Source organism: uncultured Zoogloea sp., assembly GCF_937894855.1.
GTDB classification, from domain to species: domain Bacteria; phylum Pseudomonadota; class Gammaproteobacteria; order Burkholderiales; family Rhodocyclaceae; genus Zoogloea; species Zoogloea oryzae.
This window is the reverse complement of the sequence record NZ_CALAYQ010000070.1, coordinates 1-44,563: the sequence shown is the minus strand read 5'-3', so window position 1 is coordinate 44,563 and position 44,563 is coordinate 1. Positions and strand designations below refer to the sequence as shown.

44 protein-coding genes and 1 pseudogene are annotated in these 44,563 nt (G+C 67.2%); 21 read left to right on the top strand and 24 right to left on the bottom strand.

Annotated elements, in window-relative coordinates; translation table 11 throughout:
• The 10 genes from Q0672_RS09075 to Q0672_RS09030 all read left to right on the top strand — a co-directional run.
• Window positions 1-392, top strand: a 392-nt coding sequence (locus Q0672_RS09075) for a phosphomethylpyrimidine synthase ThiC (RefSeq protein ID WP_298621681.1), incomplete at its 5' end; no start/stop codon positions are given.
• Between the two features lie 426 nt (window positions 393-818).
• Window positions 819-1,406, top strand: coding sequence for a GspH/FimT family pseudopilin (locus Q0672_RS09070; protein WP_153159956.1), 588 nt, complete (start codon window positions 819-821; stop codon window positions 1,404-1,406).
• 24 nt (window positions 1,407-1,430) lie between these two features.
• Window positions 1,431-1,868, top strand: coding sequence for a type IV pilus modification protein PilV (gene pilV / locus Q0672_RS09065; RefSeq protein ID WP_284188303.1), 438 nt, complete (start codon window positions 1,431-1,433; stop codon window positions 1,866-1,868).
• Between the two features lie 8 nt (window positions 1,869-1,876).
• The gene (locus Q0672_RS09060; RefSeq protein ID WP_298621680.1) at window positions 1,877-2,899 is read left to right on the top strand and encodes a PilW family protein; all 1,023 of its coding nucleotides are present in this window, start codon (window positions 1,877-1,879) and stop codon (window positions 2,897-2,899) included.
• A complete protein-coding gene (locus Q0672_RS09055) occupies window positions 2,896-3,402 on the top strand; it encodes a PilX N-terminal domain-containing pilus assembly protein (protein ID WP_298621679.1) in 507 nt (168 codons plus the stop codon). Before Q0672_RS09060 ends, Q0672_RS09055 begins: the two co-directional genes overlap by 4 nt.
• Window positions 3,403-3,417: 15 nt before the next feature.
• Complete coding sequence (locus Q0672_RS09050; protein WP_298621678.1) at window positions 3,418-6,807, top strand: PilC/PilY family type IV pilus protein; 3,390 nt, start codon at window positions 3,418-3,420, stop codon at window positions 6,805-6,807.
• Window positions 6,808-6,864: 57 nt separating this feature from the next.
• Window positions 6,865-7,299 (top strand): type IV pilin protein, encoded by a 435-nt coding sequence (locus Q0672_RS09045; protein ID WP_153159951.1) that lies wholly within the window; start codon window positions 6,865-6,867, stop codon window positions 7,297-7,299.
• Window positions 7,300-7,472: 173 nt separating this feature from the next.
• On the top strand, window positions 7,473-7,856 hold the full coding sequence (locus Q0672_RS09040; protein WP_153159950.1) for a DUF6394 family protein: 384 nt from the start codon (window positions 7,473-7,475) through the stop codon (window positions 7,854-7,856).
• Window positions 7,857-7,860: 4 nt separating this feature from the next.
• Window positions 7,861-9,588, top strand: a complete 1,728-nt coding sequence (locus tag Q0672_RS09035) for a TrkA family potassium uptake protein (RefSeq protein WP_298621677.1) — start codon at window positions 7,861-7,863, stop codon at window positions 9,586-9,588.
• 79 nt (window positions 9,589-9,667) lie between these two features.
• A complete protein-coding gene (locus tag Q0672_RS09030) occupies window positions 9,668-10,021 on the top strand; it encodes a hypothetical protein (protein WP_298621676.1) in 354 nt (117 codons plus the stop codon).
• Between the two features lie 22 nt (window positions 10,022-10,043).
• On the opposite strand, the gene Q0672_RS09025 is transcribed toward Q0672_RS09030, so the two are convergent.
• The 4 genes from Q0672_RS09025 to purB form a co-directional block, all read right to left on the bottom strand.
• Window positions 10,044-10,655, bottom strand: a complete 612-nt coding sequence (locus Q0672_RS09025) for a nitroreductase family protein (protein WP_298621675.1) — start codon at window positions 10,653-10,655, stop codon at window positions 10,044-10,046.
• Between the two features lie 61 nt (window positions 10,656-10,716).
• The gene (locus Q0672_RS09020) at window positions 10,717-11,319 is read right to left on the bottom strand and encodes a TetR/AcrR family transcriptional regulator (protein ID WP_298621674.1); all 603 of its coding nucleotides are present in this window, start codon (window positions 11,317-11,319) and stop codon (window positions 10,717-10,719) included.
• A 103-nt stretch (window positions 11,320-11,422) separates the two neighbouring features.
• On the bottom strand, window positions 11,423-11,740 hold the full coding sequence (locus tag Q0672_RS09015) for a DUF2322 family protein (protein ID WP_298621673.1): 318 nt from the start codon (window positions 11,738-11,740) through the stop codon (window positions 11,423-11,425).
• An 85-nt stretch (window positions 11,741-11,825) separates the two neighbouring features.
• A complete protein-coding gene (purB, locus tag Q0672_RS09010) occupies window positions 11,826-13,193 on the bottom strand; it encodes an adenylosuccinate lyase (protein WP_298621672.1) in 1,368 nt (455 codons plus the stop codon).
• A 104-nt stretch (window positions 13,194-13,297) separates the two neighbouring features.
• Here purB and Q0672_RS09005 point away from each other — a divergent pair, with 104 nt between their 5' ends.
• From Q0672_RS09005 to Q0672_RS08995, 3 genes are all read left to right on the top strand, one after another.
• Window positions 13,298-13,828 carry a TIGR00645 family protein gene (locus Q0672_RS09005; protein ID WP_153159945.1) on the top strand — a complete coding sequence of 177 codons (531 nt, stop codon included), beginning with the start codon at window positions 13,298-13,300 and terminating at the stop codon, window positions 13,826-13,828.
• A gap of 18 nt (window positions 13,829-13,846) precedes the next feature.
• Window positions 13,847-15,394: a fumarate hydratase gene (locus Q0672_RS09000; RefSeq protein ID WP_298621671.1), complete on the top strand. Its 1,548-nt coding sequence runs from the start codon at window positions 13,847-13,849 to the stop codon at window positions 15,392-15,394.
• A gap of 173 nt (window positions 15,395-15,567) precedes the next feature.
• Window positions 15,568-18,114, top strand: coding sequence for an MASE3 domain-containing protein (locus Q0672_RS08995; RefSeq protein WP_298621670.1), 2,547 nt, complete (start codon window positions 15,568-15,570; stop codon window positions 18,112-18,114).
• A 12-nt stretch (window positions 18,115-18,126) separates the two neighbouring features.
• Here Q0672_RS08995 and Q0672_RS08990 read toward each other — a convergent pair whose 3' ends face one another.
• Together Q0672_RS08990 and Q0672_RS08985 are read right to left on the bottom strand one after the other, a co-directional pair.
• Window positions 18,127-18,450, bottom strand: a complete 324-nt coding sequence (locus Q0672_RS08990) for a transcriptional regulator (RefSeq protein ID WP_284188317.1) — start codon at window positions 18,448-18,450, stop codon at window positions 18,127-18,129.
• Window positions 18,450-19,391 (bottom strand): sodium-dependent bicarbonate transport family permease, encoded by a 942-nt coding sequence (locus Q0672_RS08985; protein WP_298621669.1) that lies wholly within the window; start codon window positions 19,389-19,391, stop codon window positions 18,450-18,452. Before Q0672_RS08985 ends, Q0672_RS08990 begins: the two co-directional genes overlap by 1 nt.
• Window positions 19,392-19,502: 111 nt before the next feature.
• Here Q0672_RS08985 and Q0672_RS08980 point away from each other — a divergent pair, with 111 nt between their 5' ends.
• From Q0672_RS08980 to Q0672_RS08960, 5 genes are all read left to right on the top strand, one after another.
• A complete protein-coding gene (locus Q0672_RS08980) occupies window positions 19,503-20,405 on the top strand; it encodes a LysR family transcriptional regulator (RefSeq protein ID WP_298621668.1) in 903 nt (300 codons plus the stop codon).
• A gap of 79 nt (window positions 20,406-20,484) precedes the next feature.
• Window positions 20,485-21,261, top strand: coding sequence for a hypothetical protein (locus Q0672_RS08975; protein ID WP_298621667.1), 777 nt, complete (start codon window positions 20,485-20,487; stop codon window positions 21,259-21,261).
• Between the two features lie 55 nt (window positions 21,262-21,316).
• Window positions 21,317-22,747, top strand: coding sequence for a sigma 54-interacting transcriptional regulator (locus Q0672_RS08970; RefSeq protein WP_298621666.1), 1,431 nt, complete (start codon window positions 21,317-21,319; stop codon window positions 22,745-22,747).
• 166 nt (window positions 22,748-22,913) lie between these two features.
• Entirely contained in the window at window positions 22,914-24,314 is a 1,401-nt protein-coding gene (locus tag Q0672_RS08965; RefSeq protein ID WP_298621665.1) for a GntP family permease, read from the top strand.
• Between the two features lie 32 nt (window positions 24,315-24,346).
• On the top strand, window positions 24,347-26,350 hold the full coding sequence (locus Q0672_RS08960) for an acyl CoA:acetate/3-ketoacid CoA transferase (protein WP_298621664.1): 2,004 nt from the start codon (window positions 24,347-24,349) through the stop codon (window positions 26,348-26,350).
• 12 nt (window positions 26,351-26,362) lie between these two features.
• Here Q0672_RS08960 and Q0672_RS08955 read toward each other — a convergent pair whose 3' ends face one another.
• From Q0672_RS08955 to flgB, 13 genes are all read right to left on the bottom strand, one after another.
• The gene (locus tag Q0672_RS08955) at window positions 26,363-26,668 is read right to left on the bottom strand and encodes a PilZ domain-containing protein (RefSeq protein WP_298621663.1); all 306 of its coding nucleotides are present in this window, start codon (window positions 26,666-26,668) and stop codon (window positions 26,363-26,365) included.
• Window positions 26,669-26,818: 150 nt separating this feature from the next.
• Window positions 26,819-27,283, bottom strand: coding sequence for a hypothetical protein (locus Q0672_RS08950; protein WP_153159934.1), 465 nt, complete (start codon window positions 27,281-27,283; stop codon window positions 26,819-26,821).
• Between the two features lie 8 nt (window positions 27,284-27,291).
• Entirely contained in the window at window positions 27,292-28,470 is a 1,179-nt protein-coding gene (gene flgL, locus Q0672_RS08945; RefSeq protein WP_298621662.1) for a flagellar hook-associated protein FlgL, read from the bottom strand.
• A 17-nt stretch (window positions 28,471-28,487) separates the two neighbouring features.
• Entirely contained in the window at window positions 28,488-30,818 is a 2,331-nt protein-coding gene (gene flgK / locus Q0672_RS08940) for a flagellar hook-associated protein FlgK (RefSeq protein WP_298621661.1), read from the bottom strand.
• Window positions 30,819-30,900: 82 nt separating this feature from the next.
• A complete protein-coding gene (flgJ, locus tag Q0672_RS08935) occupies window positions 30,901-31,872 on the bottom strand; it encodes a flagellar assembly peptidoglycan hydrolase FlgJ (protein ID WP_298621660.1) in 972 nt (323 codons plus the stop codon).
• Between the two features lies 1 nt (window position 31,873).
• Window positions 31,874-33,022, bottom strand: a complete 1,149-nt coding sequence (locus tag Q0672_RS08930; protein WP_298621659.1) for a flagellar basal body P-ring protein FlgI — start codon at window positions 33,020-33,022, stop codon at window positions 31,874-31,876.
• A gap of 11 nt (window positions 33,023-33,033) precedes the next feature.
• Window positions 33,034-33,711, bottom strand: coding sequence for a flagellar basal body L-ring protein FlgH (locus tag Q0672_RS08925; protein WP_153160228.1), 678 nt, complete (start codon window positions 33,709-33,711; stop codon window positions 33,034-33,036).
• Between the two features lie 25 nt (window positions 33,712-33,736).
• Window positions 33,737-34,519, bottom strand: a complete 783-nt coding sequence (flgG, locus tag Q0672_RS08920) for a flagellar basal-body rod protein FlgG (RefSeq protein ID WP_153159929.1) — start codon at window positions 34,517-34,519, stop codon at window positions 33,737-33,739.
• Window positions 34,520-34,804: 285 nt separating this feature from the next.
• Window positions 34,805-35,545, bottom strand: a complete 741-nt coding sequence (gene flgF, locus Q0672_RS08915) for a flagellar basal-body rod protein FlgF (protein ID WP_298621658.1) — start codon at window positions 35,543-35,545, stop codon at window positions 34,805-34,807.
• Between the two features lie 19 nt (window positions 35,546-35,564).
• Window positions 35,565-37,517, bottom strand: coding sequence for a flagellar hook protein FlgE (locus Q0672_RS08910; protein WP_298621657.1), 1,953 nt, complete (start codon window positions 37,515-37,517; stop codon window positions 35,565-35,567).
• 13 nt (window positions 37,518-37,530) lie between these two features.
• The gene (locus tag Q0672_RS08905; protein ID WP_298621656.1) at window positions 37,531-38,211 is read right to left on the bottom strand and encodes a flagellar hook assembly protein FlgD; all 681 of its coding nucleotides are present in this window, start codon (window positions 38,209-38,211) and stop codon (window positions 37,531-37,533) included.
• Window positions 38,212-38,235: 24 nt separating this feature from the next.
• Window positions 38,236-38,646: a flagellar basal body rod protein FlgC gene (gene flgC, locus Q0672_RS08900; protein ID WP_153159925.1), complete on the bottom strand. Its 411-nt coding sequence runs from the start codon at window positions 38,644-38,646 to the stop codon at window positions 38,236-38,238.
• Window positions 38,647-38,656: 10 nt separating this feature from the next.
• On the bottom strand, window positions 38,657-39,061 hold the full coding sequence (gene flgB / locus Q0672_RS08895; protein WP_284188331.1) for a flagellar basal body rod protein FlgB: 405 nt from the start codon (window positions 39,059-39,061) through the stop codon (window positions 38,657-38,659).
• A gap of 337 nt (window positions 39,062-39,398) precedes the next feature.
• Between flgB and flgA the strand changes: the two genes are divergently transcribed.
• The 3 genes from flgA (at window position 39,399) to Q0672_RS08880 (ending at window position 40,971) form a co-directional block, all read left to right on the top strand.
• Window positions 39,399-40,085 carry a flagellar basal body P-ring formation chaperone FlgA gene (gene flgA, locus Q0672_RS08890; protein ID WP_298621655.1) on the top strand — a complete coding sequence of 229 codons (687 nt, stop codon included), beginning with the start codon at window positions 39,399-39,401 and terminating at the stop codon, window positions 40,083-40,085.
• 91 nt (window positions 40,086-40,176) lie between these two features.
• The gene (gene flgM / locus Q0672_RS08885; RefSeq protein WP_153159923.1) at window positions 40,177-40,488 is read left to right on the top strand and encodes a flagellar biosynthesis anti-sigma factor FlgM; all 312 of its coding nucleotides are present in this window, start codon (window positions 40,177-40,179) and stop codon (window positions 40,486-40,488) included.
• 6 nt (window positions 40,489-40,494) lie between these two features.
• Window positions 40,495-40,971, top strand: coding sequence for a flagella synthesis protein FlgN (locus Q0672_RS08880; RefSeq protein WP_298621654.1), 477 nt, complete (start codon window positions 40,495-40,497; stop codon window positions 40,969-40,971).
• A gap of 99 nt (window positions 40,972-41,070) precedes the next feature.
• Here Q0672_RS08880 and motD read toward each other — a convergent pair whose 3' ends face one another.
• The 5 genes and pseudogenes from motD to flhF form a co-directional block, all read right to left on the bottom strand.
• Complete coding sequence (gene motD / locus Q0672_RS08875) at window positions 41,071-41,931, bottom strand: flagellar motor protein MotD (RefSeq protein WP_298621653.1); 861 nt, start codon at window positions 41,929-41,931, stop codon at window positions 41,071-41,073.
• Between the two features lie 3 nt (window positions 41,932-41,934).
• Entirely contained in the window at window positions 41,935-42,675 is a 741-nt protein-coding gene (locus Q0672_RS08870; RefSeq protein WP_298621652.1) for a flagellar motor protein, read from the bottom strand.
• A gap of 20 nt (window positions 42,676-42,695) precedes the next feature.
• Window positions 42,696-43,469 (bottom strand): RNA polymerase sigma factor FliA, encoded by a 774-nt coding sequence (locus Q0672_RS08865; RefSeq protein WP_284188334.1) that lies wholly within the window; start codon window positions 43,467-43,469, stop codon window positions 42,696-42,698.
• Between the two features lie 119 nt (window positions 43,470-43,588).
• Window positions 43,589-44,374, bottom strand: coding sequence for a flagellar FleN (locus tag Q0672_RS08860; RefSeq protein ID WP_153159918.1), 786 nt, complete (start codon window positions 44,372-44,374; stop codon window positions 43,589-43,591).
• Window position 44,375: 1 nt separating this feature from the next.
• Window positions 44,376-44,563: pseudogene (flhF, locus tag Q0672_RS08855) on the bottom strand (flagellar biosynthesis protein FlhF); the annotation flags it as partial.

Below are 44,563 nucleotides of genomic sequence, written 5' to 3'. Positions count from 1 at the left end.
CGGACAAGAACGACGTGAAGGAAGGCATCATCACCTACAAGCTGGCCGCCCACGCCGCCGACCTCGCCAAGGGCCACCCGGGCGCGCAGATCCGCGACAACGCGCTCAGTAAAGCCCGTTACGAGTTCCGCTGGGACGACCAGTTCAACCTGGGCCTCGACCCGGACAAGGCGAAATCCTTCCACGACGAGACCCTGCCCAAGGAATCGGCCAAGGTCGCCCACTTCTGCTCCATGTGCGGCCCGCACTTCTGCTCCATGAAGATCACCCAGGACGTGCGCGACTTCGCCGCCGCCCAGGGCATCGCCGAAGCCGAGGCCCTTGAGAAGGGCATGGAGACCAAGGCGGTGGAGTTTGTGAAGAAGGGCGCGGAAATCTACCAAAAAGTCTAAAGTCACCTTCCGCCGTATCCGACGAACGGGCCGCAGGGCCCGTTCTTTTTTTGTGCATTGAACCGCTTTCGCATGGCTTCCCCGGCCATGCCGGCGCGCCGCATCCCCTGCGGCACGCGCCTTTCCGCCCCCCTCCAAAGCACCTGCTGCATTGCGGAATATCCAGTCCCCGCGCGGGATAGACCGCTCGATCTACCGTTCGTCGCAGCCATCTCAAGTTCGCATCGGCGCCGCCGTTTCCTACTGGACCGGAACGAACGGGACGTCGTGACGCAGATCACCGAACCCGTTTCAGTTTTTTTCATTTTTGTCGTTACCGTAATTAGTACGAGACCAGATTCCGCGCTGGCCTGAACTGTCTGCAAAGACCGGTAAACCCCAAAAACTGACCGCCGCTCCGGCAACGGAAGCGGCCCGAGAACCGAGATGCGCAAGCTGCCCGAAAACGGATTCACGCTGGTCGAGCTGCTGGTGTCGGTCGCCATTGCCGCGATCCTCATCAGCATCGCCGCGCCGTCGTATGTCGCGCTGACCAACACCAACCGGTTGGCCACCCAGGCCAACGACATCCTGGGCGGCCTGATGATTGCCCGCAGCGAGGCGATCCGCCTCAACCAGCGCGTGGTGTTCTGCCGCAGCGACGACGGCAGCACCTGCTCGGCGGCCACCGACGGCTGGAGGGGCTGGCTGGTGTTTGCCGACACCGACGGCACCGACACCCCCAGCGCATCGGAGATCCTGCGCAGCGGCACGATCTCCAACGCCTCCGGCATGAGCGTGCTGGCGAGCGCCGCGATCAGCGGCCAAACCAACCGCATCCGCATCGGCTCGGACGGCTTTGCCCGCACCGCGCCGGGTTCGTCGTCGGCACTGCTGCAGGCCAAGCTGTCGGTGTGCATCGTCACCGCGTCGCCGGCCCACAACGCCCGCGAGCTGCGCATCGCCTCTGGCGGCCGCCCGCTGATCGTCCAGGTGGACAACGACGGCGCCTGCCCCACCCCCTCCAACTCCTGACCCCTATCCACAGGCATCCCGGAAATGAGAAACAAGTCCCTCCTCAAGCGGCAAAAAGGCGTGGGCCTCATCGAAGTGCTCGTCTCGATGGTCGTGCTGTCGCTCTGCATGCTTGGCATGGCCGCCCTGCAGACCGTCTCGCTGCGCAACAACCAGAGCGCCCAGTCGCGCTCGATGGCAACCATCATGAGCGCCTCGATCACCGAATCCATGCGCGCCAACGTGATCGCCGCCAAAGGGGGCGAATACAACGTGGACACCTGCTCGAGCGCCAGCGGCACCAGCCTCGCCAGCACCGACGTGGCCTCCTGGCTCAACGCCCTCAAGGGCGCCATCGGCCGCACCGCGTGTGGCGGCATCGTGTGCCGCAACGCCACCTGCGACATCACCGTGCAGTGGGACGACTCCCGCGCCACCAGCGGCAAATCCGCCTTCAGCGTGACCACCCGCGTCATCCTGTGAAGACCGCCATGTTTGCCCAGACCTCACGCCCCGCCCGCATGAAGGGGCTGACGCTCATCGAGCTGATGATCTCGCTCGTTCTGGGCATGGTGCTGGTGGGCGGCGTGCTGGTGGTCTTCCTGGGCAGCCAGACCTCCTACAAGACCTCCGACAACCTCTCCAAGATGCAGGACTCGGCGCGGATCTCCTTTGCGCTCATCAGCCATGAGATCCGCGAGGCGGCCGGCACAGGCTGCGGCAACGGCAGCCGCCTGGACAACGCGATCTCGAGGCGCAACGAGAGCATCCTCAACGCCGCCCAGGCCTCCACCCCGGCCTGGTGGAGCGTGATGGGCAACGGCGTGATGGGCTACGACGCCGGCACGGCCAGCCCCGCGATCGCCATCGGCACCGGCACCACCCAACGCGTCAGCACCACCGACGCGATCCAGCTCACCGGCGCTTATGGCGCCGGCTTCAGCATCGACGCCCACAGCAACACCGGCTACAACTTCACCCTCAACACCGCCTCGTCGGGCCTCAACGCCGACGACATCCTGATCGCCTGCGACTACAAGCAATCCACGGTGTTCAACGCCTCGTCCGTCGTCGGCAAGACGGTGACCTACGCGGCCGGCGCCGGCAGCTCCCGCAACTGCGGCATCGCCCTGGGTTACGACGCCGACAACAACTGCTCCACCACGGCCTACAAGTACGACTCGCTGGTCGCCCGCCTGTACCGCTTCGGGGCCAGCACCTGGTACATCGGCAACGGGACCAACGGCCGCCCCTCCCTCTACCGCGTGTTCCTGAACGGCAACCCCGAGGAGATCGCCACGGGCGTGACCGACATGCAGATCCAGTACCTCCAGGATGGCAACACGGCCTATGTGAGTGCCCCCTCCGTCACCGACTGGGGCGCCGTCATCGCGGTGCGCCTCACGCTGAACTTCGAAGGCGTGGACAAGAACATCGCCACCGGTGGAACCGGGGATCGCCGCATCAGCACCGTGGCCACCAGCACCATCATGCTGAGGAACAGAACGCCATGAGCCGGAACCCGCACCACGCCCAGGGCGGCATGGTCCTTGTCGCCTCGATGATGATCCTCATCATCATCACCCTCCTCGGCCTCTCGGCCATGCGCAGCGCCGGCCTCGAGGAGCGGATGAGCGGCAACCAGTACGACCAGAACTACGTGTTCGAAGCAGCCGAAGCGGCCCTGCGGGAAGCCGAAATCGTCGCCGCCGCACCGCTGACCTTCACCAACGCCTGCACCAACGGCCTGTGCCCGACCCCCGTTGCGGGCGCCACCGACCGCTGGATGGACAGCAGCTTCACCGGGTGGAAATCAGCCGCCAACGCCAACGCCGGCATCGTCACCGCCCAGTACATCCTCGAAGACATGGGCGCCCAGCCGGTGGATGGCACCTGTCATCTGCAGGTGCCGGTCGAGCCCACCTGCCTCATTCCGATGGTCCGCATCACCGCCCGCGCGGTTGCCGCCAACGGCCGCGGCACCTCGGTCACGCTTCAATCCAATCTACGCCAGTAATCCAGGGAGTCGGTCATGAGCAGCCCGTCCAATCTCAAGCGCAACTGCAAGTCCGGGGCCGTTTTCACGCCATCGCTGATCGCCCTTGCCGTCGCACTCATCTGCCAGCCGGCCAGCGCCGTCCTCGACATCCCTACCGCGCCCCTGCAATCGGCCGCTGCGATTCCGTCGAACATCCTGTTCGTGCTCGACGACTCGGGCAGCATGCAGTTCGAGATGATGCCGGACGACCTCACGATCTGGCCCGGCGAGAACCCCATCGGCGACCTCGGCTACGGCGTCTACCTCTTCCCGCCGCCCAACCGGACGATCTACGGTTCGGACATCTACGGCCAGAACAACACCAACTGGCGGCTGATCCCCACCTTCAGCGACACCAACTTCCACAACTACTACAAGCGCTCGGCCGCCAACAACACGATCTTCTACGACCCGTCGATCACCTACACCCCGTGGGTGAAATACGACGGCACGTCGTACGGCAATGCATCCCCCAGCGCCGCGCCGTACCACCCGGCCAACTCGGGCGCCGGCACGCTCAACCTGACGAGCCAGCAGTCCCTCACCGCCAACTGGATATCCGGAACCTCCCTGACCAACGGCGCATCCCAGTGCGGCTGGTCGGGCACCTGCTCCCACAGCTTCTGGCCTATCACCTACTACGTGTACAAGGGCGGCAGCCTCAGCAAGACGGCGGCGGCGAGCTACACCAAGTACCAGATCCAGGGCAACAAGGGCTACGCCACCGACCTCGCCACCGGCACCACCACGACCATCTCGGGCACCTTCCCCTCCGGCCGCTCTGTCGCCGACGAAGCTCAGAACTTCGCCAACTGGTTCTCCTACTACCGGTCGCGCACCCTGGCGGCCCGGGCCGGTTCGAGCATCGCCTTCTCCAAGCTCGGCATCAACTACCGGGTGGGCTTCACGACCATCAACACGTCCGACTTCGGCGACGCGATCCCCACCTCCGGCGTGTTCGACGGCACCAACCGGCAGACGTGGTTCAACAACCTGTTCTCCAACGCCGTGCCCACCTCCGGCACGCCCCTCAAGCAGGCCCTCGACCGGGCCGGTCAGTACTACTCGCGCACCGACAACACCGGCCCCTACGGCCCCGCGCCCCAGCTGTCGTGCCGACGCAACTTCACGATCCTGACCACCGACGGCTACTACGGTGAAACCACTATCTCCGGGATCGGCAACGACGACGGCACAGCGGGCTCCACCATCACCGGCACCAACTCCCAGTCGTACAAGTATTCCGCGGTCAAGCCCTACCAGGACAGCTACACCAACACCCTGGCCGACATCGCGATGTACTACTGGAAGAACGACCTGCGGACCGATCTGACCAACAACATGCGGGCGACCAGCACCAACCCGTCGTTCTGGCAGAACATGAACACCTTCACCCTGTCCCTCGGGCCCCAGGGCACCCTCAACCCGGCCACCGATCTGGCCCGCCTGACCGCCGGCACCGCCACCTGGCCCGACCCGCTCGCAGGCGACGCCCAGAAGATCGACGACCTGTGGCACGCCGCGGTTAACGGCCGCGGCAGCTTCGTTGCCGCCAAGAACCCCACCGAGTTCGCCAACGGCCTGGTCTCGGCCCTCACCACCATCGGCGAAGCGGGCGGTGTGTGGAACGTGGCCGTCACCGCCTTCACCCTCGAAGCCGACGGCAAGACCTTCGTCGCGCGCTACGACGGCAACTGGGGTGGCGACCTGTGGGCCGTGGGCTACAACGCCAACGGCCAGATGAACACCACCTCTGACGGCACCCCGATCCCGGTCTGGAAGGCCTCCGCCAACGTACCGGCGCCCGCCTCGCGCAAGATCTACACCTGGAAGGACAGTGGTGGCGGCGGCGGCACCACCTTCGAGTACACCAACCTCAGCTCCAGCAAGAAGAGCGCCCTCGGCAGCTCGGCGGTGGTCGATTACCTGCGCGGCGTGCGCACTGGCGAAGTCTCCAACGGCGGCGCCTACCGCAACCGCACGTCGGTGATCGGCGACTTCGCCAACCCGGCGCCGGTTTACGTGAAGGCGTCCAACACCATCTTCGCCGCGGCCAACGACGGCATGCTGCACGCCTTCAACGCCTCGACGGGTGTCGAGCAGTTCGCCTACATCCCGGGCAGCGTGAACTTCACCACCATGGCCACGCTCGCCAATCCCAACTACTCCCACGCCTACCTGAACGATGGCGAGGTGGTGGTCTCCGACCTGGCCACCGTTGGCAAGAACATCCTGGTGGGCAGCCTGGGCCGCGCCGGCAAGGGCATCTACGCGCTCGACGTCACCACGCCCTCCTCCTTCGGCACCAGCAACGTGCTGTGGGAATACACCGACTCCGACCTGGGCCAGACCCTCGGCAAGCCGCTCATCGCCAGGCTCAACACCGGCGACTGGGCGGTGATCATCGGTAACGGCTACAACAGCACCAACGAGAAGGCCTTCCTGTACATCATCAACCTCAACACCGGCGCGCTCATCAAGAAGATCGCCACCGGCGCGGGCTCGTCGTCGGCCACCAACGGCCTGTCTTCGCTGGTCGGCTTCGACAAGGACGGTGACAGCAAGATCGACCTGATCTACGCGGGCGACCTGCTCGGCAACTTCTGGCGCTTCAACCTCGCCGGCACCGATACATCCGCGTGGAGCGGCACCTCGATGTTCACCGCCCGCGACGCCAGCAACAACACCCAGCCGATCACCGGCGGTCTCGCCGTGGCCATCGACCCGAAGACCAACAAGCGCTGGGTCTTCGGCGGCACCGGACGCTACCTCACCAACGGGGACGTCTCCGACACCGCCATCCAGAGCTGGTACGGCCTCATCGACGACGGCACCACCATCGCCGGCCGCAGCGCCCTCACCCAGCGCACCCTCACCGCCGAAACCGCCCAGGGCAGCTACCTCACCCGCACCTTCTCCGAGGCCACCACCAACGACATGGTCGGCAAGAGTGGCTGGTACGTGGACATGGCCGTCGGCGGCGTGAGGACCGGCGAACGCATCGTGTCCCGCAGCCAGTACTCCGCCGGCGTGCTGTACGCCAGCAGCGTCGTCCCCAGCACCGACAAGTGCGCATCCGGCGGCACCGGCTACATCAACGCCCTCAGCGCCTTCTCGGGCGCAACGATCACCAAGCCCTTCTTCGACATCAACAACGACAACGCCTTCGACGACGCCGACAAGAAGCTGGTCGGCGGCAAGCTCACCCCGGCGGGCTCGGTGCGCACCGGCGGGATGATCGGCGAGATCACCATCAAGAAGGTGACCGACTCGAAATTCACGATCCAGAGCTGCGATTCGACCGGCGTCTGCAAGGCCCAGCCGAACGTGAACCTCAGCGAGCTCAAGGGTCGCGTCTCGTGGCGTGAAATCCGCAAGGAATGACTTAACGTGCCGTTATAGCGGTGGTCAGTCGCAACCACCGCCACCGGAACACCCACCATGCGTAACCGTCTTCCTAAAAACCAGGCCGGCATGACGCTCATCGAGCTGATGGTCGCCGTGTGCATCGTCGGCATCCTGACGATGATCGCCTACCCCAACTACTCGACCTACGTGGTGCGCAGCAAGCGCAACCTGGCCACCGCCTGCCTGCAGGAAGCGGCCCAGTACATGGAGCGCTTCTACACCACCAACCTGCGCTACGACCAGGCCACCGACGGCACCGCCGTCGCCCTGCCCACCACGTCCTGCGTCAGCGACATGAAGGGCAACTACGTGCTCGCCGTCGCCTCGGTGAGCGCCAACGCGTTCGTCCTGAAGGTCACCCCCCAGGGCGGCCAGGCCAGCTCCGACACCCAGTGCGGCACTCTGACCCTCAGCCAGAGCGGCGCCCGCACGGTATCCGGCACCGGTACGACCAGCACCTGCTGGTAAGCCCCCCCGACAAAGGCGGGAAGTCCCGGCCCATCCGGCCGGCGCTTCCCGCCTTTGTCATTCAGGCAACACTTCGCCCCCATCCGCCAGCGGCGCCGGCACGTGGGCAACACCCTGCCGTCGGGCAGGTGCTAGCATTCCTGGATACCGACTACCAGAAGCCAGGCCCGCCCATGAACCTCGAGAAAGTCATCTTCGGTTTCTTCATCGTCTTCGCCGCCACCCTCAACTTCGGCTTCTTCATCGGCGAGATCGACAACCCGGCCCACCACGACATCTACGAGCTGTTCGCCGCGGTGGTGGTCAACCTGATCGCCACCGTGCTCAAGTTCGGCGACCGTACCCAGATCGGCGCCATCCACCTCGCCACCAGCCTCGTCGCCGACCTGCAACTGCTCGCCGCGGCGATGGTGTGGGGCTACGTCGTCCACGTGGCCGGCACCGGGCTCACCCCGACCACCATGTCGAGCATCGTCTCGCTTTCGGGCGGCGCGCTGTTCGCCAACGTCGTGTCGGTGGTGATCCTCATCGCCGAAACCATCATGCAGCGGCGCTGACGCCGTGAACAGCACCCCCACCAGCACGATCTTCCTGGTCCTGCGGCGGCTGCGCACGCCGCTGATCGTGCTCATCGTGATCTTCGCGGTGTCGGTGCTGGGCCTCACCCTGGTGCCCGGCCCCCCCGATCCCAACGGCGGCGGCCCGGGGCCGCGGATGAGCTTCTTCCACGCCGTCTACTTCATCAGCTACACCGCCACCACCATCGGCTTCGGCGAAATCCCCTACGCCTTCTCCGAGCAGCAGCGGCTATGGACGCTCCTGTGCATCTACCTGTCGGTGATCGGCTGGGCCTACACCCTGGGCACGGTGTTCGCGATGCTCCAGGACAAGACCTTCCTCAACGCCATCGCGGTACAGCGCTTCTCGCGGCAGGTGCGCCACCTGCGCGAACCCTTCTTCCTGGTGTGCGGCTACGGCGAGACGGGCCGGCTGATCTGCCACGCGCTGGACGAACTGGGCTTTCGGGCGGTCGTCATCGAGTTGGACGAAGCCCGCGTGGGCGACCTGGAGCTGCAGAGCTACTCCGCCGACATGCCGGCCCTGTGCGCCGACGCCGGCAAGCCCGACACCCTCGTGTTTGCCGGGCTCACCAGCAAGTACTGCCGCGGGGTGATCGCCCTCACCAACGACGACGGCACCAACCTCGCGGTGGCCATCGCCGCCCGCCTGCTGGCCCCCGCCCTGCCGGCCCTGTGCCGCGCCGAACACGCCGAGACGGTGGCCAACATGGCCTCGTTCGGCACCCGGCACATCATCAACCCCTTCGAAAAATTTGGCGAGTACATGGCCCTCGCCCTGCATTCGCCGGCTGCCTACCACCTGCTGCTGTGGCTCACCGGTCTGCCCGGCACCACCATCACCCGCCACCGCGAGCCGCCCGCCGGCAAGTGGGTGCTGTGCGGTTACGGATCCTTCGGCCGGGTGATGACCCAGGCCCTCGAAGGCGCCGGCCTGCCGGTGACGATCATCGACCGGGCCCCGCCGATCGACCCCAGCCACACCTGGATCAAGGGCGACGGCACCGGCGTGGAAGCCCTGCGGGCCGCCGGCATCGCCGACGCGGTGGGCATCGTGGCAGCCACCGCCAACGACGTGAACAACCTGTCCACCGTCGTCACCGCCCGGGAGCTCAACCCCCGGCTGTTCACCGTACTGCGGCAGAACCACGTCGCCAACCACACCCTGTTCGAGGCCTTCGAGTCCGACTTTGCGATGGTGCCCAGCGAAATCGTCGCCCACGAATGCCTCGCCATCCTCACCACCCCACTGCTGGCCCCCTTCCTCAACGCCGTGCGCCGGGCCGACGACAACTGGTCGCAGCAGCTGCTCGACGAGCTCACCGAGCGCTTCGGGTGGGATGTGCCCATGGTCTGGAGCGTCACCCTCAACATCGCCCAGGCCCCGTCGGCCTATCGTCTGCTGATGCGCCACGACAGCCTGCGCCTCGGCCAGCTGCTGCGCGCACCCGTCACCGGCCGACCGCCCCTGGAATGCCGCGCCCTGCTGCTGCTGCGCGAAGGCGATCCGCCCCACCTGCTGCCCGGCGACGACCAGGGCATCCGGCTGGGCGACCAGCTGCTGCTGGTGGGCCTCGAGGCCGCCCGCAAGGATCTCGACCTGACCCTCTTCAACGCCCACACCCTGTCCTACGTGCTGACCGGCCAGGATTCGCCGGGCGGGCTGGTGTGGGAGTGGCTCGCCGCCCGCCGCCGGGCCGGCACCACCTGACACCCGGCGCGGGCGGCGGGCGCCCGGACTGCCGCCACCGCTAGGCTAGAATGCGCGGTCCCGATCGCCACCGCCCGCCATGCCGTTCAGACTGCCGCCGCCCGTCATCCGCACGCTGTTCATCCTCGCCCTCGTCGTCATCTTCATTCTGGCGATGATCCCGATGGCCGTCGTGCCTCAGGTGGTGGACTTCCAGGACAAGCTCCACCACAGCGCGGCCTTCGCGGTGCTGACGCTGCTGGGCTGGGCCGGCTGGCCGGCGCGCATCAACGCCGTTGCCGGCGGACTGCTGGGCTACGGCATCCTGATCGAGATCTGCCAGCACACCCTCACCACCAACCGCTTTGGCGAACCGATGGACGTGGTGGCCGACGTGCTCGGCATCGTCATCGCCCGGTGGATCATCCAGGCCCGGACGGCACGCCCGGCGTAAGCGCGGCCCGACGTCTCCGGGATCAGGCCACGGCAAAGCGGTCGCGCACGACGACCTCGTCGAGCGGCAGCGGGCCACTGCGCGGGTGCGCCGGCTGGGCCGCCTTGCCGATGGCGACGAACATCGCAATGACGTGATCGGCCGGCAGCTGGATCAGACGGGCCACCGCGTCGAAGTCGAAGCCATCCATCGGGCAGCTGTCGTAACCCAGCTCCTGCGCCGCGAGCATCAAGGTCTGCGCGGCGATCCCGCAGGAGCGCATCGCCTCGTCGCGCTGGACCGCTTCACGGCCGCGGTAGTAGCCGTCGAGCATCGGCAGGATGGCCTCCTGCACCGGGGCTGCGGCATCGCGCCAGTAGCGGGTCGGCGCCTTATCCCAGGCCTTCAGGTCGGCAGTCACGACAACCAGCAGGGACGCATCGGTCACCTGCGCCTGGCCCCAAGCGGCCGCGCGCAGCTGCTGACGCAGTGCCGGGTCCTGCGCGAGGACGAAGCGCCAGTTCTGGATGTTGAAGGCCGTCGGCGACAGCTTGACCAGCTGCATCAGCGTGTCGATTTCATCCTCGCGGATGCGGTGGGTCGGGTCAAAGGCCTTGACGGCGCGGCGCTGGCGAATGGCTTCGGATACTTTCATCGTAAATCTCCCGGAGGGTTAAAAACATGCATACCAGTTGGTATGTATCAGGGTAAAAAAATCAGCATGCTGGTCGCAGGCTGACGACGTAAGCGCGCAGTTGCGCCATCGTCGCGTGGAAGGCCGCCGCCGACTGCAGGTTCTTCGACACGCTGACGGCACCTTCCCAGGCCGCCACGATGAACAGCGCACAGGCCTCGCACTCCACGTCGGCGCGGATGTCCCCGGCGGCCTGCGCCCGCTGCAGCAGCGCGGCCAGCCTGCGCTGCCAGCGCTCGAGGATGGCCGCGAGATGGGCGCGAAAGTCCTCGTCTAGGGCGCTCATCTCCTGCATCAGGTTGTTCAGCGGGCAGCCCAGATTGATCGCCGATGCATCGGTCGACTGGCTGCACCCCAGCAGGTCGAGCAAGGCCGCCACCGGCGGCTGCGGCCCGTCGTCGAGCGGACGCACCATCCACTCTTCGAGCAGCGGCGCGATGCGCTCGTCGATGACGGCCAGCCCCAGCGCCTTCTTGCTGGGAAAGTGGTGGTAGAACGCCCCCTTGGTGAGCCCGGTCTCCGCCAGAATGCTCGCCACGCTGGCCGCCCGAAAGCCTTCGCGGTGGATTTCGGCGAAGGCGGCATCGAGGATGCGGGCGCGGGTGAGGTCGGGCTGGCGGCTCATGGTGCAAGATTACATACCGATCGGTCGGTATGTGTCAATACGCCGAACTGGCAAAAAAGAAGGCTGCCCGCAGGCAGCCTTCTTCATCCAGCGCGAAAACCGCTCAGGCGGCAAACACGTGCTTGACGCGCAGAGTCTCACCCCGTTCGACGAGGCCGATCAGGCGGTCGATGTTGGGGTGCTTGCCCGGATTGAGGCGCGCGTCCTCGCTGTGCTCCGAGTAGATCTCGATGCCCTGGGCGGCGGCCGTCGGGGTGATGGCACCGTGGGTTTGCGCCAGATGGTTGTACACCGCCAGCGAGCCGGCCTGGCCGGGCTTGTTCTCGATGGTGGCCACCACCTCGTCGGCGGCATTGAGCAGCTGGATCGCCGCCAGGTGCGAAACGCCCGGCAGGGCCTTGAGCTTGTCGGCAAAAGCCATGGGTGAATCTCCGGTGTCGGGGGAAGCGAAAGTCGGCAGCGTTCTGCAAGGGCGACTGAAGTCGCCCCTACGGAACAACGCGGGATCAGATGCGCTTGGCCAGCTCGGCGGCCTTGCCGATGTAGCTGCCCGGGGTCATCTCGAGCAGGCGGGCCTTCTCGGCTTCGGGGATCGCCAGGGTGCCGATGAACTGCTGCAGCGCTTCCTTGGTGATGCCCTTGCCACGGGTGAGCTCCTTGAGCTGCTCGTAGGGGTTGGGCACGGCGTAGCGGCGCATGACGGTCTGGATCGGCTCGGCGAGCACTTCCCAGCAGGCGTCGAGGTCGGCCGCCAGGCGGGCCGGATCGGCTTCGAGCTTGCCCAGGCCGCGCAGGCAGGAGTCGTAGGCCAGCACGGCGTAGCCGAAGGCGACGCCCATGTTGCGCAGCACGGTGGAGTCGGTCAGGTCGCGCTGCATGCGGGACACCGGCAGCTTGTCGGCCAGGTGACGCAGCACGCTGTTGGCGAGGCCCAGGTTGCCTTCGGCGTTCTCGAAGTCGATCGGGTTGACCTTGTGCGGCATGGTGGACGAGCCGATCTCGCCGGCCTTCAGCTTCTGCTTGAAGTAGCCCAGGGAGATGTACATCCAGATGTCGCGGCACACATCCAGCACGATGGTGTTGGCGCGGGCGGTGGCGTCGTAGAGCTCGGCCATCGCGTCGTGGGGTTCGATCTGGATGGTGTAGGGGTTGAAGGCGAGGCCCAGGGATTCGATGAAGCGGCCGTTGAAGGCTTCCCAGTCGAACTCGGGGTAGGCCGACAGGTGGGCGTTGTAGTTGCCCACGGCGCCGTTGAACTTGGCGGTCAGCTCGACGCTGGCGATGGCCTTGCGGGTGCGGCGCAGGCGATACACCACGTTGGCCATTTCCTTGCCCAGGGTGGTCGGGCTGGCGGGCTGGCCGTGGGTGCGGGAGAGCATCGGCAGGTCGGCGTGCTGGTGGGCCAGCTCGACGAGGCGGGCGATGATCTTGTCGAGGGAGGGCAGCAGCACGTCGTCGCGGCCGTCGCGCAGCATCAGCGCGTGGGAGACGTTGTTGATGTCCTCGGACGTGCAGCCGAAGTGGATGAACTCGGTGACGCGGGTGACTTCGGGGTTGTGGCCCAGGCGCTGCTTGAGCCAGTACTCCATGGCCTTCACGTCGTGGTTGGTGGTCGCCTCGATGGCCTTCACGGCTTCGCCGTCGGCCACCGAGAAGTCGGCGATCACGCCGTCGAGCTCGGCGATGGTGGCGGCGGAGAACGGCGCGATCTCGGCCAGTTCGGGCGCGGCGGCCAGCGCCTTGAGCCATTCGATCTCGACCTTCACGCGGTTGCGGATCAGGCCGAATTCGGAGAAGTGCTCGCGCAGCGCGGAGACCTTGGATTCGTAACGGCCGTCCAGCGGCGACAGCGCGGTGATGGGTTGCAGGTTCATGCGTAAAGCCCTTGAGGCAGAAAAGCAAAGTTCTCTATTTTACCGCCTTGGAGCGCGCTTCGCCGATGATAAAATCCGGGCTCCCCAACTGCTGTGCCAAACCCATGAGAAAAGGTCCGCAACTTCTCGAGAACTTCATTTTCTGGAGCCGCTGGCTCCAGGCGCCGCTGTACCTCGGTCTGATCGTCGCCCAGGGCATCTACGTGTGGCTGTTCATGGCCGAGCTGGGCCACCTGGTGAGCAACGTCATCAACTCCGGCGGCCACATCAGCGAAACCGAAACCATGCTGGTGGTGCTCGGCCTGATCGACGTGGTGATGATCGCCAACCTGCTGATCATGGTCATCATCGGCGGCTACGAGACCTTCGTCTCGCGGCTCGATCTCGAAGGCCACCCGGACCAGCCCGAGTGGCTGTCCCACGTGAACGCCGGCGTACTGAAGATCAAGCTGTCCACCGCGATCATCGGCATCTCGTCGATCCACCTGCTCAAGACCTTCATCAACGCGGCCAACCTGCCCGAGAAGGCCATCATGTGGCAGGTCATCATCCATGTCGTGTTCCTGTTCTCTGCCCTCGCCATGGCGTGGGTCGACAAGATCATGAACCAGACCGTTCTGCTGTCAAAACACTAAAGAGAGGGAGCCTCACCCATGACCGCAATCAAGCAGGAAGACCTGATCCAGTCCGTCGCGGACGCCTTCCAGTACATCAGCTACTACCACCCGCTGGACTACATCAAGGCGCTGGGTGAAGCCTACGAGCGCGAAGAATCCCCCGCCGCCAAGGACGCCATCGCCCAGATCCTCACCAACTCGCGCATGGCCGCCGAAGGCCACCGCCCGATCTGCCAGGATACCGGCATCGGCATGGTGTTCATCAAGGTCGGCATGCAGGTCACCTGGCCGGACGCCACCATGAGCGTCCAGCAGATGATCGACGAAGGCGTGCGCCGCGCCTACGCCAACCCGGACAACCCCCTGCGCGCCTCGGTGCTGGCCGATCCGGCCGGTGCCCGCAGGAACACCAAGGACAACACCCCGGCGGTGGTCCACTTCGAGCTCGTCCCGGGCCACCACGTCGAGGTGATCTGCGCGGCCAAGGGCGGCGGCTCCGAAGCCAAGTCCAAGTTTGCGATGCTCAACCCGTCCGACGATCTGGTGGATTGGGTCCTCAAGAAGATCCCCGAGATGGGTGCCGGCTGGTGTCCGCCGGGCATCATCGGCATCGGCATCGGCGGCACGCCCGAGAAGGCCATGCTGCTGGCCAAGGAATCCATCATGGCCCCGGTCGATATCCACGACCTCAAGGCCAAGGCCGCGGAAGCCGCCGCCAAGGGCGAAAAGCTGACCCGCGCCGAAGAGCTGCGCCTCGAGCTCTACGAGAAGGTCAACGCGCTGGGCGTCGGTGCCCAGGGCCTGGGCGGCCTCACCACCGTGCTCGACGTGAAGGTGCTCGACTACCCCTGCCACGCCGCCAACCTGCCGGTGGCCCTGGTGCCCAACTGCGCCGCGACCCGTCACTGCCACTTCCACCTGGATGGCTCCGGCCCCGCCAAGATCGAGCCGCCCAAGCTCGAAGACTGGCCCGCCGTCACCTGGACGCCGGATCTCAAGTCCGCCACCCGCGTGAACCTCGACACCCTGACCAAGGAAGAGGTCGCCGCCTGGAAGCCGGGCCAGAAGCTGCTGCTCAACGGCAAGATGCTCACCGGCCGCGACGCCGCCCACAAGCGCATCTCCGACATGCTGGCCAAGGGCGAGCCCCTGCCGGTGGACTTCACCAACCGCGTGATTTACTACGTCGGCCCGGTGGACCCGGTGCGTGACGAAGTCGTCGGCCCCGCCGGCCCGACCACCGCCACCCGGATGGACAAGTTCACCCGCATGATGCTCGAGAAGACCGGCCTGATCTCCATGGTCGGCAAGTCCGAGCGTGGCCCCACCGCCATCGAAGCCATCAAGGACAACAAGTCCGCCTACCTGATGGCCGTCGGCGGCGCCGCCTATCTGGTGGCCAAGGCCATCAAGTCGGCCAAGGTCGTCGGCTTTGCCGACCTGGGCATGGAAGCCATCTACGAGTTCGACGTGCAGGACATGCCCGTCACCGTGGCGGTCGATTCCTCCGGCACCTCGGTGCACAACACCGGCCCGAAGGAATGGCAGGCCAAGATCGGCAAGATCCCGGTCACCGTCGCCTGATTCTCCGCTTCGCAAAAAACCCGACACGCGTGTCGGGTTTTTTTTCGTCCGGGGCACGGCCAAGGGTCAATACCACCCGCGACAGGGCCGATAATCGGATCAACTGCGTCCGGCTGCGCCTGCGGCCCGGCCGCGCCAATGAGCAAATCGTCACGTCCGAGGACGAGCGCCTGATGCCTGCACCCGCCGAGCAACCCGTGGGGCCTACCCCCACGCCCCTCAACGACCTGAAACGTGCCGCGCTGTGGCCTGGGGCGCTGCTGCTGCTTTTCCTGATGATCGGCCTGCTGCCCTCATCCGATTTCGGCATTGGTCGCTACCTGCCGCTGCACACCGCGATGGAGACCGGCGCCATCGTCGTGGCGATGCTGGTGTTCGGCATCGTCTGGAACGCCTACTCCGACGAACGGCCTGGCAACGTGGTGGTGCTGGGCGTGGTGCTGCTGGGCACGGCCCTGCTCGATTTCGGCCACATGCTCGGCTACCGGGGCATGCCCGATTTCGTCACCCCGGCGAGCCCCCAGAAGGCCATCGTGTTCTGGCTGGCAGCGCGCCTGCTGGTGGCCGCCGGCCTGCTGGTGGCCGCCCTCCGGCCGTGGCAGCCGATGCTGGAGACACGGCACCGCTACCGGCTGCTGGTGGGCGTGCTGGCCTACGTGGCCCTGCTCTACGCCCTCGAACTGCTGACACCCGACCACCTGCCGGCCTTCTTCGTGCCCGGCAGCGGGCTCACGCCGCTCAAGGTGGCGCTCGAATACGGGCTCGTCCTCATCTACGGCGCCGCGGCACTGGTGTTCGCCTGGCGGGCGGCGCACGGGGCGGCCTTCAATGCGGCAGATCTCTTCGCTGCGTCGGCGGTGGCGATGCTCTCCGAGCTGTGCTTCACCCGCTACGTGTCGGTGAGCGACAGCTACAACTTCATCGGCCACCTGTACAAGATCATCTCCTACGGCTTCATCTACCGGGCGGTGTTCGTCGAGAGCGTGCGCCAGCCCTTCCAGGCCCTCAGCCGCGCCCTCGACAACGAGAAGCACTGGGCCGCCGAACAGCACTCGCTGGTGCGCACCCTCGACATGCTCGAAGAGGCCGTCATCGAGCTGCGCCCCGACGGCACCATCATCAACGCCAACAGCGGCTGGTGGCAGCTGGCCGGCCGCGCGCCCGGCACTTACCCGCTTCTCGACTCCGTCCACCCGGAAGATCAGGCCGCCTTCGCGGGCTGCCTCAACAGCCTCGCCGACGGCACCAAGGACGAGTTCCACGGGCGCTTCCGCTTCGTGGGCGACGCCGCCTACGAACGCTGGATGGAGTGCCGCTTTGTCACCGAGCTGACCGACGCCGGCAAGATCGTCGGCATCCGCGGCGTGCTGCGGGACATCACCAAGACCTACCTGCAGGAACGTCACATCGCCCACATGGCGCTGCACGACGCCCTCACCGGCCTGCCCAACCGGGTGCTGCTGGAAGACCGCGTCTGCAAGACCATCCAGCTGGCCCGCCGCAACCAGGATCGGGTCGCGGTGTGCTTCATCGATCTCGACCACTTCAAGAACATCAACGACGCCTATGGTCACAAGGCCGGCGATGCGCTGCTTCTGTCCATGGCCCAGGCCCTCGAGAAGAACCTGCGCGACGGCGACACCGTGGCCCGCTGGGGCGGTGACGAATTCGTCGCCCTCCTGCCCGGCATCGTCAACATCGAGGACGCCCGGCAGGTGGCGCGCAAGCTGCAGAAGGTGATGCCGCGCAGCTTCGCGGTGGCCGGCCAGCCGATCAACGCCACCTTCAGCATGGGCATCGCGATGTTCCCCGACGACGGCGACAGCGTCGAATCCCTGCTGGCTCACGCCGACCGGGCGATGTTCTACGCCAAGTCCCAGGGGCGGAACAACTTCCAGCTGTTCTCCGAGATGTCGGCCAAGGGCCTCGGCAAGAAGGAGCTGTACATCCAGGCCAAGCTCGCCGACGCCATCCAGGGCGGACAGATCGAGGTGTGGTTCCAGCCCCAGGTGCGCACCGAACGTGACGCCGAAGGACGCCACCGCCTGGTGGGCATCGAGGCCCTGGCCCGCTGGCACGACAACGATCTGGGCTGGATCTCCCCGGCCACCTTCATCCCGATGGCCGAGAGCCTCGGCCTGATCGCCGACCTCGGCCAGCGGGTGACGACCCTCGCGCTGGCCCAGTTCCAGCGCTGGCACGCCCGCCGGCCCGAGCTGCACCTGTCGCTCAACATCTCCAAACGCCAGCTGTTTGCGCCGGAATTCGTCAGCGGGCTGATCCACGAAGTGAGCCGGCACGACCTGCCCACCTCGGCCATCGTGCTGGAGATCACCGAATCCGTCGCCCTGCTCGAAGTGGAGTTCGCCGAGGAGCGCCTGCGCCAGCTGGTGGACGCGGGCTTCATCCTGTCGATCGACGACTTCGGCACCGGCTACGCCTCGCTGTCGCAGCTCCACGAGCTGCCGGTGCAGGAGCTCAAGATCGACATCTCCTTCGTCCAGCGGGTGCACACCCCCGACGGCCTGCGCATCCTGCAGGCCATCGTCCAGCTGGGCCGTGCCCTCGGGCTGCGCACGGTGGCCGAAGGCGTCGAGGACGCCCAGACCGCCACCACCCTGCGCGAGCTCGAAGTGGACACCCTGCAGGGCTATCACTTCGGCCGGCCGGTGCCGGCCCGCGTCCTCGAGGAGCTGCCGGCCTTCGCCGACCAGGACTGAGCCCCGGCAGGCTCAGCCCGGCGCGCCGCGAAACTTGTCCGGCCGCAGCACGGCCACGTCGGTCACGAACATCACCATGCCGTAGTTGGCCGAGTAGCCGGCGTGGAGCGTGTCCACGATGGCCTCGGCGGTCAGCTCGTCGCACAGCACCTCCACGCGGATGTTGGCCGACGCCCCCCACGACCCGTCGCGCAGGCCGTGGGCGCCCTGCCCGCGGGCCTCGGTGATGGTGTAGCCGCGGGCCCCGAGGCGGGCCAGTTCGCGCACCAGCTCGGGCTCCAGGCTGGCTTCGCAGATGATGGTGAGGAGCCTGCGCAGGCTCAGGGGCAGATTCATCAGATCACTCCGGCAAGGTGGCTGGCGAGCCAGTGGTAGGTCGGCACGCCGACCAGCAGGTTGAACGGGAAGGTGATGCCCAGCGACGCGCCGATCGAAAGGGCCGGGTTGGCCTCGGGCACCGCGATGCGCATCGCCGCCGGCGCCGCAATGTACGACGCGCTGGCGTACAGAGTGGCGAGCAGCATCGCGCCGCCCACCGAGAAATCCAGCAGATTGGCGGTGAGCACGCCCAGCAGGCCGCCCGCCAGGGGCATCAGCACCGCAAACGCGGCCAGAAACACCCCCGCCCGGCGCAGGTCGCCCAACCGCCCCGCCGCCACCAGGCCCATCTCCAGCAGGAAGAAGGCCAGCATGCCCTTGAACAGGTCGAAGAACACCCGGTCGAGGGGCTGGATGCCTTCCGGCCCGGCCAGCCAGCCGATCAAGAGGCCGCCGCCCAGCAGCACGATGCTCTTGCCCGCCAGCACCTCGTGGAACAGCTTGCCCCAGCGGGTGTCCGCCGCGCCCCTGCGGGCCAGGGCGACGCCCATCACCAGGGCCGGCAGCTCCAGCAGCGCCAGGAAGACCACCATGTAGCCCTCGGCCGGCTCGCCGCGGCTGGCCAGATAGCTGCTCGCCACCGCAAAGGTGACCACGCTCACCGACCCATAATGGGCGGCGATCGACGCCGCATCGGCCCGAGGCAGGCGACCCAGCCGCTGCAGCACCGGAAACGCCGCGAGGGGAATCAGCAGCGCCACCGCCACGATCACCAGCGCCGGCAGCGCCAGATCGGCCAGATGGTGGCGCGACAGTTCGACGCCGCCCTTCAGGCCGATGGCGAGCAGCAGGAAGATGCTCAGGGCCTCATACACCACGCCGGGCAGCTTGAGGTCGGAACGCACGACGCCGGCCACCAGGCCGAGCACGAAAAACAGGATGACAGGTTCGAAAGGCATGCTTGGATCGGGCAGCCGCCCGCAGACAACAGAACACTTGCAAGCTTGGGGGCGGTGCAGCATAAAATCCAATTAAAGCTTTTCGACAAACCAATAAGCTACAACTTATACATGCGCCGCCGCATCACCTTCCGCCAGCTCGAAACCTTCGCCGCCGTGGCCCGGCTGGGCAGCTTCAGCCGCGCCGCCGAGGCCATGCACCTCACCCAGCCCGCGGTGTCGATCCAGCTGCGCCAGCTGGCCGACACCGTCGGCATGCCGCTTTTCGACCAGACCGGGCGCGAGCTGCGCCTCACCGCCGCCGGCGACGAGCTCCTGGCCACCGTGCGCAGCCTGGACGACGTGTGGAACCGCTTCGACTCGGCCATCGACGAGCTGCGCGGCCTGCGCCGCGGCAAGCTGCGGGTGGCGCTCGTCACCACCGCCAAGTATTTCGTGCCGCGCATGGTCGGCGCCTTCTGCCGGCGCTACCCGGACGTCTCCATCGAGCTGGAGATCGCCAACCGGGCCAAGATCGTCGAGCGCCTGCGCCGCAACGAGGACGACCTGTACGTGATGTCCTACCCGCCCGACGACCTGGACATCGTCGTCCATCCCTTCCTCGACAACGAGCTGGTGGTGCTCGCCCCCCGCGATCACTGGGCCGCCGGGCGCCCGGTGACGCTGGCCGAACTGGCCGGCGAGCCTTTTCTCCTCAAGGAGCCCGGCTCCGGCTCGCGCCACGCGGTGGATGCCTTCGCCGCGGCGGCCGGCGTGCAGTTGCGGGTGCGCCTGTCGCTGGCCAGCAACGAGGCGCTGCTTGAGCTGGCCGGCACCGGCATGGGCCTCACCGTGCTGTCGCGCCACGCCCTGGGCGAACGCCTGGAGGCCGAGGGCCTGTGCGTGCTCGACGTGGCGGGTTTTCCCCTGCATCGCCCGTGGAACGTGGTGCATCTGCGCAGCAAGGTGCTGTCGCTGCCGGCCCGGGCCTTTCTCGACGAGCTGCGCCAGGCCCCGGCCCTGCCTGCCGGCTGACACCCGTGGACAGCCCCGGGGCCGGCATCGCTAGAATGTCATGGCTTCGTCATCGGCCTCCGCTCGGCCACCCACGCCCATGTTCCGCAAACTGCGCATCGCCATCCTGCTGATCATCCTCGTCACCGTGGCCGTGGGCGCCTGGCGCGCCGGCGCCCAGGCCACCGACTGGAAGCACTCGGTGCACACCACGATCTACCCCATCATGGCCGACGACTCGCCGGTTACCCGCCAGATCGTCGAGCGCCTGCACCCCGACGACTTCGCGCCCATCGGCGAATGGCTGCAGGAAGAAGTGCGCCGCTACGGCCGGCCGCTGCTGCGCCCGGTGGCGATCAACCTGGCGCCGCCGGTCAATGCCCTGCCACCGCTGCTCCCGGAAGGTGGCAGCCGGCTGTCGGTGGCCCTGTGGAGCCTGCAGCTGCGCTACTGGGCCTGGCGCCACGACGCCGCGCCGGGGCCGCGCCCGGAGATCCGCCTGTTCGTGCTCTACCACGACCCGGCCCGGACGCCCCAGCTCGACCACTCCCTCGGCCTCGAGAAAGGGCTGATCGGCGTGGTGAAAGTCTTCGCCAGCCGCGACGAGCGCCAGCGCAACGCGGTGGTGATCGCCCACGAGCTGCTCCACACCCTCGGCGCCACCGACAAATACGATTCTCAAACCCTGCAGCCGGTCTTCCCCGACGGCTACGCCGAGCCCGACCGCCAGCCGCGCCACCCCCAGGCCCTGGCCGAGATCATGGCCGGGCGCATCCCGGTTGCCGAAGGCCGTGCCGAAGAGCCGGACAGCCTCGCCGACACGCTGATCGGCCCGCAGACCGCCATCGAGATCGGTCTGCAGCCGCGCAGGCATTAGCCACGTCAGGTGCGCTATGCTTGACGAACGAGAACAAGAACGAGGCAGGAGACCGATGGCACCAGCACCCTTCGCCGCGGAGGCCGAACGCATCCGCCGGCACGTGAACGACACGCTGCTGGCCGCCTTCTCCGAGCTCTCCGAGGGCATCCTGATCGTCGACCGCGAAGCCCGCATCGTGTGGATGAACGAGCAGTACCCGCGCCACCTGGGCATCGCCGATCCGGCCTCGGTGATCGGCCTACCGGTCGAGGACGTGATCCCCAACAGCCTGATGCGCAACGTGGTGGCCAGCGGCAAGCCCATCATGCTCGACGTGATGGAGTTCGGCAGCGAATCCTTCGTGGTGATGCGCCTGCCGGTGCGCGACAGCGCCGGTGAGATCATCGGCGGCGTGGGGGTGATGATCTTCGACGACCCGCGCCAGCTCGCCCCCTTGCTGTCGCGCTTCCAGAACCTCCGCCTCGAACTCGCCGACACCCGCCGCAAGCTCGACGAAGCCCGCCGCACCCGCTACACCTTCGCCAGCTTCGTGGGCACCAGCCCGGCCTGCGTGGCGGTCAAGGACAAGGCCCGGCGCGCCGCCCGGGCCGTCTCGCCGGTGCTGATCCTCGGCGAGACGGGTACCGGCAAGGAGCTCCTCGCCCAGGCCATCCACGCCGCCAGCCCCCGGGCCGACGGCCCCTTCGTGGCGGTGAACATCGCCGCGATCCCCGAAACCCTGCTCGAAGCCGAGTTCTTCGGCGTCGCCCCCGGCGCCTACACCGGCGCCGACCGCAAGGGCCGCAGCGGCAAGTTCGAGCTCGCCCAGGGCGGCACCCTGTTCCTCGACGAGATCGGCGACATGTCGCCGGCGCTGCAGGCCAAGCTCCTGCGGGCCCTGCAGGAGAAGGAGATCGAGCCGGTGGGTTCCAACCGGCTCATCCCCATCGATGTGCGCATCATCGCCGCCACCAGCCGCAAGCTGCAGCATGAGGTGGACGAAGGCCGCTTCCGCGCCGACCTGTTCTACCGGCTCAACGTGATGACCCTCGACGTGCCGCCCCTGCGCGAGCGCATCGACGACCTGCCGCTGATTGCCGAATGCCTCACCGACAGCATCGCCCGCCAGCTGGGCGAACCGCCCCGCAGCCTGTCTGCCGAAGCCGTCGCCTGCCTCGCCGGCTACACCTGGCTGGGCAATGTGCGCGAGCTCTCCAACATGCTCGAACGGGCGCTCCTGCTATCCGACGCCGACCGGCTCGAAGCCCGGGATTTCGAGCACCTGCTGCCCGCCGCAGCACGGGCCACGCCCGCCCCGGCCAAAGCCAGCCCCACGCGCACCCTCGACCAGATCCAGCAGGACGCCGAGCGCCGGGCCATCGTCGACGCCATCGCCAATGCAGGCGGCAACAAGGCCCAGGCTGCGCGCATACTGGGCATCTCCCGCGCCTCGCTGTACGAGAAGATCGCCGCCCTTGGCCTCGGCAGCGCCGCCAACACCTGACGACAACACCGCGACACCTGTCCGAGGCACCAGACACCCTGCCCGGCGCCACGGACACAATGCACCGCAGCAAAAATATGTTTTCCTTATGAATCAATAAGTAAAAACACTGGCATGGTTTCTGCGCATACATCGCCGCAAACCCATAACGGAGGAGATTCCAACCATGTCATTCCTGATCGTATTAGCCTCGCTGTGCTTCCTGATGTACATCGCGTACCGGGGCTACAGCGTCATCCTCTTCGCGCCGGTGGCGGCCCTCGGCGCGGTTCTCTTCACCGACCCGACCCTCGTCGCCCCGATGTTCACCGGCCTCTTCATGGACAAGATGGTCGGCTTCGTCAAAAACTACTTCCCGGTCTTCCTGCTCGGCGCCATCTTCGGCAAGGTCATCGAGCTCTCCGGCTTCTCCAAATCCATCGTCTCGTCGGTCATCAAGCTGGTGGGCGCCGAGCGGGCGATGCTCTCCATCGTGCTGGTGTGCGCGCTGCTCACCTACGGCGGCGTGTCGCTGTTCGTGGTGGTGTTCGCGGTGTATCCCTTCGCGGCCGAGATGTTCCGCCAGGGCGGCATTCCCAAGCGCCTGATCCCCGGCACCATCGCCCTGGGCGCCTTCTCGTTCACGATGGATTCCCTGCCCGGCACGCCGCAGATCCAGAACGTCATCCCGACCACCTTCTTCAAGACCAACATCTACGCCGCCCCGGTGCTGGGCGTGATCGGCTCGATCTTCATCTTCGTGCTCGGCATGGCCTACCTGGAATGGCGTCGCCGCGCCGCTGCCGCAGCCGGTGAAGGTTACGGCACCAACCTGGTGAACGAACCCGAACCCTTCGACGACAAGGAAAAGCTGGCCAACCCGATCCTCGCCATCCTGCCGCTGGTGCTGGTGGGCGTGACCAACAAGCTGTTCACCGACCTCATCCCGACCATCTACGGCAAGAGCCACAGCTTCATCCCCGCGGTGATCGGCAAGGCCGCGCCGGTGGTGCAGGACGTCTCCAAGATCGCCGCCATCTGGGCAGTGGAAGGCGCGCTGCTGGTGGGCATCCTCACCGTCATGGCGTTCGCCTGGAAGACCGTCGCGGCGCGCTTTGCCGAAGGCACCAAGGCCGCCGTCAGCGGTGCGCTGCTGGCCTCGATGAACACCGCGTCCGAATACGGCTTCGGCGCCGTGATCGCCGCCCTGCCGGGCTTCCTGGTGGTGGCCGACGCCCTCAAGGTGATCCCCAACCCGCTGATCAACGAAGCCATCACCGTCACCACCCTGGCCGGCATCACCGGCTCGGCCTCGGGCGGCATGGGCATCGCGCTGGCCGCCATGTCCGAAACCTTCATCAGCGCCGCCAACGCCGCCGGCATTCCGCTGGAAGTGCTGCACCGGGTCGCCTCGATGGCCTCCGGCGGCATGGACACCCTGCCCCACAACGGCGCGGTCATCACCCTGCTGGCCGTCACCGGGCTCACCCACAAGGTGGCCTACAAGGATATCTTTGCGATCACGATGATCAAGACCAGCGCGGTCTTTGCGATCATCGCCACCTACTACCTCACCGGCCTCGTCTGAGACGCGGCGGATCTTCAGGCACAGGAGTCACCATGAACACCAGCCAGAACCCCGTCACCACCGCGCTACCCACCGCCGGCAACGGCAAGATCGTCTCGGCCCGCGAAGCCGTGCGCCTGATCCGCGACGGAGACACCGTCGCCACCGGCGGCTTCGTCGGCATCGGCTTTCCCGAGAACATCGCCGTCGCCCTCGAGGAATACTTCCTCGAGACCGAAGGCGAGGACATGCACGGCCTCGGCGCCCCCCGCAACCTCACGCTGGTGTACGCCGCCGGCCAGGGCGACGGCAAGGACCGCGGCCTCAACCACCTGGGCCACGACGGCCTCGTCGCCCGCGTCATCGGCGGCCACTGGGGCCTCGTGCCGCGCCTGCAGCAGCTGGCCGTGGCGAGCCGCATCGAAGCCTACAACCTGCCCCAGGGCGTGATCACCCACCTGTTCCGCGACATCGCCGCCGGCAAGCCCGGCACCCTCACCCGGGTGGGCCTGGGCACCTTCGTCGATCCGCGCTTCGGCGGCGGCAAGCTCAACGAGCGCACCACCACCGACATCGTCCGGCTGATGGAGATCGACGGCGAGGAATACCTGTTCTACAAGGCCTTCCCGATCCACGTGGGGATCATCCGCGGCACCACCGCCGACGCCGACGGCAACATCACGATGGAGAAGGAGGCCCTCACCCTCGAGGCCCAGGCCATCGCGATGGCCGCGCATAACTCGGGCGGCATCGTCATCGCCCAGGTGGAGCGCATCGCCGAGCGCGGCAGCCTCAACCCGCGGCAGGTAAAGATTCCCGGCATCTTCGTGAACTGCGTGGTGGTGGCCGAGAAGCCCGAATACCACATGCAGACCTTCATCGAATCCTACAGCCCGGCCTTCGCCGGCGAGCTGCGGGTGCCCATGTCGGCGGTGGCGCCGATGGAGATGAGCGAGCGCAAGATCATCGCCCGCCGCGCAGCGCTGGAGCTGCGTGCCAACGCGGTGGTGAACCTGGGCATCGGGATGCCCGAGGGGCTCGCCGCGGTGGCCGCCGAAGAGAAGGTGACCGACCTCATCACCATGACCGCAGAACCGGGCGTGATCGGCGGCGTGCCGGCTGGCGGGCTCAACTTCGGCGCCGCCATCAATCCCCAGGCGATCATCGACCAGCCCAGCCAGTTCGACTTCTACGACGGCGGCGGGCTGGACATGGCCTTCCTGGGGCTCGCCCAGGCCGACCGCGAGGGCAACCTCAACGTGTCGCGCTTCGGGCCGCGGCTGGCCGGCGCCGGCGGCTTCATCAACATCAGCCAGAACGCCAAGAAGGTGGTCTTCGTGGGCACCTTCACCGCGGGCAACCTGAAGGTGGCCATCGAGGCCGGCAAGCTCATCATCGAGAACGACGGCTCGGCCTCGAAGTTCGTCGAGCAGGTGGAACACCGCACCTTCAGCGGCCCCGAGGCCAACCGGCGCGGCACGCCGGTGCTCTACATCACCGAGCGCTGCGTGTTCCGGCTGGGGCCGGACGGGCTGGTGCTCGCCGAGGTGGCGCCGGGCATCGACATCGAGCGCGACATCCTCGCCCGGATGGATTTCCGCCCGCAGATCCCGGCCGAGCCGGCGCTGATGGACCCCCGCATCTTTGCCGACGGGCCGATGCACCTGCGCCCGGATCTGCTGGAGATGCCGCTGGACGAGCGGCTCTCCTACGACCCGGCCGGGCAGCTGTTCTTCGTGAATTTCGAGGGGCTCAACCTGCGCACCAGCGCCGACATCGAACGCATCCGCGTGGCGGTGGAAGGGCGACTGGCGGCGATTGGCCACAAGGTGGCGGCGGTGGTCAATTACGACCGCTTCAGCATTGCGCCGGAAGTGGTGGATGAGTACGCGGCGATGGTCAAGGCGCTGGTCGAACGCCACTACACGCAGGTCACCCGCTACACCTCGAGCACCTTCCTGCGCCTGCAACTGGCCGGGGCTTTCGACCGCACCGCGACGCCGGGCCAGCTTTACGCCGATGCCGGCGCGGCCCACGCGGGGCTGCGCCAGCGCTGACCCGACCGGGCGCTACTTGATGATGTCGACGATCTCGACACCCATCTCGTAGAGCCCGGCCTGTTCCAGACCGTGGCAGCGACGCACGCGCACCCGCGCGTGCAGCGGCTGGAACGGGCCACCCATGTCGGGCGGCAGCACCGCGATCTCGAAGACTTCGTCCATCTGGGGCACGTGGGTGGACCGGATGGTCAGGCCGCCGACGCTGAGGTCGACGCAGGTGCCGACAACGGCCTGCGAGGAATGGGGGAGCTTGATGCCCACCTTGCAGCCCAGGGGGATGCGGCGATCCCGGCGGCGTTCGGTCATGCGGTCCATGTGCGCTTTCGATTGGTTGTGCCTGCGATGGGCGCACCTTACGGAAGTCCTACCGGCGTCGCAAGGTTCAGAGACGCTTGCAGGCGGCAGCGCGAAACCGGCACAGATGAATCAAACTGAAAAAACGATAGGTACAGATGCGCGCCCGGCTCAGGGCGCCGAATTGGCCACGTCCCGGGGTGGCACCAGCCGCACCAACCGCACCTCGCCATAGGCCACGCGCTGGGCGAAGGGCCGGCCACTCTCGATGCCCATCTGCCACCGCACCACCTCGTAGGCGCCAAAGCCCGGCTGGCCCGCCAGCTGCGCCGCCCGGCGGGCGAACACCTGACGCGCCTCGCCGCCGCCGCCGCTGTGCATCGCCTTGTGGCGCAGGGCCATGATGTAGTGGTCGTCGGACTGGCGGGATTCCTCGATCGTCCAGTTGGGCGCGAAGGGGTCGCTGACGATGTACACGGCCGCCGCCGCGGCGCCGAAGGGTGCCTTCAGGAAGCCGGCATCCTGCACCAGCAGCGCTGCCGCGGGGACGAGGCCCCACTCCTTGGCCGGCATGTTCTCGCACCCGGCCAGGAGCGCGGCGAGGGCCAGGGCGATAACGGGCGTGCGGCGCGTCATCACATCAACTACAGATAGTTGAACAGCGACAGGTTGCTGACCTTCAGGAAGCTCTGCTGAGCGGCTTCGAGGAAGGTCTTCTGCTGGGTGAGGTTGCTCACCGCCTCGGCGTAATCCACGTCCTCGAGCCGGGACAGGGCCTGGTTGTACTGGAGATCGAGGTCGCTGCCGATGTTCTGCTGGGTTTCCACTTCGACCATCCGCGAGCCGACGCCGGACTGGACCCGCGAGATGTTGTCCTGGGTCGCATCCATGCTGGCGATGGCCTGCCTGTTGCCGAAGGCGATGGCCGACGCGTTGCCCGACTTGAGCGAGGTGACGAAGTTGCCCAGCACGTCGAAGGCGCTGGCCACGGTGGAGACGTTGAAGCTGTCGCCCGCCGCCGGCGCGCCGTCGAGGCTGAGGGTGACGCCGCCGAAGCTGAGGGTGGTGCTGGTGCCGCTCGTCGAGGAGGTGACGGGCACGGTGGCGCCGGTGGTGGCATCGACCACCGAATAGGCCGGGCCGGAAGCGACGTTCACAGCGTAGGCGTGGCCGTTGTAGCTGCCCGCCAGCGACAGGCCCGACACCAGCGCCGAGCCGGTGTTGGCGGCGCTCGACAGCGCAAAGCCCGAGCCCGGCGAGGCGTGGATGGCGTTGAAGATGTCGTCGCCGGAGGTGGTGATCGGGAGCTCCCGCGAGGCGGAGATCTGCAGCGTGCGCGCGCCCTGGTCGCCCTGGTACTGGACGCCGGCAGCGAGCGAGCCGGAGAACGGCAGGCTGTTGCTGCGATAGCCGCCGAACACGTAGTCGCCGGCCGAATCCTGGCTGTTGGCAACCCCGAGCAAGGCATCGAACTGCTGGGCCACGTCTTCGCCGATGGCGGCGTGCTCCCTGGCGGAGTAGGTGCCGTTGCCCGCCTCGACCGCGCGGGTGCGCACGTAGGTGACGATGTCGGTGGCGGCCATCAGCTTGCTGTCCACCAGCTTGAGGGCGTCGCCCGCATAACCCTGGTTGCTGGTGTAGAGCGCATTGACGCTCTTCGACTGGGAGACTTCCAGCGCCCGCGCCGAGGCGACCGGGTCGTCCGACGGGCGCAGGATGCGCCGGCCGGTGGAGACCTGCTGCTGGGTGTCGAGGAGCTGGGCGCTCTGCCGTTGCATCTGCGCGACGCCCGTGTCGTAGATCATGCCCGTGGTGACTCGCATGATGATGTTCCTTCAGGTTATTGGCCGAGGGCCAGCACTTGGTCGAAGAGCTTGGAGGCAACGCTCATCACCTTGCTCGCGGCCTGGTATGCCTGCTGATAACGGATCAGATTGGCCGCTTCTTCATCGAGATTTACCCCAACAAGGGATTGCTGCGCACTCGAGGCCTGCTGGACCAGACTTTCCTGGGCGTCGCGATTGACACCGAGCTCCCGCGCCTTGTTGCCCACGGCGCTCACCAGCTGGGAATACACCGACTGGAAGGTGGCCGAGGGCTGGCCGGAGGCGGACAGCAGGGTCTTGGCGGTCTGCAGGTTGCCCAGCAGCACGGCGTTGCGGCTGTCGGAGACGCCGGCGGTGTTGGCGCCGATGTTGAAGCGGTCATTCACGGACGGGGCACCGGACACGGTGAAGGACACTTCGGACACGAAATCGGTGCCGCTCATGTGGCCGAGGGCGATGCTCATCCCGCTGCTGTAGGGCACCGGCGAGCCGACGGTCTGGGTGCCGTTGAGCGGGGTGTAGGCGACGGCCATTCCGGGGGGCAGGTTGCTCACCGTGAGCATGCCGCTGCTGTTGTAGCTGAGGGTGGTGTAGCCGGCCTTGAGGGCGGTGAGGTTGGTGGTGTCGGACACCACCGGGGCGCTGATGGAAGCCGTCCCCTTGTTGGGCGTGCCGCCCCGCAGCAGGAAGCTGTCGCCCGCCGCCGGGGTGCCGGTGAAGGAGAACGAGACGTCCTGCTGGTTGGTGGTGGCGCCGGTGGCGTGCCACAGGCCGACGGTCATCCCGGGGGTGTAGGGGATGCTGGACAGGGTGCTGGGGCCGACGACGGTGCCGCTGGCGTCGGTGTAGCTGACCTTCATCCCGCTCGGCAGGCCGGAGATCGACAGGGTGTCGGGGCTGGCGCTGAAGCTGAACACGGTGTTGGCGGCCGCGAGGCTGGCGAACTTGTCCGAGCTGAGCACGGCGGGCGCGCTGATCGAGGCGGTCGCGCTGCTGCCGATGGTGCTGAGCAGGCCTTCGGAGCCGGCGCTGCTGCTGATCGGCGCGGCGGCGGCGATCATGCGGGTGTCGGTGATCGCGACGCCGAAGGTGCCGGCCACGTAGCGGGTCGGCTGGATCAGGAAGCTGTCGCCCACGTTGGACGAGGTCGGCTTGTCGATCCTGAGGCCGACGCCGGTGTCGGTGGGGATCGTGGCGCCGTCGGAGACGCGGGTCAGCTTGTAGTTGCCGACGGTGTCGGTGAAGGTGATGCGGTAGTCGTCGCCAGTGAGCTTGGAGATGTCGTCGTAGTGCACGTCGTCCTTGCTGAAGGCGGTGGAGGCCAGCGCGTTGCGGGTGACGTAGATGTCCGGCTGGGTGAAGAAGTCGGTGCCGAGGTTGCCGTTGAGATCCTGCCCGAGGGCGTGCTGGGCGTTGAAGGCGGTGGCCATGCCCACGGCGATCAGGCCGAGCTGGTTCTGGGCCGCGTCGAGGGACGAGGTGCGCATCGACAGCAGGCCGCCGAGCTTGCCGCCGCCGAGCAGGCTCTCGGGGATCGGGATGGCGCTGCCATTGGACGCGATGATGTTCACGTCGAGCCGGGTCGGATCGGACAGCGAGGGCCGGGCGTCGAGGTTGGTGGCGTTGGTGCCGATCACCAGCGGCTGGCCGGTGCCGATGAACACCGACATGGAGCCATCGTCGGCGACGTTGGTGGACACGCGGACCAGCTTGTTGAGCTCGCTGATGAGCAGGTCGCGGGTGTCGAGCAGATCGTTGGCGGGCTGGTTGGAGCCGGCCTGCTGGGCGATGATGATCTTGTTGTTGATCTCGGCGATGTCCTTGGCGTAGCTGCTGATGGCGCCGACGGTCTCGTCGATCTGGCTTTCCACACCGGAGCGCACGTCGTCGAGGCGCTCGGACAGGTTGTGGAAGCGCGCCACGAGGCTCTGGGACGTGGAGATCATCGACTGGCGGGCCGGCACGCTGGCCGGGTTGGCGGCCACTTCCTGCACGCCACTGAAGAACGACTGGATCGCCGGGGTGAGGCCCACGGTGGCGTCGGCCAGCATGTTGTCGATCTGGCTGATCTCGGTGTTGTACGTGTCGTACTCGCTGAACTTGGTGTCGGCGGACAGCACCTGGTTGGTCAGGAAGGCGCTGTAGGCGCGCTTGACCGTATCGACCTTGGTCCCTTCGCCGAAGAAGCCGGCGCCGGTGAACATCGCCGGGTTGGTGCTCTGGACGGTGTTCTGGCGGCTGTAGCCGGAGGTGCCGGCGTTGGAGATGTTGTGACTGGTCGTGACCAGGCCCGCCTGGGCGGCGTTGAGTCCGGTGAGGCCAATGCTGAAGATGCTGCTGCCCATGATCCGCGTCCTTGCGTCGGTGGTGTCTGCTCCAACCTATGCAAAAACTCTGCCAGTTTTGAAACCGGCAGCGCGGGCGCGGTCAGGCCGACGGGCTTGCGCTGCTCGAGAGGGCCACGCGCAGGGTGTTGCCGTTGATGATCCGGGCCAGCTTGTCGGCGTAGTGCGGATCGGTGGCGTAGCCGGCGGCCTGCAGGCCGCGGGCGAAGGCGGTGGCGTCGCTCTGCCCGACCACCGCGGCGTAGCGCGGGTTGTTGCGGATCAGGTTGGCGTAGTCGCGGAAGGAATCCGCGTAGCTGCCGTAGGCCCTGAAGCGGGCGTTCTCGCGGGTCGCGGCGCCATTGACGTATTCGGTGGTGGCGGTGCTCACCGTGTCGCCGGACCAGCTACGGCTAGTCTTGATGTTGAAGAGGTTGTGGCTGGGCGTGCCGTCGGCGTTCTTCAGCTCGAACTTGCCCCAGCCGGTTTCCAGCGCGGCCTGGGCCACCAGGAATCGGGCCGGGATGCCGGTAGCGCGGCTGGCCTCGACGGCCTGGGGCCACACCTTCTCGACGAAGGCCCGCGGGCCGGCGCCGGCCGGCATGTTGGGGAGCATCGGGACGGCAGTTGCCGCAGCCGAAGCTGCCGCTCCGGCAGTTTTTGCCGCCTGGTTTGCCGTGCCGGTAGCGGACGGCGACACGGCGCCATCGAAGCCACGACGGATCGCCGCATCCAGCGGCACCGGGCCGTCGGGCAGCTTCACCTCGGCCTTGCCGGCATTGAGCTGGCGCTCGATCACCTTGGCGAGGCCGATGCCGCCGGCGCGGGTGGACAGCTGCATCGACATCTGCTGGTCGAGCAGCGACTGGTACATGCGCGTCTCGTCGCTGTCGAACATGCTGCCCTTGGGGGTCGCGTCGCGCATCGACTTGAGCATCTGCTGGACGAACAGCGCCTCGAACTGGCGGGCGGCTTCCTTGGTCGCCTCGGGCGAACTCTCCTTCGACAGCCGGCGCAGGCCGCCCAGGGTGTTCGGGTCGAGGGCGTTGATCTGGCTGAAATCGGAGGCGGCCACGTCAGATCACCTCAAGCTCGGCGCGCAGCGCGCCGCTGGCCTTCATGGCCTGGAGGATGGCGATGAGCTCCAGGGGGTTGGCGCCCACGGCGTTGAGGGCCTTCACCACGTCGGCGAGGTTGGTGCCGCCCTTGATGTTGAAGATGTTGCCACCTTCCTGCTTGATGTCCACGCCGCCCTTGTTGGTGACCGCCGTCTGCCCGCCGGAGAAGGCGCCGGGCTGGCTGACCTGCTGCTCGTTGGTGATGGTGACGGTGAGGCTGCCGTGAGAAACCGCGCAGTTCTGCAGGGCGACCTTCTGGTTCATCACCACCGAGCCGGTGCGGGAGTTGATGATGACCTTGGCGGCCTGGATGGCGGGGGTCACGTCGAGGTTCTCAAGCTTGCCCAGGAAGGCCACCCGCTGGTTGATGTCGTCCGGCGCGCGCACCTGGATCTGCCGGCCATCTACCGCCTGGGCGCTGCCGGGGGCGACGGCGTTGATCGCGTCGACCACCTTCTGGGCGGTGCCGAAATCGGTGTTGTTGAGCTCGACGAAGACCGAGTCGCCCTGCCCGACCGGGCTGGCGACGGCCCGCTCGACGGTGGCGCCACTGGGGATGCGCCCGGCGGAGAGGTGATTGACGGTGACCTTGCCGCCAGACGGCGCGGCGCCGCCGGCACCGCTCACCGCCAGGCTGCCCTGGGCCATGGCGTACACCTGACCGTCGGCGCCCTTGAGGGGTGTCATCAGCAGGGTGCCGCCCTTGAGCGAGCGGGCGTTGCCCATGGACGACACCGTCACATCGATCTGCTGGCCGGGCCGGGCATAGGGCGGCAGGCTGGCGGTGACCATCACCGCGGCCACGTTCTTGAGCTGCAGCGACTGGCCCGGCGGCAGGGTGACGCCCAGGTTGCCGAGCATGTTGATGATGCTCTGCACGGTGAAAGGGGTCTGGGTGGTCTGGTCGCCGGAGCCATCCAGACCCACCACCAGGCCGTAGCCGATCAGCTGGTTCTGGCGCACCCCGCCGATGGAGGCGAGATCCTTCAGGCGCTCGGCCTCGGCCGACGGGCTGCCCAGCAGGCAGAAGGCGGCGAGCAGCCCGAGCACGCAGCGGGACAGCGGGCGGGTGACGGTGAGGATTCGGCGGGCGGTACGGCGTGACATGACGGCGGTCCTCAGAACGGCATGGCGGTGAGGAAGAAGCGCTGCATCCAGCCCATGGTCTGGACTTCGTCCAGATAGCCGTTGGCGCGGTATTCGACGCGGGCGTCGGCCACCTGGGTGGATTGCACGGTGTTGGCGCCGGTCACATAGACCGGATTGACGACCCCGGAGAAGCGGATGAACTCGTTGCCCTGATTGACGGCGATCTGCTTCTCGCCGGAGACGAGCAGGTTGCCGTTGGGCAGCACCTCGATCACCGTGGTAGTGATGGTGCCGGTGAAGGTGTTGTTGGCCGCGGCGTCGCCCTTGCCGCCGAACTTGGTGGCGTCGGAGGCGGTGGCGTCGAGGCCGGCGAGGCCCTTGAGCGGCAACTTGTCCATCGCCGAGATCGACGCGGAGAGGCTGGCGCTGCGCTCGGCGGCGGTGGAGGATTTCTTGCTGGCGGCGGTGGATTCGACCAGATTGACGGTGATCACGTCGCCGATGAAGCGGGCGCGGCGATCCTCGAACAGCGGCCGCGAGAAGTTGGGCTGGAAGATCGCGCCTGGCTGGGACGCCAGCGCCGTGCGGGGCTCGGGGCGCACGCTCATGGGCTGATGCACGGCGGTGGGCGGCGTGGCCTGGAGGGCGGCGCAGCCGGCCAGGGCGGCCGCGGCCAGCACCGGAACAAGTTGCCGGACGGTCTTCATCATCATCGTTCTCCGCGCGCCGCGATTACAGCGAGGTGAGCTTGCCGAGCATGGCGTCGGACGTGGACACGGCCTTCGAGTTGATCTCGTAGGCGCGCTGGGTCTGGATCATCAGCACCAGCTCTTCGGCCACATTGACGTTGGAGGTTTCCACGTAGGTCTGGTTGAGCACGCCGACGCCGTTGGTGCCCGGGGTGTTGGGGTTGGGCGTGCCGCTGGCGGCGGTTTCGAGATAGAGGTTCTCGCCCATGCTCTGCAGGCCGCCGGGGTTAACAAAGCCCGCCAGCTGGATGTTGCCGATCTGGGAGGGCGCGGCCTGGTTGGGCAGCGTCACCGACACCACGCCGTCCTTGCCGATGGTGACCGACAGGGCGTTGGCGGGGATGGTGATCGCGGGCTGCAGCGGGTAGCCGCTGGAGGTGACGATCTGGCCGTTGGCGTCCTTCTGGAAGGCGCCGTCGCGGGTGTAGGCGGTGGTGCCATCGGGCAGCAGGATCTGGAAGAAGCCGTCGCCCTGCACCGCCACGTCGAGGGCGTTGCCGGTCTGGGTGAGGTTGCCCTGGGTGTGGATGCGCTCGGTGGCGATGGGGCGCGCGCCGGTGCCGATCTGCAGGCCGGAGGGGATCGTCGTCTGCTGGGTGGACTGGGCGCCCGGCTGGCGCAGGTTCTGGTAGAGCAGATCCTCGAACACCGCCCGGGAGCGCTTGAAGCCGTTGGTGGCCACGTTGGCCAGGTTGTTGGAGATGACGTCGAGCTGCGTCTGCTGGGCGTCGAGACCGGTTCGGGCAATCCAGAGGGCGCGGATCATCGTGGGCTCCTGTACTTCGGACGTCGCCGGTGGGGGCGACAGGGTTGGCCGCTTCAATGCGGCAGGGTCATCCTATCCTTTGCAAGTCCTGTTCCAGCCCCGGAGAAGGTGGTGAAAAGGCTGTCAATTCAGGGGGAAAGCACGATCCGGCAAGAATCCGCGCACACCACCGGCAGCCGGCCCGGAAAATCTTGCCGGGGGGCGGCAGCGCCGCCGAAATGAAAACGCCTGCCGGTGATCCGGCAGGCGCTGGGATGGAAGGATGGCTCAGCCGGCGCGGGCCGGTCAGCTCTTGGCGACGAGCTGACCGGCGGAGCGGTCCATTTCCTGGGCGGTGGACAGCATCTTGGTCTGCATCTCGTACTGGCGGGCCAGGGAGATCATCGAAACCATCTGCTCGACCACATTGACGTTGCTGCCTTCGAGATAGCCCGAGGCGACGCGCACGGCCGGGTCGGCCGGGGCGGCGGCGCCGTTGGCGGTGCGGAAAAAGCCGTCGCCGCCGCGCTTGAGATCGACCTCCGGCGGATTGACGAGCTTGAGCTGGTCCACCGCGCTGGTGCTGTTGCGGGCACCGGTGCGCGGCACCGTGGAGATGGTGCCGTCGGAGCCGATCGCCACTTCGACGTCGGGGGGCACGGTGATCGGGCCACCGGAGCCCAGCACCGGCAGGCCGCCGCGGGTCTGCAGGATGCCGTTGGCGCTCACTTCGAAGTTGCCGTTGCGGGTGTAGCCCTCGGTGCCGTCGGGCATCTGCACCGCAAACCAGCCCTTGCCCTGGATCGCCATGTCCAGGTTGCGGTTGGTGTGCTGGAGCGGGCCGGGGGTGAAGTCGTCGGCGACGCTGGCGTCGGCCACGAAGGCACGGGTGGGCATCGGGGCGTTCTGCACCTGTACCGCGCGCAGCTTGTGGAGCTCGGTCTTGAAGCCGGTGCTGGTGGCGTTGGCCAGGTTGTGGGCGACGGCCGCCTCCTGCCCCATGGTGGCGGAGGCGCCGGTCATTGCGGTGTAGATCAGGCGGTCCATGGCGGGCTCCCCGGGTTAATCAGCGCAGGTTCACCAGGGTCTGCAGCACCTGGTCCTGGGTCTTGATGGACTGGGCGTTGGCCTGATAGGCGCGCTGCTGGGTGATCATGTTGACCAGCTCGGAGGTAAGATCCACATTGGACTCTTCGATAGCAGCGGACTGGAGCACGCCCAGGGTGCCGGTGCCCGGCGCCGCACCGGCGCCGTCGACCGCACCGGCTTCCGGCGTCCATTGCCACTGGTTGCCACCCACCGACACCAGGCCGTTGGGGTTGCGGAAGTTGGTCAGCAGCACCTGGCCCATCGTTCGGGACTGGCCGTTGCTGAAGTTGCCGAGGATGGTGCCGTCGGATTCGACGGTGAGGCCCGACAGGGAGCCCGGCTTGTAGCCGTTCTGGCTCAGCTTGGCGACGCCGAAGCTGTTGCCGAACTGGGTGGAGTTGGTCAGATCGACGGTGACGGTGAGCGCCTTGGTCGCGCCGGTGGTCACGGTGTAGGAGGTGGAAATCGTCTTGGGCGTGAGCAGGCCACCGTTGGAGTCGAAGCTGACGGTGGTGGGGCTGTGCAGGCCGGTGGCCGGGTCGATCTCGGGCGGGAAGCCGCCATCCAGGCTGGTGTAGACATCCCACTTGTTGGCCTGGGCCGTCTTCACGAAGTAAAGCGACTGGGTGTGCGGGTTGCCCAGGGAGTCGTACACCGTCTGGGACGTGGTGCTGGTGTAGCTGGCCGGGTCGGTGATGCTGAAGCCACCGGTGTTGGCGGTGGCGGCAAAGGTGGGGATGCCGAGGGTGGTGCCGGCGAGCGTGCCGGAGCCGTCGGACACGACGATCTTGGACGTGCCGCCGGCCGTGGCCGAGCTGAAGGTGATGGAGTCGGAGGGGTTGGTGCCGACGACGACCTTGCCCCGGAGGCCGGAGGAGCCCGCGCCGGTTGCATCCACCGCAGCCTGCAGCGCGGTGGCCAGAACGGCCGCCGTGGCGTAGGTGCCGGCCGGCACGGAGACGGCAACCGCCGAACCACCATCGACCGCGATGTTCATGACCGACGCCGGAATGGTGAGCGGATAAGCAGGGACGACCGTGCCCGTGAGGCTGGCGTAGGTGGCGTTGCTGCCGCTCACCGACATGATGGCGGTCGCGGTCGGCGCGAGGTTCAGCTGCATGGCGGCGTTGCCGCTCACGTCCAGGCTGGAGAGTCGGCCGCCGTGGGTCGAGTTGAGGGTGATGATGCCGCTGCTGTCGCTGGACGCGGTGACCCGGCCCTTGAGGGTGGTCTGGTCGATGGCGGTCTGGATTGCGGCGACCAGCGAGCTGGTGTCGGTGTAGGTGCTGGCGGCGATCTTGGCCGTGGCGGTGGTCTCGCCGTCGACGGTGATCGTCAGGTCGTTGTTGGCGGCGGTGAAGCTCAGCGGCGCGGACGACGAGACGGGCGTGCTCGTGCCCTTCAGGAGCGCCTGGGTCAGGGACTTGGGCGACGCAGAGCGGGAATCCAGATTGACGGTGTAGCCCGCGTCGGTGGTGGCTTTCGGATCGGCATCGCCGAAGCTCAGCTGGATATCGCCGCCCACACCGGAGGGGAGGCCCTTGGCGTCGTAGGTGTTGCCGGTGAGGCGCAGGCCGCTGGAGTTGACCACGTAGCCTTCCTTGTCCACGTGAAACTGACCATTGCGGCTGTAGGTGATCGTGCCCGCGTCGCTCATCCGGAAGAAGCCGGCGCCATTGACCGCCAGATCGAGCGTGTTGCTGCTGGTGGAGATGTTGCCCTGGGTGAATTGCTGGGACACCTTGTTCACCGACGCGCCGATACCCACCTGGGTGGCGCTGCCGGCCGACAGCGACGCAGCGAAGACGTCCGCAAACTGGGCCGAGGCTTCCTTGAAGCCGACGGTGCCCGAGTTGGACACGTTGTTGCTGATGGCGTCGAGGGCCTTGGAAGCGATGGAAAGACCGCTCAAACCTTGCTGGAATGCCATTTTCTGTCTCCGCTTAGAGAATCTGCTTGATGTCGGCGAGGCTCACCAGACCGCTGCCCACGTCGAGGGACACGCTGCCGCTGCTGGTACGCAGGACGCTGTTCACCGTGGAGATCTGGAGCACGACGGGCTTCAGGGTGGTGTCACCCCGGGTCGCGGCCACGCTGATGGTGTAGTTGCCGCTGGCAGCCTGGGCGCCATTGGTGGAGAGGCCATCCCACGCAAAGTTGTGCACGCCGGCGTCCGCGTCGCCAAGCTCGAGCTTGCGTACTTCGAGGCCGTTGGCATCCTTGATCGTGACCGTCACCTTGTCGGCCGCGCTGTCGAGCTCGAAGCCGCCGTAGGTCTTGCTGCCGCTGGTGAGGCTGAGGTTGTTGCCGGCTACCATCACGCCCTTGCCGACCAGCGCCGCGGCCTGCAGCACCTCGCCCGACTGGCTGTTCTGGAGCATCGAGGCGAGGGTGGTGTTGAGCTTGTCGAGACCATTGACGGTCTCGATCTGGGCCATCTGCGAGGTCATCTGGGCGTTGTCGACGGGGTTGAGCGGGTCCTGGTTCTTGAGCTGCTCGGTGAGCAGCTTGAGGAAGCGGCTCTGGGCTGCGTCGGTCTTGGACGCGGATGAGCTGGAACCCTTCTGCAGCGCGGCGATGACGTCGGCGGATGTCGTGGAACCGGTGGAATTGACGGTGCTCATGATTGTTCAGCTTTCGGTGTCTGGTTACTGGCCGATGGCGAGGGTCTTTTCCATCAGGCTCTTGGCCGTGCCCATCATGTCGGCGTTGGTCTGATAGGCGCGGGACGCGGAGATCATGTTGGTCATCTCCTCGACCACATTCACGTTGGGCATCGTCACGTAGCCCTCGGGATTGGCGGCGGGGTTCTTCGGGTCGTACACCATGCGCATCGGGGCGGCGCTCTCGACCACCTGGGTCACCCGCACGCCCTGGGCGGCCACGCCGGCACCGGGCATCGGGGTGGCGGCAAAAACCACCTGCTTGGCCTTGTAGGGCTGGCCGTCGGCACCCACCACGCTGTCGGCGTTGGCCAGGTTGCTGGCGGTGGTGTTGAGGCGCATCGACTGGGCATGGAGCGCCGAACCGGCCACCTGGAAGACGTTGAGCATGCTCATGGCGATCTCCTTACTGGCCCTGGACGGCCATCTGCATGGAGCGCAGCAGGCCGTTGATGAAGGTCACGCTGGCCTGGTACTGCACCGAGTTCTCGGCAAAGGCGGCGCGTTCGGTGTCCATATTGACCGTGTTGCCATCCACCGCGCCCTGCTCTTCGGTGCGGTACTTGAGGCTGGCTTCCAGCGGGCTGGCGGCGCCGCCGGCGATATGGCGCTTGGCGGTGGTCTTGAGGGGCAGGCCGCTGGTCGCGCCGCCGAGGGCACCCGCCAGGGCTTCGCGGAAATCCACGTCACGGGCCTTGAAGTTGGGCGTGTCGGCGTTGGCGATGTTGGAGGCGATCACCTGCTGGCGGTAAGCACGGGCGTTCAGTGCGGTCTGGTGGAAGCGCAGCGTTTCGTCCAGTCGGTTCGTCATCTCTGCCAAGTCCTCAAGTTTGTCGCCGTGTCCGCCGTAAGTTTTTGCAGACTGGCTGGCAGCTACACCTTTGCAGCTTCCGTGCCAGTCATCTTATGAGCCGCCCGGCCCCGTCGATGGGCCGAACAGGCGGCAATTCGCGCCCCAATTCCCATCCCTGGCTCCGGGTTTTGCCTCCCTGCCCCTGCCGCAGCGGCAAAGTTTGCCGGCACCTGCCGCCCCGCCGGCACACCTGCCGGCCTGCCCGAATAAGGCCGGGAAAGCGTCTCTGTTTCTGCCGCCGGAGCAGGCGCCCACATGTTCCAATGGCGCCATCGACTTTCTCCACGCCCGCGCCGTGACCCGCCTGATTCCCCTCCTCCTCGTGCTGCTCTGCCTCGCCACGCCGGCCTTCGCCCGCCAGGACGCCGCGCCGGTGCGCGCCGAGGTGGGCCGCTTCCTGGCCACGCAGACCCGCAGCCTGTCGGGCGAGGTGAGCATTCAGGTGGGCGAGTTCAGCGCCGACAACCAGCTTGCGCCCTGCCTGCAGCTCGAAGCCTTCCTGCCGCCCAACGGCCGGGCCTGGGGGCGGATCTCGGTGGGCGTGCGCTGTCTGGCGCCAGTGAGCTGGTCGGCGTGGGTGCCGGCCGACGTGCGCGTGAAGGGCCCTTACGTGGTCACCAACGGGCCGCTGGCTGCCGGCCAGATCGTCAGCCCGGGCGACCTGCGCGTCGAATCGGGCGAACTCACCGCGATGGCCGCCGACGTGATCACCGACCCGACCCAGGCCATCGGCCAGGCGGCGCGGATCAGCCTCGGCGCGGGGCGTCCGCTGACCGCCAGCCACCTGCGCCAGCAGCCGGCGGTAATGCAGGGCCAGCCGGTCAAGGTCGTCTCCGGCGGTGCCGGATTCCAGGTGGCCAACGACGGCGTGGCCCTCAGTTCGGCCGCCAACGGCCAGGCCGCCCAGGTGCGCCTGTCGAACGGGCAGGTCGTGCGGGGCATCGCCCGCAGCGGAGGCGTAGTCGAAATCACGCTGCCATGAAACCGCACCCATCCCGAAGGACTCCAATGGGTTAAAGTTTCATCTCCACGAGTCGTATACCCAGTCGACTTATGGATGAAAGGGCAATGCCGTGAAGATCGATAACTCTGTCAAAGCGACCAGCAATCTGCCGTCCGGCGAAGGCCGCGCACGTGCTGCCAAGGAATCACCGAAGACTCAGGATTCCGCGGGTGGCGAACGGGTCGAACTGTCGTCCCTCTCTGCACGCCTGCAGCAGATGGAAGAAACCATCGCCAACACCCCCGTGGTGGATAGCGCGAAGGTGGACGAGATCAAACAGGCGATGAGCGAAGGGCGCTTCAAGGTGGACACCGAAAAGGTGGCCGACGGCCTCATCGACAGCGTGCGTCAGATGCTGAACGCACAAACCGCCAAGGCGTAAGCGGGCATGGCCGTCGATCCCGGCTTCCACGCTCGCCTTGCCCAGCTCATCCAGGACGAGCGCCGCGGCATGCGCGGCTTCGTCGCCCTGCTTGAGCGGGAAGAGGCCTTGCTGGTGCACAGCCAGATTGACGCACTCGCTCTGCTTGCCGAAGAAAAGACCGCGCTCTACCGCGCCCTCCAGCGCCTGTCCGACGACCGGGTGGTGATGTTTGCCCGCCTCGGCGCGAAGGTCACGAACGAGAACATCCGCATCGTGCTCGCCAGCAATCCCGAGGCCCTCACTGCCTGGGAAGACGTGGTTGCCCTGGCCGAAGAAGCCAAGGAACGCAACCGGGTCAATGGCCAGCTGATCACCCAGCGCCTGCAGAACAACCAGCAGGCCCTCACGACCCTCCTCGCCGCCGCGGAACACCCGCAGATCTACGGCCCGGACGGTCAGTCCCGCCCCACTGCCGGCAGCCGCCACTTCGGTTCGGTCTGATCCGCCCGGCGGATCGTCTTCAGCAATTTCATCCAGCCTCGGGTTTGATCGCCGCCCGGCGTTGTTGCGTCCAGGCGCGGCAAGACGCGGAGCCTAGCCCTACTGCGCCGGCTGGGGCTTTGCTTCGGCCTCGGGCGCAACCGGCACCGGCGGTGCCGCATCGGATGGCAGGATCGAATCGGCGATGCCGGACGCCCTCACCTTCGGCTGCACCTCAGGCTCGACCACCCGCGATTCGATCAGGATCGTCACCCGCCGGTTGCGGGCCCGCCCCTCGGGCGTGAGGTTGTCGGCCACCGGACGCTGGTCGCCGTATCCGGCAGCCGTCAGCCGCGCTGGCCGTACGCCGCTTTCCACAAACAGTCGCACCACGCTCGACGCCCGCACGGCCGAGAGCTCCCAGTTGGAGGGGAAAGCCGCGGTGGCGATGGGAATCGTATCGGTGTGACCTTCGACGGTGATCGGAAACTCAGCCGGCGCCACCACCTGCCCCACCGCCCGCAGGGCCGTGACGGCATCGCGACCGAGCTGGGCCTCGCCGGGGTTGAACAGCACGCTGGCGTTGATCTCGACGGTGATGCCGAAGGCGCCCTCGGTCACCCGCACCTGGCCATCGGCCACCAGTGGGGCGAGCACCTTGCGGATCTCCTCGGCCATGTTCTTGACCCGCTCGGCCTTGGCCTTGCGCGCCTCTTCCACTTCGGGGCTGGGCGGCGGACTGCTTGGGCGGATCGACGGAATCGGGGCGGACGACATCTGGGCGTTGTTGGACTGCACGCCGAGCTTGCGGAAGGCGTTCACCACCGAATCGGACATGATCCGGTACTTGCCCTCGTTGATGGACGAGAGCGAATACATCACCACGAAGAAGGCAAACAGCAGGGTGATGAAGTCGGCGTAGGAGACGAGCCAGCGCTCGTGGTTCTCGTGCTCGTCCTCGTGCTTGCGGCGCCGCGCCATGGCCTACCCCGCGTAGCCCTTGAGGCGGCTCTCGATGATGCGCGGGTTGTCGCCGTTGGCAATGCCGACCAGGCCATCCACCAGCATCTCGCGCATTGAGGTGAGGGTGCCGATCACGCCGAGCAGCTTCTTCGAGACAGGCAGGAAGATCAGGTTGGCCGAGCCGACGCCGTAGATGGTCGCCACAAAGGCCACCGCGATGCCGGAGCCGAGCTTGGAGGGATCCGAGAGGTTTTCCATCACGTGGATGAGGCCCATCACCGCGCCCAGGATGCCGATGGTCGGCGCGTAGCCGCCGGCGGCTTCCCAGATCTTGGCGCCCAGCTTCATCTGGCCTTCCCAGGTGTCGATCTCGACCTCGAGCACCTCGCGCAGGCGATCGGGTTCGACGCCATCCACCAGCAGCTGAAGGCCCTTCTGGATGAACGGATCGTCGATGGCGGGGATCTGGCTTTCGAGGGCCAGCAGGCCTTCCTTGCGGGCCACGTTGCTCCAGCGGACCACCTCGGCGATCAGCGCATCGTGATCCAGCCTGGGCGGCACGAAGACCCAGCGGACCATCTGCATGCCCAGCCGGAAGACCTTGAGCGAGCTTTGCAGCATCACCGCGCCGAGGGTGCCGCCGATGACGATGAGGAAGGCCGTCGGCTGGATCAACGAGCCGACGTGACCACCCTCGAGCACCTGCCCGACGAGGATCGCGGCCAGCGCGAGGGTGATGCCGATCAGGCTGATGCTGTCCATGGAAACGCCCCGGGCCCGGTTCAGCCGGCGGCCGGGCGACGGCCGCGGCCGCGGCCCTCACCCTTGGCCTTGGGCGCCGTCTGGATCGCGCCGGAGATGCGCGAGCGCAGGCGGGCGATGGCCTGGCTGTGGAGCTGGCACACGCGGGATTCGGAGACGCCGAGCACCTCGCCGATTTCCCGCAGGTTCATGTCCTGTTCGTAGTAGAGGCCCATCACGGTCTTCTCCCGCTCGGGCAGGTCGTCGATGGCCTTGATCAGCACGTCGCGCATGTTGCTGTCGAGGAGCAGCGTGAGCGGGTCATTGCCCTCGAGGGTGATGTGGCGTTCGAGGTAGTCGTCGTCGCCCTCGCCGCTGAAATCCTCGAAGTACACCAGCTGGTAGCCACGAGCCTCCTGCAGCATGTGCTGGTATTCGGCCAGGGGCACGCCAAGGGAATCGGCCAGCTCGGCCTCGGTCGGATGCCGCCCGTTGGCCTGTTCGAGCTGATGCACCGCCGCCTCGATGCGCCGCATGTCCCGGCGCAGGCTGCGCGGCAGCCAGTCGTTCTCGCGCAGGCCGTCGAGCATCGAGCCGCGGATGCGCTGCACCGCGTAGGTCTCGAACTGCGCGCCGAGGCCTTCTTCGTAGCGGTTGATGGCGTCGAGCAGGCCCAGCATGCCGTTCTGGATGATGTCTTCCACCTGCACGCTGGCCGGCAGCTTGGCCATCAGGTGATAGGCAATGCGCTTGACCAGCGGCGCGTACTGGACGACGAGTTGCTCTTTATCGAGGGTGCCGGAAGCGGTGTACATCTTTCGTCTGCTTTCTGGTCGGGTTTTGGAGTCGCGCGGCGCTCACACTACTCATCGGCAACGATAGGCTTTCATGCAGCCGACGACACAAGATTTCACAATTTCACTTTTTGCCGATTTCAACCAGCCACGCCGGCCTGGGACGACCAGGCGCGCAGACGGCGGATGAAGGCCTGGGCACCCTCGGCCGGATGACGGGCACCGAGGGGCGTGGTCATGGCGTCGGCCAGGGGGTCGCGCTCCACCTCGCCGCGCCACACCAGGGGCAGCCCCACGTGACGGGCGGTGAAGTCGTTGAGGCTGGCGAAGAGCGCGGTGGCGTCGGCCCGGTCGCGGGCGCCGCTGACGGCGATCTCCAGTGATCCGGCGCCGGCAGCGGCGAGGCCCTTGATCCACTGGCAGGCACCGCGAGCACCCACACCGCTCGCCTCCACCACCAGCAGGCGACGGCCGGCAGCGCGGGCGAAGGGAGTGAGGCTGCGCACGTCGCCGACGGTGTGGATCGCCAGCAGGTCGGCACGGCGCTGGAGTTCGGCGATGCCGGCTTCGAGGCGGGCGTGCTGGGTTTCGTCGAGGAGCGGCACGGCCAGCACGGTGGCGGCAGCGGGCACGACCCACAGCCCGTCGGCCACTTCGCGCATGGTCTCGGTCACGTCGTGCTGCCCTTGCAGGGCGCCCAGCAGGTCGCCGCCGTCGGGGTAGCCGAAGGCCGCCAGCAGGGAGCCGCGGTCGGGCGCGTGTTCGTCGATGGCCACCACCCGGCGGGCCCCTTCGGTGAGGGCGGTGAGGGTCTGGACAGCCAGGTCCCGCGGCGAGCGGCCCGAGGTGAACAAGGCCACCACGGCCGACGGGGTGCGGCGGAACAGGCGGCGAAGGCCGGCGGCCTGATCGGAGGCGTGCAGCATCTCAAAGCCCTCCGCGCAGCTGGGCCACCCCGGTCTGCCCCGCGTTGGCCATCATCAGGCCGGCTTCGAGGGGGTCGAGCCGAAAGGGCGAGTTGGCCGGCAGTTCGCGCAGCGCCTGATCGAGGAGCGCGTCCCGGTCGGGCAGGTGGAGGTCTTCCGGCACCCGCTGGCCGTTGGCGACGTAATACA

Bases quoted from the DNA above. Each gene is read 5' to 3' on its own strand.
- Q0672_RS09070 (WP_153159956.1), top strand. From the start codon at position 819: ATGCGCAAGCTGCCCGAAAACGGATTCACGCTGGTCGAGCTGCTGGTG.
- pilV (WP_284188303.1), top strand. From the start codon at position 1,431: ATGAGAAACAAGTCCCTCCTCAAGCGGCAAAAAGGCGTGGGCCTCATC.
- Q0672_RS09060 (WP_298621680.1), top strand. From the start codon at position 1,877: ATGTTTGCCCAGACCTCACGCCCCGCCCGCATGAAGGGGCTGACGCTC.
- Q0672_RS09055 (WP_298621679.1), top strand. From the start codon at position 2,896: ATGAGCCGGAACCCGCACCACGCCCAGGGCGGCATGGTCCTTGTCGCC.
- Q0672_RS09050 (WP_298621678.1), top strand. From the start codon at position 3,418: ATGAGCAGCCCGTCCAATCTCAAGCGCAACTGCAAGTCCGGGGCCGTT.
- Q0672_RS09045 (WP_153159951.1), top strand. From the start codon at position 6,865: ATGCGTAACCGTCTTCCTAAAAACCAGGCCGGCATGACGCTCATCGAG.
- Q0672_RS09040 (WP_153159950.1), top strand. From the start codon at position 7,473: ATGAACCTCGAGAAAGTCATCTTCGGTTTCTTCATCGTCTTCGCCGCC.
- Q0672_RS09030 (WP_298621676.1), top strand. From the start codon at position 9,668: ATGCCGTTCAGACTGCCGCCGCCCGTCATCCGCACGCTGTTCATCCTC.
- Q0672_RS09025 (WP_298621675.1), bottom strand. From the start codon at position 10,655: ATGAAAGTATCCGAAGCCATTCGCCAGCGCCGCGCCGTCAAGGCCTTT.
- Q0672_RS09020 (WP_298621674.1), bottom strand. From the start codon at position 11,319: ATGAGCCGCCAGCCCGACCTCACCCGCGCCCGCATCCTCGATGCCGCC.
- Q0672_RS09015 (WP_298621673.1), bottom strand. From the start codon at position 11,740: ATGGCTTTTGCCGACAAGCTCAAGGCCCTGCCGGGCGTTTCGCACCTG.
- purB (WP_298621672.1), bottom strand. From the start codon at position 13,193: ATGAACCTGCAACCCATCACCGCGCTGTCGCCGCTGGACGGCCGTTAC.
- Q0672_RS09005 (WP_153159945.1), top strand. From the start codon at position 13,298: ATGAGAAAAGGTCCGCAACTTCTCGAGAACTTCATTTTCTGGAGCCGC.
- Q0672_RS09000 (WP_298621671.1), top strand. From the start codon at position 13,847: ATGACCGCAATCAAGCAGGAAGACCTGATCCAGTCCGTCGCGGACGCC.
- Q0672_RS08995 (WP_298621670.1), top strand. From the start codon at position 15,568: ATGCCTGCACCCGCCGAGCAACCCGTGGGGCCTACCCCCACGCCCCTC.
- Q0672_RS08990 (WP_284188317.1), bottom strand. From the start codon at position 18,450: ATGAATCTGCCCCTGAGCCTGCGCAGGCTCCTCACCATCATCTGCGAA.
- Q0672_RS08985 (WP_298621669.1), bottom strand. From the start codon at position 19,391: ATGCCTTTCGAACCTGTCATCCTGTTTTTCGTGCTCGGCCTGGTGGCC.
- Q0672_RS08980 (WP_298621668.1), top strand. From the start codon at position 19,503: ATGCGCCGCCGCATCACCTTCCGCCAGCTCGAAACCTTCGCCGCCGTG.
- Q0672_RS08975 (WP_298621667.1), top strand. From the start codon at position 20,485: ATGTTCCGCAAACTGCGCATCGCCATCCTGCTGATCATCCTCGTCACC.
- Q0672_RS08970 (WP_298621666.1), top strand. From the start codon at position 21,317: ATGGCACCAGCACCCTTCGCCGCGGAGGCCGAACGCATCCGCCGGCAC.
- Q0672_RS08965 (WP_298621665.1), top strand. From the start codon at position 22,914: ATGTCATTCCTGATCGTATTAGCCTCGCTGTGCTTCCTGATGTACATC.
- Q0672_RS08960 (WP_298621664.1), top strand. From the start codon at position 24,347: ATGAACACCAGCCAGAACCCCGTCACCACCGCGCTACCCACCGCCGGC.
- Q0672_RS08955 (WP_298621663.1), bottom strand. From the start codon at position 26,668: ATGGACCGCATGACCGAACGCCGCCGGGATCGCCGCATCCCCCTGGGC.
- Q0672_RS08950 (WP_153159934.1), bottom strand. From the start codon at position 27,283: ATGACGCGCCGCACGCCCGTTATCGCCCTGGCCCTCGCCGCGCTCCTG.
- flgL (WP_298621662.1), bottom strand. From the start codon at position 28,470: ATGCGAGTCACCACGGGCATGATCTACGACACGGGCGTCGCGCAGATG.
- flgK (WP_298621661.1), bottom strand. From the start codon at position 30,818: ATGGGCAGCAGCATCTTCAGCATTGGCCTCACCGGACTCAACGCCGCC.
- Q0672_RS08930 (WP_298621659.1), bottom strand. From the start codon at position 33,022: ATGTCACGCCGTACCGCCCGCCGAATCCTCACCGTCACCCGCCCGCTG.
- Q0672_RS08925 (WP_153160228.1), bottom strand. From the start codon at position 33,711: ATGAAGACCGTCCGGCAACTTGTTCCGGTGCTGGCCGCGGCCGCCCTG.
- flgG (WP_153159929.1), bottom strand. From the start codon at position 34,519: ATGATCCGCGCCCTCTGGATTGCCCGAACCGGTCTCGACGCCCAGCAG.
- flgF (WP_298621658.1), bottom strand. From the start codon at position 35,545: ATGGACCGCCTGATCTACACCGCAATGACCGGCGCCTCCGCCACCATG.
- Q0672_RS08910 (WP_298621657.1), bottom strand. From the start codon at position 37,517: ATGGCATTCCAGCAAGGTTTGAGCGGTCTTTCCATCGCTTCCAAGGCC.
- Q0672_RS08905 (WP_298621656.1), bottom strand. From the start codon at position 38,211: ATGAGCACCGTCAATTCCACCGGTTCCACGACATCCGCCGACGTCATC.
- flgC (WP_153159925.1), bottom strand. From the start codon at position 38,646: ATGAGCATGCTCAACGTCTTCCAGGTGGCCGGTTCGGCGCTCCATGCC.
- flgB (WP_284188331.1), bottom strand. From the start codon at position 39,061: ATGACGAACCGACTGGACGAAACGCTGCGCTTCCACCAGACCGCACTG.
- Q0672_RS08880 (WP_298621654.1), top strand. From the start codon at position 40,495: ATGGCCGTCGATCCCGGCTTCCACGCTCGCCTTGCCCAGCTCATCCAG.
- motD (WP_298621653.1), bottom strand. From the start codon at position 41,931: ATGGCGCGGCGCCGCAAGCACGAGGACGAGCACGAGAACCACGAGCGC.
- Q0672_RS08870 (WP_298621652.1), bottom strand. From the start codon at position 42,675: ATGGACAGCATCAGCCTGATCGGCATCACCCTCGCGCTGGCCGCGATC.
- Q0672_RS08865 (WP_284188334.1), bottom strand. From the start codon at position 43,469: ATGTACACCGCTTCCGGCACCCTCGATAAAGAGCAACTCGTCGTCCAG.
- Q0672_RS08860 (WP_153159918.1), bottom strand. From the start codon at position 44,374: ATGCTGCACGCCTCCGATCAGGCCGCCGGCCTTCGCCGCCTGTTCCGC.